Genomic DNA, 48,706 nt, shown 5'->3' with positions numbered 1-48,706 from the left:
TCCAAACATGGCTCTGACCAGGGAATAAATAGCAAATAAAGGTGGAGGTGCGGGGAATCGAACCCCGGTCCGTCGGTACTTCGGTGGCGGCCTCTCCGAGCGCAGCCGATGGCGAGCCTTCAGGCGGTCGGACTCCATCGGCGAGTGACCGTCCGCCCTACACCCGGATTGATCTCGACCCTCCGGTCCGGGCATCCCGGAGAGTCCATCCTGCTAAGCGACGCCCACTCCGAAGGGGGCAGGAACCCCTCCGGGGGACGGGCTACCTTTCTCTAGGCAGCCAGTGCAAGGTTTGGCTTGGCACTTATGGTTGTTACCGGCTGTTTAACGAGGACTCCGGTGACCTCGGCTCGCTTCCGGCACCTCTACTACCGACGTCGAAACCTGTTCACCCCCAATGGAGATTGTTCGATCAGTCTACACCCGTCCCGTGACAAGCGGCCTTGCTCACCTCGACCGGCCCCGATCCGACATGGCCCGGCGGGCCTCCCTCTCCATCTCACGAGCCTTCAGTTTCTGCCGCTTGTCGTATCGGCGGGACCCCCGGCCGATGCCGATCAGCACCTTGACCCGCCCGTTCTTCCAGTACATCCTGATCGGCACGATGGTGAGACCCCGCTCCTGGACGCGACTGTTGATCCGGTCGATCTCCCGGCTGTGGAGGAGCAGCTTGCGCTCCCGCTTGGCCTCGTGGCCGCCGTGCCGGGCCATCTCGTAGGGAGCGATATGCATCCCAACCAGCCACACCTCGCCCCGCCGTACCAGGCCGTAGGCCTCTCGCAACTGGACCTGGCCCGCTCGCAGGCTCTTGACTTCGGAGCCGGTCAGCACGATGCCCGCCTCGTACTCCTCGTCGAACACGTAGTCGAACCGCGCTCGGCGGTTGGCGGCGATAACCGAACCCCGGTTCTTCTTCTCCTGCTTCACGACCTCTCTCCGAGTTGCTTCAGGCAGGCCATCAGCGTGGGAGGTAGAGCATCGGATCCACCGGGCTACCCACTTCCCGCACCTCGAAGTGCAGGTGGGGGCCGGTGCAAAAACCGGTGCATCCGACATACGCCACCACCTCGCCCGCCAGCACCTCCTCGCCCTCGCTCGCCGCAATCCGGGACGCATGGGCATAGAGCGTCGACAGGCCCCCGCCGTGGTCCACCACCACGGTCCGCCCGTAACCTCCCCAAGTCCCCGCCAGGATCACCGTGCCGTTGGCGGCGGCGTGGATGGGCTCCCCGGTGCTGCCTCGCAGGTCGATACCGGTGTGCAGGCGGCGATCGCCGAATATGGGATGGATGCGCCACCCGTAGGGTGAGGTGAGCGCGCCGCCCACCGGCCAGGCCAGCACGCCCGGCGCCCGCCCCTCCCGGACCTGGCGCCGGAGGATCTCGAGCTCGATCCTCTTGGACTCGGCCTCGAGGGCAGCCACGTGATCCTCATGGTCCTCGATCTCGCCGATCACCTCGGCGAGCAGCTCCTCCTGCCTAATCAACTCCTCGCCGAGTTGCTCCCGCGCCGACGCCACCTCCGCTCGATACTGCTCGGCCAGGGCCTGCTCCGCCTCCAGCCGGGTGAGCAGTTCCGCCTCGCGCTCCTGTTCCCGGACCAGTTCCTCCTGGCGGGTCACCTCCTGACGCTCCAGGATCTCGAGCGAATGCAGCAGCAACTCCGTGTCCTCCAGCAGGCGGCGCGAATACTCGAGCCTGATCGAATTGGACTCCGGATCCCAGGCGCCCGCGAACAGGGAGTTGATCCCGGTCGCGCTGCTCATGTACATCTCGACCGTTCGCTCCCGGAGGGACTCCCCGGTGACCCGCTGATCCAGCCTGGTCTTGGCCAGTTCGGCGTCCATGAGCCTGACCCGGCGGCTGAGGCCCGTGAAGGCATCCCGGCTTACCGCCACCGCCGCGTCCGCCGAGGTCAACTGGTCCTCCGCCGCCCAGAGCCGAACCCTCAACTCCTCCATGCGGGCTTCCGTTTCCTCGATCTGCTCCACGTAAGCCGTGCGCTCCACCTCCGCGCTCTCGATCAAGCGCTCCAGTTCGGCCATCTGTCGCTCGACCTGGTCGAGACGCTGCTCCTCGTTCTGGGCCTCGACCAGCGTCGGCGCGGCCGCAAAGACCCCCAGCACGGCCACCACCATTCCCCCGACCAGCCCCAGCCGGCGCACGGTCATACCCTCAGGAAGCGTCTCAGCCCGAGGCTGCTCCCGATGAATCCCGCCAGACCGCCGAAGGCAAGGATCAGGATGGCCCGGCTCAGCAGGAACCCCTGGTCAACCTGGAAGCGGATCAGAATGTCGGTCGGGATCCGCTCCAGCAGGTTGTGACTCGCGAACACCGCCGCCGCCGCCAGCCCACCTCCCAGCAGGCCGACCGTGGCGCCTTCGATGATGAACGGGACGCGTATGAACCAGTTGCCGGCGCCGACCAGCTTCATGATGGCGATCTCCTCCCGGCGGGCGTAGATGGCCATGCGGATGGTGTTGGCGATCAGGACCACGGCTGACGCACCCATGAGCACCACCAGGCCGAAGCCGATGGAGTTGAGCACTCCGGTGAGGCTGAGCAGCCGCTCAATCCCCTCGCTGAACACCGAAAGGCGCCTGAGGAGCGGGTGACCCACCAACCGGAACTGGACCTCCTGGTAGGTCGAGATGTCCTCGAGCTCCACCCGGATCGAGGCGGGAAGATCGGCCGCCGTCACCGTCGCGGCCAGCGCCGGCTGGTCGCTGTATATCTCGAGGAACTCCTGGTAGGCGCCTGCCTTGTCCATGTACCAGGCGTTCTTAACCTCCGGGTAGTCGTTGATCTGAGCCAGGAGCTCGCTGTGGGCCACCGGACCGCCCTCGTCCTTGAGGAAGATGATCAGGTGGTCTCCCTCCTGCCATTGCAGCGTGTTGACCCGCACCAGTTCGTTGAACACCAGCGCGCCGAACGCCAAGGCCAGGGACACGAACACGGCCACGACGGCACCGGTCGCCACCAGGGCATTGCGGCGCAGATTGACGAAGGCCTCGCCGATCAGAAAGAGAAAAGTGCTCACGTCTCTTCGGACGACTCGTAGCCCGATTCGCCCTGGTCCCGGACCACCCGTCCCCGGTCGAGCTGGACCACCCGGCGGCGCATCGCGTCCACGATGGCGAAGTCGTGGGTGGCCATCATCACTGTCGTCCCGGTGCGGTTGATCCGGTCGAGCAGCCTCATGATGCCCACCGAGGTGGCCGGGTCGAGGTTGCCGGTCGGCTCATCGGCCAGCAGGATCGGCGGCCGGTTGACGAAGGCCCGGGCGATGGACACCCGTTGCTGCTCCCCTCCGGACAGCTGCCGCGGGTATCGGTCGGTCTTGGCCGACAGGCCCACGAGTTCCAGCACCGTGTTCACCTGCCGGCGCACGATGGAGCGCGGGCAGCCGGTGACCTTGAGAGCGAAGGCCACGTTCTCCGCCACGGTCTTGTTGGGAAGCAGCTTGAAGTCCTGGAAGATGGTTCCGACTGTGCGGCGGAGGTACGGAACCCGCCAGGTGGGGAGCTTGGTGATGTCCTTGCCGGCCACCCAGATCTTGCCCCGGGTCACCTTCTCCTCGCGCAGGCACATCCGGATCAGCGTGGACTTGCCCGAGCCGGACGGACCCACCAGAAAGACGAACTCCCCCTTGCGAACGTCCATGCTCACTTCCTGGACTGCCACCACCCCACCGTCGTAGACCTTGGCAACATTTTGCAGTCGGATCATGAACGTCCCTGTCCCACCGAGTCCGGAAGCGTACGGGATGCTGAGACTACCAACGGGCCCCCACTACTCAAAGGGTTTAGGAGGAGGCGCGAACCCCGGCCTCCCTCCGATCCTGCCGCTCCCGGTTGGCCCGGCGCCAGTGCAGGTAGGACTCGGTGAGCCGTCCGAGACCGCCGTCCAGTACGCCCTGGACGTTGCCCACCTCCAGCCCTGTGCGGAGGTCCTTCACCTGCTGGTAGGGCTGGAGGACGTAGGAACGGATCTGGCGCCCCCAGGCAGCCTCGGTCTGCTCCCCGCGAATCTGGTCCAGTTCCTCTTGCTGGCGGACACGGGCCAACTCGGCCAGCTTCGCCCTGAGCAGGGCCATGGCCCTGGCCCGGTTCTGGAGCTGGGAACGCTCCGCCTGGCAGGCCACCACGATGCCTGTCGGCAGATGGGTGAGCCGGACCGCCGAGTCGGTGGTGTTCACGTGCTGGCCACCGGCGCCCTGCGAGCGGTAGGTGTCGATCCGCAGGTCATCCGGACTGATCTCGACGGCGGCGTCCTCCACCAGCGGCACCACATCCACCCCGGCGAAGGAGGTGTGGCGGCGGGAGTTGGAGTCGAAGGGTGATATGCGCACCAGGCGATGAACACCGCGCTCGGCTTCCAGCACGGCATAGGCATGCTCTCCCTCGGCAGTGAGGGTGGCCGACTTGATACCCGCCTCCTCGCCCGACTGGAGGTCGTCGATCTCGTGTTCGAAGCCGAGTTCGGTCAGGTAGCGGACGTACATGCGGACCATCATCTCCGCCCAGTCCTGGGCGTCCACGCCTCCGGCGCCGGCGTGCACGCTGAGGATGGCGGCATGGTCGTCGTACTCGCCGAAGTAGAGCGACTCCTCCTCGAGAACCGCGATCCGCCGTTCGGTGGCGTCAAGGTCGCGAGCCACCTCGTCGAGGGTGGCGGCGTCGCCCTCCTCGCGGGCCAGGTCGACGAGGATGTCCGCGTCGTCCAGGTCGTTCTCCATGGCCTCCACCCTGTTCACCAGGCGCTCGAACCGGCCCAGCCGGCGGGTCAGGCGGGTGGCTCGGTCAGGGTCGTCCCAGAGGTCGGGAAGGGAGACCTGCGCCCTCAGCTCGACCAGGTCGGCGAGCTTGGAATCGACATCAAAGGAACCTCCGGGCGTCCGAGAGGCGGGCGCGCAGGTCGTCGATGAGAGGGCGGGGGTCGGTGCGGTCCATGACGGTCGAGAGGTTAGCCCTAATTCTTCCCGGACTTGGGATTCGTGTTGTGAATGTCGGGAGCCGGCTTCTCGACCGGCGTGCGGGGACATCGAGAATCCGGGCGAGCCGGCCGACTCCGGAACCGGTCGAGGCGCGACGTGCGTCCGTATTAGGAGACGCTGTCCGGATAGAATCCCCGTATGGGCCGACTCCTTGCCGCGATCACCAGGAAGTGCAGAGCCGCCATGGCCGAGTGGGCGGCCCGGCGCGAGGGGGCCCGCCATCTCCCCCGCGACATCTTCACGGCGACCCGCCACATAGTGGGTCCCACCGGGTACGCCTGGTCCGGCGCCTGGCAGCGGCTCGACGAGGGCGGCGCAGACTACCTACGATCCTTCGATCCGAAGATCCCAGCCAGCGTGTTCCTATCCCCCAGCGACCTGACCAGGGCCGTCCACCCGGTACCCCTGGCAGAACGCTGCATCGAGGATTGGCCGGAACCGGCGCCTCCGGATCCGACTTCGTGATTCTCGGACGCCATCAGCGGCGCGTCACGCGCTGATTCCTATCGAGCGCGGGCGGCCGCCATGCAGTCGGGCGTCTTGGAGCACCGCTTGGCCTTGACTCCCGACCCGCACGGACACGGGGCGTTGCGTCCCACCTTGGCCGACTTGGCCCGGCGGGGTCGCCGCGGCCCCGGACCCGTGGTGACGCCGGCTCGCGGTTGCGCCCGGCGCCGAGCCTCCGCCACCTCGACCCGGTAGAGATAGCGGGCGGTGTCCCGCTTCACGGAGTCGACCAGGTAGCTGAACATCTCGTAACCCTCTCGGCGGTACTCGGTCAGGGGATCCCGCTGGCCCATCGCCCTCAGGCCGATCCCGGCCCGCAGGTAGTCCATCTCCGACAGGTGGTCCCGCCACTTGTTGTCGATGATCGACAGGGCGAGGCCCTGCTCGATGCGGCGCATCACCTCGGGCGTCAGTTCGGTCTCCCGCTCCTCGAACCGGCGGACGGCGTCATCGGCAACCGCCTCGACCACCTCGTCGACCGATCTGGCTGCCCCCGCCAGGTCACGGGGTGATAGCTCGGACGAGTACATGACCTGGAGCTCCCTGAACAGTCCGTCCCAGTCCCACTCGGACGGCGGCACGTCCTCCGGCAGACCGGCCCGCACTGTGGCCTCGATCGACTCCTCCACCCATCCCACCACCAGGTCCCGGCTCTGCCGGGTGCGAAGGATGCCGTCCCGCCACTCGTAGATCACCTCACGCTGGCGGTTCATGACCTCGTCGTACTTGAGGACGTTCTTCCGGATCTCGAAGTTCTGCGATTCGACCTGTGACTGGGCCCGCTCCACGGCCTTGCTGACCATCTTCGCCTCGATCGGGACCTCGTCGGGCATCCTGAGGCGCTCCATGATGGTGCTGACCCGCTCGCTGGCGAACCTCCTCATCAGGTCATCGCCGAGGGACAGGTAGAAGCGGGACTCCCCCGGATCGCCCTGGCGGCCCGACCGTCCCCGGAGCTGGTTGTCGATCCGGCGGCTCTCGTGGCGCTCCGTCCCGAGCACGTAGAGCCCACCGGCCTCCAGTACCTGTCGCCGGGTCCCGTCCGTCGCGGCCTGATGAGTATCGAGAAGTTGGCGGTACTCCTTCTCCCACGGTGGAGTACCCGGCGTCAGGTCCGGTCGCTTCCGCATGGCGGCCCGGGCCAGACCCTCCGGGTTGCCGCCCAGTTGGATGTCCACGCCGCGGCCGGCCATGTTGGTGGCCACCGTGACCGCCCCGGGACGACCGGCCTGGGCGATTATCTCGGCCTCCCGGGCGTGGTGCTTGGCGTTGAGGACCTCATGGGATATTCCCCGTCTGGCCAGCAACCTCGCCACCCGTTCGGACTTCTCGATCGAGACTGTGCCCACCAGCACCGGTTGGCCCTCCCGGTGACGCTCCTCGATGTCCTGAGCCAGCGCCTGGTACTTGGCGTCCTCGGTCTTGTAGATCACGTCGGGCTGGTCGACCCTCGCCACCGAGACATGGGTGGGGACCTCCATGACCTCCAACCCGTAGATCTGCGAGAACTCGGAAGCCTCGGTCATGGCAGTACCGGTCATCCCGGCGAGCTTGTCGTAGAGGCGGAAGTAGTTCTGGAGGGTGATCGCCGCCAGGGTCTGGTTCTCCTCCTTGATCCGCACCCCCTCCTTGGCCTCGATGGCCTGGTGGAGCCCTTCCGAATAGCGCCGGCCCTCGAGAACGCGGCCGGTGAACTCGTCGACGATCAGCACCTGGCCATGCGACACCAGATACTCGACATCGCGGTGGTAGAGCGCCTTGGCCCGCAGAGCCTGCTCGAGATGGTGAACGAAGTCGACCGCGGCATGGTCGTACATGTTCTCCACGCCCAGCATGCGCTCGACCTGGGCCACGCCTTCCTCCGTAGTCAGCACCTGCCGCTTGCCGTAGTCGACTTCGTAGTGGGCGCCTTCGCGGAGACCCCGCACGAGCCGGGCGAACTCCCGGTACCAGCGGGCGTTGTCGCCGACCTTCCCGGAGATGATGAGCGGGGTCCGCGCCTCGTCGACCAGGATCGAGTCCACCTCGTCGACGATGCCGAAACGATGGCCGCGCTGCACGCGCAGCTGCATGGACATGGCCATGTTGTCGCGCAGGTAATCGAATCCGAACTCGTTGTTGGTGCCGTAGGTGACGTCGGCCTCGTAGGCGGGCTTGCGCGAGGCGGGATCGTCGCCTGCCTGGATGAGACCCACGGTGAGGCCCAGCATCCGGTAGATGCCCCCCATCCACTCGGCATCGCGGGCGGCCAGGTAGTCGTTGACGGTGACGACATGCACGCCGGCCCCGCCGAGGGCGTTCAAGTAGACCGGCATGGTGGAGACGAGCGTCTTGCCCTCCCCGGTCCGCATCTCGGCGATCATGCCCCGGTGGAGAGCGCCTGCGCCCACCACCTGCACGTCGTAATGCCGCTGGCCGAGCGTCCGCTTGGCGGCCTCCCTGACCGTGGCGAAGGCCTCGACCTCCAGGTCGTCCAGCGCTTCTCCGGAGTCGAGACGCCTCCGGAACTCGGCAGTCTTGCCGGTGAGCGCGGAATCGTCGAGCTCCTCCAGCAGGGGCTCCATCTGGTTGACCCGCGCCGCCAGGGCCTCGAGGGTCTTCAGGTTCTTGGACTCGCCGGCACGCAGCACCTTGCCGAGTAGCGACATGATTCACCGTTTCTCGTGTGTATCGGGCAGCAGGACACGTCAGTCACGACCCGCCGGGGTCATGCTATCCGCCGCCGGAGCGTCTGTGAACCCCTACCCCGGGCCATAGCGCCACCGGCCCTGTGCACGAGGTTGGTGCGGTCCGGCTAGGCGGGCTCGATCAACTCCAGCCACCCGCCCCTTGACCGGTGGATGACGTTGAGTTCCCCCGTCTCGACGTTGGAGAAGAGGACCACAGTCTCGCCCGTTTCCTCCATGACGATGACCGCCTCCTCGGGAGTCATCGGCTTGCCGACCGACCGCCGCACCCGGGAGATGGAGGTCTGCCGGTCATCGGGTCGCTCGGACCGCCCGCGCCGACCGACCGCGTGAACTTCGGGCCTCGGCCGGTGGCGGCGGCGGTCGCTGAGCTTCTGCGAGAGCCGGCGCAACCGGCGTTCGAAGTGCTCGGATGCGGTGTCGATGGAACGGCTTACGGTGTCGCCCTCGCCCGTCGCCCTGACCACCTGGCCGGCCGCACGAGCGGACAGCTCGGCCCGGAAGCGGTGGTCGCTGTCGTGGCTGTTGACCCTGGTGACGTTCACATCGACATCGCGCAGCCGGTCGAAGAACTTGGCCGCCCGGCTGACCCGCCCTGCTGCATGGGCACGGGTCTCATCCGTCAACCGGATTCCCCGCCCGCGTATCCGGACCTCCATGAGCTGATATTAGTGACTCATGCGCGGTCTACCGCCTCCACCCGATCGGGAGCGGGTGAGGGTGATCGCCGCGGTGACGGCGCCCCGGCAGGCTGCGGCCGCGGCGCTGAGGGTGGCGCCGGTGGTTAGCACATCGTCCACCAGCACCGCTCCCCCGGGCGGCCGCGCCACCGACCGAAACCGCAGGCCACCGCGGCGCCTGGACCGGATCTGGCTCCTGTGGAGCAGGGGGGCGCGCAGCACGTCGGCCACGGGTAGCACGGCTGTCCGGGCAAGGGCCGTGGCGAGCGCCCTTCCGGGGTCGGTACCGAACCTGGCCCGGCGGGGCAGCGACCTGGGTACCGGCACCACGGCGGTCGCGCCGGTAGGAAGGAGATCGGCCATGAGAGGAGCGAGGCCCGAGGCGACCCGGTCGGCTCCGCGGTACTTCATGGCGTGGACGGCCTTGCGGATCGGGCCTTCGTGAACCAGCAGCGAGCGCACCAGCACGCCTGACGGGAGCCTTACCTCGCCGCCGGGCTGCAGGGACGCCTGGCAGGCGGGGCACACCGCCGACCGCCCCGCCGGATCCCTCCAGGGAGTTCCTGCCGGTGGGTTCCACCACCCGCACACCACACACACCATGCCTTGTGTTGTATCCGGACCGTGTGACAATCTGCCCCGTCGACGACCGAGCGCGGATGTCAGGCAGAGTCGATCACCCGTTGCACCCTTTCCACGAGTTCGCTCAGCGACCCCGGATCGGGTGCTTCGGCGTTGAGACGGAGCAGCGGTTCGGTGTTGGAGGGACGGACGTTGAACCAACTGTCGCCCAGATCGACCGTCAGCCCGTCGAGATGGTCCACAGAGGCGCCGGCGAAGGCGGCCGCCACCGCCCGGATGGCTGCCGCCGGGTCGCTCACCGCGGTATTGATCTCCCCCGACAAGGCGTACGGCTCGTAGCCGCGCCTCAACTCCGACAGCGGGACGCCGGCCTCGGTCAGGACGGTCAGCAACACCAGCATGGCCAGGGTCGCGCTGTCCGCCCCGTAGTTGTCACCGAAGTAGTAGTGGCCCGAGTGCTCACCCCCGAAGGCCGCATCCTGCTCCGCCATGACCGCCTTGATGAACGAATGACCCACCCGGGTCCGGACCGGCACTCCCCCGGCGGACCGGATGGCCTCGGCCACGCTCCTCGAGCAGATCAGGTTGTGGACGATCCGGGCGCCCGGTCGCCGGGCCAGGAACCAGCCTGCGATGATGGCGGTGGCGGTGCTCCCGGGAAGAGGAACGCCCTGCTCGTCCACGAACACCGCCCGATCACCGTCCCCGTCGAAGGCCACTCCCACGTCGGCCTCCTGCTCGCGCACGAGGCGGACCAGGTCGGTGAGGTTGTCGGGGTTCAGGGGGTCGGCCGGATGGTGCGGAAATGAGCCGTCCGGCTCCAGGTAGTGCCCCATCAAGGTGGCCGAGGGCAATCGCCGGAAGAGCGGGTCGACCACGAGCCCGGCCATCCCGTTCCCGCCGTCCACGGCCACCCGGAGCGCCCCGACGCCCCCTGGATCGACGATTCCGAACACGTGCTCCAGGTAACCGGGCAGGGCGTCCTGCCGGGTCAGCCCGCCTCTGGCCTGCCGCCGGTAGTCCCCGGTCCACGAGCGGGCCACATCCCGGATCCGTTCCAATCCCGAGCCCGACCCGATCGGCGCCGCCCCGCGATGGCAGAACTTGAGACCGTTGTAACCGGCCGGGTTGTGGGACGCGGTGACGACGGCGGCGGGAACCCCGTGCAGGCCCGAGTGGTAGTAGACCACCTCGGTGGGGACCAGGCCCAGGTCGGTCACATTGCACCCCTGCGACAGGACGCCCTCCGCGAACGCCGCCGCCAACGACTCCGATGAAGGCCGGCAGTCGCGTCCCAGGGCTACGGTCGACGCGCCGGTGACCCGAGCGAAGCCCACCCCGATGCGTTCGACGATCTCCTCGTCGAGATCCCCCCTATCCACCCGACCCCGGACGTCGTAGGCCAGAAAGATACGGTCGAAAGGGTCTGGGTCAGGGCTTCCCACGAGATATCCCGACTACTGGTCTGTCCGCGTGCCAGCCTGGCGTGCTCGGGCGGCCATACCACGCAGCCTCCTCCGGTCGGCGTGGAGTGAGGCATTTGCGGCGGTCGCCGAGTCCGATCCTACACTCGCCCCCGGTAACGAACATGACCGCACCGCAGATCACCATCATCATCCCGGTCCACAACGAGGCCGGCTTCATGGGGCCCGCCCTGGCCCGGATCCGACGCCAGGTGGAGGCAGTGACGCCCCGGTACCGGATCATCCTGGTCGAGAACGGATCGACCGACGCCACCCATGCCGAAGCGTTGTCCGAAGCGGCCTCCGATCCCCGCCTGGACGTGATACAGATCGACGGCGCCGACTACGGGCTCGCCATCCGCACCGGGATGGAATCGGCCGGGGACCTGGGATGGCTGGTGGTGTTCGACATCGACTACCACTCCGAAGAATTCCTGAGAAGGGTCGCGGAGCTCGACGGTTCGGCCGATGTGGTGATCGCCTCGAAGCGCGACCCCGGTTCCCGGGACCGGCGACCGTGGATACGCCGCCTGGCCACCCGGGTGTTCAACCTGGCGCTGCGGGCCGTGGTCGGATCCGGGCTGAGCGACACCCACGGCATCAAGGCGCTCCACGCGCCGGTGGTCCAGGCGCTCCTCCCGCGAGTGCGCCTGACCAAGGATCTGTTCGACACCGAGCTGGTGCTACGGGCCGAGCGAGCCGGGCACCGCATCATCGAGGTTCCGATCACCGTGGAGGAGATGAGGGAAGCCCGCTCCTCGCTACTCCGCCGGGTCCCGCGCACCCTCCGGGGACTGATCGCGCTGCGCCGCAGCCTGGATGATTAGTTCCTAGTCGATAGTTGCTAGTCACTAGTTATTTCCGATAGTTTGTCTTAGATTAGACCGTTCCAGTGTTCCTGAGCTGCCGGCGCTTCATATCGCGCTGAGGCGAGACACTCGAAACGAGCAAGCGGGGGGTAACAGCGGCAACCTCGACTGATACGCACACAATGACTAACAGCTAGGAACTAATAACTAACAATTAAACTAGCAACTACCAACTAGGGACTAGGAACCAGTCATCAGCCGTATCCGGATCGGCCGGTGCCCCGCAGGGCGGGGTCGCGGAGTCCTTCGGGCGTAGGCGAGGCGGGAACCATCCGCCGGCGTACGAGAGCGACCAGCCAGATGGCCAGCATGACCGCACCGGCGAGGGTCAAACCCAGCCCCACTATCTCCACCCAGGTGTTCTCGAAGCGCAGTTCGACCTCGCGATCGGTCGGCACCACCACCATGAAGGCCGGGGTGGCCCGCCACGGGCCCTCCGCACCGTAGGCCGTCCAGTTGGGGAAGTAGGAGACCTTGATCAGGTGGGGAGTCCCCACGCCGGTGGTCGTGAACGCCACGCGGTGGTCCTCCAGCACCACATCGGAGACCTCGACCCCCGAGTCGGTGACGATCGGGACGGTGGCGCCCTCCAGCTCGGGAGTGATCCGCTCCCAGTGCCCGGGACCGTCCGCCACGATCCACTGGTCCACGAGGGATATGTCCTCGTACCAATCGAGGGCCACGTCCACGAAGTGCGGATCGGTGTCGTCGGTGAAGGTGGTCACGAGGGAGTTGAGGAGCCCCGAGCCGGACTCCTCGAACACCCAGGGCTGGTTGACCGCCGCTTCCACCAGCGAGCTTTCGGGAAGCGAGTAGATTCGGAACGGGGGCGAGTCCGCCACGAAGGTGAAGTCCTGATGCCGGTCGGCCCTGTCCTTGGCCGTGTCGGTGTACGCCACGTAGTAGGACACGTTGAAGAGGCCCATGTGCACGGCGCCCCGGTCGATGTCCCGGTTGTGGTAGGCCAGCCCGGGAATCGGGTTGGAGGGGGAACTGCTCAACTCGGACGCGTTCAGGAAATGGAAGGGGGTAGTGACCGAGGACTCGAAGTAGAGGCCTTCCATCGAGGGGTGGGTGCCCTCGGTCCAGTAGGGGAACAGCATCGGCGCCATGGGCGTCCCGTACTTGTTGAGCTCGCTGTTGGCCTCCCATTGGACCCGGCCAGGCGGCAGGTCGCCGACTGCCGACATCACACCCTCGTACTCGGGCCAGGTCGCCTTACCCTCGTAGCCGAGGTAGTTCCAGCGCGCCCAGGCGCCCACGTAGTTCTCCTCGGTGACCACGCCCACGAAGATGACTCCCGTGATCGCCACGGACGCCAGGACCGGAAGGACCGTCCGGGTGGCGGGCGGCGCCCGCCGTCCCACCAGCCACAGCAGGAGGACCCCCGCGGCCCCCACCAGCATGTCGGGACCAGAGATCCGCTCGACCAGCGGCTCCAGTCGCAACGTCCCGACCCAACCGGCCGGGTTCTCGAGGTCCCAGACAGGTTGCCCGATGGCGGCCCCGAACACCAGCACCAGGACGGCGGCCACGATCCCGGTCTGTATCCACCAGGTGGGCGTTCGCTCCGGGAGCCGGCGGCAGGCCGCCACCGCCAGCAGACCGACTGCGATGCCGGCGAATAGGTGCAGACCGTAGAACCAGTGCGGAAGGGCACGGCCGTTCCACAGCTTGGCTCCCTGGCCGAGCAGGAAGAAAGCCGGGATCGGCACCAGCGTCAGGGCAGCCGGCGCCAGGGCCCGCCCGGTCCTCCGCAACGCGACCACCAACCCGATCACGCCCAGAATGGCCACCGGCCACAGTTCCACCGGAACCAGTTCGTCGAATCCCGCCAAGGGCTGCCAGTCCATCTCCGTCGTGTACCGCAGCCGGATCACCAGCGGCAACGCCCAGAACGCAGCCAGCATGAAACCCACCGCCCAGGTTCCCGGCACGACCAGCGAGGACAGACCCCCCTCCGCTCGCTGCCGGCCGGCGGCGGTCCTGAGACGCTCCCACCATCCTGAGCGACCCACCACCACGAACAGCGAACCCACCAGCACGAACAGCGATGCGAACACCACGCCCATGGTCGGGATCACGTGGCAGAGAGCCGTTCCGGCCAGCGCGGCGGCCGCTCCCATGAAGTACTTGCGATCGTCGTGCACTGCCCTGAGCAGGCAGCCCAGGTAGACCAGGGAGAAGGCGAACGACCATGAATAGGAGAACTCCCCGGCCAGGCTGGAGGCGATGGTGCCGCCGAAGATGTTGGGGGTGGGGGTCTCCATGAAGGCGTAGACGCCTCCCGCCGCCGCGGCGACCGCGGCAACCGGACGGGCGAAACCCATCGACCGGACGAAGAAATACGTGGCCGGTGCAAGCGCCACCAGCCCCACGACCGTCACCGTCTTGAACGCCACCCCGTAGGGGAGCGCCAGGTCGAGGACCACGATCACCAGCGACGGAAGGGGAAAGTAGAAGTAGAAGATCGGGAACCCGGCGAACCAGTGGTTCGACCAGCCCATGATCCGGCCCGACGGGAGCAGGACGTCCCGCAGGTAGGCGGGGCCGAGTACGTGAGCACCCATGTCGCCGCCCGTAGGAGTGTTGGCGACCAGCAGCAGGTGGGGGGCCACCGCCACGAGGGTCGCCAGCGAGACCATGGCCACCAGGATGGCCGAGGTCCGGGTGGACCATCCCTGCGATCCGACCTCGTCTTCGATCGGCCCGGCCGGATCGGCGATCCCGGTCATGCCCTCATCTTCCGGACCGCCCACCGGAGTGCCGGCGGCTTCGGTACCTGTGCGAACGAGGCCACTTGCCTACCGTCGGCGCCCACCACCGCGCCCGACGGTAGGTCGGCCACCCCGACCCGGGCCAGCAGGTCGGAATGCTCCTCCCAGCTCCGCTCGATGAAACCCGACTCACCCAGCACCTTGCTGTAGACCAGCCGGGCCTCATCGCATGCATCACACCCGGCGGCGGTGAACAGGTAGACGCCGGGGCCGTCGAGGTTCCCTTCCACTGAGAGCGGAGTCCGGGGCCGTCTCGGACGGAAAGCGGCCACCGCTGCCACCGCTCCCACCGCCGCCAGGACCACCAGTAGTCGAACCACGAAGCCCTCAGCCACTCGGGATCGCCCCCGAGAACATCGCCCGGCCGGACACGGTCGCCAGCCACCCCACCGTCAGCGGGCCGTCGGCGGTGACCCGGACACCCGCGACCTCCGGGGCGGCAATGTGGACGGTGCGGACCGAGTTGGGGGGAATCCCGATCACATTGGCACGGGTCCTTCCCTCGGGAGTGAGCGTGCGGTAGGTGGCGGTCAACTCGGTAACCCCGGCGTTGAGGAACCTGAGCCGGCTCCCGGATGCGACCACCCCCGGGCCCGGCACCAGCCATCCGGTTGCCGTGGTCCGAGCCCCGACGGTTGCGGCCACGCCGGTCTCCGAGCGAGCCACGATGACCGCGCCGAAGGGTCCGTCGCCGGTCACCCGCACCCCGAACCCGGAGGAACTCAACCCGTCCAAAGACACCCGCGCCTGCCCGGGCCCCTCGATACGGCCCACCTGGGTGGGTAACCGCGCCCCGGACTCGTCGAATGCCTCGAGCAGGAAGTTGACCGGGATGGAGGCCTCGTTGGTCAGGACCAGGTCACTCCGGAGCCCGACCGCGCCCGCTACCGGGAACTCCCATCCGTCGCCTGCGTCCGAGCCGGGCCAGACCGCTACGTCCGTGCCGGTGTCGAGCACCATCGCCGGGATGACCGAACCCACGACCGGGCGGACTATCACCGACAGCGACTCCCGGCCGGGCAGCAACTCCTCGAAGGCCACTACCCGCGTGCGCCGGGCCGGAACCGCCAATCCCTCCAGAGCTTCTCCGGCCTCGATGCCCAACTCGCTGAATGCCCAGAGATCGACCCGGGCGTCGGCGGTGAAGGGGTTGAAGAGGCGGAGGACCAGGCTCTCACCCTCCAGCGTGGAGCCTCCCGGCAAGTGCCAGGAGTCCGGAATCCTCCCCGAGCACAGGTCACCCGCCAGCAGACTCTCACCTGTGGTCACCACGCCGACCGAGCCCACGTTCCCGGAGAACTCGACCATCGCGGAGCTGGCGCCGACCGGACGCGGGTTCTCGACCCTGGCCGCCGCGTTCGCGTCGGTCCGGCCCGACAACCTGTCGTCCACCGAACCGCCCTCGAGGAAGGAGAGGTCGAAGCCCGCCGGTCCCTCCCCCAGCACGCTGTAGGCCGAACTCCGGAGGCTGTCGGAACGCGACCAGGGACAGTGGGCGAAGTGGGATGCCCTGCCGGTCGGCGCCTCTGCACGGTTGGTCGTCTCCACGGCCGGTACCGGCGGCCCGGGGGCCGGTTGCATGGTCGCCACCACGACGGCGAGGGCGGCCACGGCCAAGCCGATTATGCGGGTCATACCGGTCGGTCCCCGGCCTCACGCCTGGTCCGCACCAGCGACAGGCCCGCCAGCACGATCACCACGACGCCTGCCGCCCGTGCCTGGAACCGGAACGAACCCACCCCTCCGAAGGCGGCGACCCCCGCCTCCGCCGGCACGCGGTTGGCCCAGCCGTCCTGTTGCCAGGCGCCCGGGCCCCATCGGTGGTCGGCGTTCTCCGCGATCCGGACCGAGCCTCCGGCCTGGCGGCCCTCGTAGTCGGGCGCCGTCCACGACCACGCCTCCCCACCATCGGTCACCGCCCGGTAGGCGGGCACATCGTTCTCCCACACCCCGCCGGAGTCCCCCACGAAGAGGCCGGCGAGCGGCCGCATATCCAGCTGCGCGCTCATGGCGTCAGCTATCGGGCTGGGACCTGTGACCGCCACCCAGCGGATGCCGAACCGCGCCAGCAGCTCTCCGGGGCGAAGCTCCTCCCCGGCCACCAACCCGACCAGGGTTTCCTCGAGGGCAGCATCTCCCAGGCGGGCTTCGGGGAGCCAGGCCTGTGGATAGTCCAGGACGCCGCCGATAAGGCGGTAGGGCGTGCCATCCGGAAGCACCCGATGCTGTCCCGGAAGGGTTTCCGGCGGCCCGGTCAACAGCACCCGGTCGGGACCGTGGGCCTCCGCCCGGCTGGAGGCGAACGCGAGAGTGCCGAACCGGTCGTCGGGCAGCCCCATGCGGCCGGCCGGCGCCGCGACCAGCGAGGTCAGTCCGACCACGATGGCGGCCACCATGGCCGCGTAAGCGGTCGCGGTCCGCGGCAGCGAGACGTCGATACCGAGCGAGGCCGGCGCGTCCAGGGCACCGGCCACGACCAGCGCCGTTCCGGCAGCCGTGGCGATCAGGCCCGCGACCGTGACTTCCTGGCCCGCGCCCGCAGAGCCGGCCCGCGCCACGAGAAAGCCGACCGATCCGATCACCGCACCCGTAGCGGCCACCGACAGCGGCCGGCCGCGGGCAACCACCATGGCCGCAGCGCCCGCCACCAGCACCGGAACAGCCACCCACCAGGATGGATCGGGGTGGAAGGGCGCGCCCGTCTCCAGCACCCCCGCTATCCCGCGCCCGCTCAACCACGGCAGCAGCACGGGGAGAGCGAGCACCGACCCGGCCGCGCCGATGACCAGGGGACGGATGAGCCGCGCCATTGACGCCCAAACCAGCCCGAACAGCATGGTTATCACTATCGAAAGCGGGACGAAGACGGCCGAGGCGGCGGTGGCGAGACCCACCCTGGCGAGACGCCCCGTCCAGCCCGGAACGGTCTCCGGGTCCGGCCCGACCACCCCGAGCAACGACCAGGGGAGCCCGCCGAGCGCCAGGAGGCCGGGCCAGTAGCCATCCCCGGCCAGCCACAGCACCGGGAACCCGGCTACGAACACCGCCCCGGCCACCAGGCGCGCCCCGCGGCTGAGGCCGAGCCTGCGGATCAGAGCCACCATGCCGGCCACACCCGACGCGACCGCGACCACCGTGAGAATGCCGGCGGCCCCGCCGCGGCCGCCCAGAAGTAGCTGGATGGCGGCGGTGGCGCCGATCGAAGGATGCATGGGCTCGGGACTGCCCAACCCGCCCGGATGCCATCCCCCGGCATAGGCGCGGAGGGTTTCCCAGGCCGATTCGGCCAGCGGCAGCAGGTATCCGGTCGCCGGCAGTCCCTCTGCGATGATGGAGCGGGTGAACACCAGTACCAGCGCCACCCCCAGCACTGTCGTTATCACATCCGGTCTCTGCCAGAAGGCCGGCGGGGCGCGATCGTCCGGCTCCTCCTCCTCGGCGCCGGCGCCGAGCAGGGCGCCCAGTTCGGCCGCGATCTCGCGCAACTCCAGCGAGCCGCGGACCTGGAAGCGGAACAGCTCGGCGTCGGACTCCATGGAAGTGGTCGGGGCGCGCTGCCGCGCCGCCAGGGTCGAGGGCAGGTAGAGCAGGTTCCAGGCCCAGGTGCGAACCCAGTCCACCGGTCCGGTGATGAAGCCTTTCCCGAGCCGGAAGAGCCAGGTAGCCAGACCCACCAGGAACAGGGCGGGTAGGGCCCAAGCGAGGGTCACCGCGGAGTACGTCTTGAGCATGATCCGAAGCCGCCCGGCCTGCTCCCGCCAGGTTGTGGGCCGCTGGGCGCCACTGGCCCGGCTGAAGACCTCCGAGCCCGGGGTCACCACTACCCGTCCGCCCACCACCCGTGCCCTCTGGCAGATGTCCAGGCCGAAGGAGAGGTACGGCAGGGAGTGATCCAACCCTCCCAGACCTTCGGCCAGGTCCCTCCTGACGAGTAGCGAAGCCGGCTCCAGGAAGGCCACGTCCCGGATGACGTCGAACTGCTCCTGATCGATCTCCCCGGTCTCCAGGCCCGTGGACGGGAACCCGAACACATCGGTGGGCCCGCCCACGGAGAGCAGCCGGTCGGGATAGTCGGTGTCGAGGACCTTCGAGCCCACCACGGAGGCCTCCAGGCTCTCGGCGGCGTCGATCAGCGCGGCCAGGGCGTCGGGTCGGGCGGTGGTACGGGAGTCCAACATCCACAGGTAGTCCACCGGACCGTCAACTGCGTCGAGAGCCTCCGACAGCCGCCGGGCCGTCCTGGGCCCGGCCGTCTCTCGTGCGACATCCGGCCGCCGCTCGGCGATGACCACCACCTCCTCGACCTCGTAGACTTGGGACTCGATGCTTTCCAGCACGTCGGTGATCTCGTCCCCCCTGCGGGCCACCACCAGCGCTAGGACGCGCGGCTTCGGTGACGGAGTAGAGGGTTGGGTCATGGAAACCCCATTGTGTTACGGAACGAGCCACAAGACAATAACCGCCACCCCGACCCCGGGCCTGTGACCCGTCGTGTCGCGCTCCTGTCCGGTGGAGTCGGGGGCGCCCGGCTGGCCCGGGGCTTCGAGCACCTCGAGGATGTCGAGTCCACGGTGGTGGTGAATGTGGGTGATGACGACACGTTCTACGGGTGGTCGGTGTCCCCTGACGTAGACACGGTGCTCTACACGCTGACCGGGCAGGAAGGACCCGCCGGTTGGGGTCGAGCCGGTGACACCATGGTGCTGATGGACCATCTGGCGCGTTTCGGGGTCGACACCCGTTTCCGGATCGGGGACGCCGACGCCGCCCTCAACCTCTACCGGACGCTGCGGCTTCGGGACGGCGATCCGCTCCACGCCATCACGGCCGACCTGGCGGGAATGATGGGAGTGCGCTCGACGGTCATCCCCGCCACTGACGACCGGCTCCGGACCGAGGTGCTGACCGGCCCGGGCCACTGGATGGCGTTCCAGGAGTACTTCGTGCTGCGCGGCCACCGCGACGAGGTCACCGAGGTGAGGTTCGTCGGCGAGTCCACGGCCCGGCCCGCCCCCGGCGTCGTCGAGGCGATCGCAGGCGCCGACGCGGTGGTCATCGCACCCTCCAACCCTCCCCTGTCCGTCTGGCCCATCCTGGCGGTCCGGGAGATCGCGGCCGCGGTAAGAGGAGCCCGCCGGGTGATGGCGGTCAGCCCGCTGTTCGGAGGCCGGGCGCTCAAGGGACCGGCCGACCGCGTGTTGACCTCGCTGGGATTCCCGCCGGGGAACGCCGGGGTGGCGGCGGCCTATCCGGGCCTGATACAGGACTTCTTCATCGACAGTGCCGACCAGGCCGACGTGCCCGCCCTCTCCCGCTCGGGGTTGTCGGTCCATGCCGGACCCACCCGCATCGCGGGGGTGGAACAGGCGATCGGGTTGGCCCGGCGGATGATCGGCCTGCTGGGACTCGATACATGAGCATCTCGATCATCCCCGTGGAGGGCATTCCCGAGGCCGAGCCCGGTGATGACGTAGCCGGGCTGCTCATCGGAGGACTGGCGGCGTCCCGGCTGGAACCTGCGGACGGGGACGTGCTGGTGGTCACGCACAAGCTGGTCTCGAAGGCCGAGGGTCGTATCGAGGACATCGGCGACGACCCGGAGGCCCGCCTCCGGCTGATCGAACGGGAGGCGTCGGCCATCCTCCGGCGCCGCGACGAACTGGTGATCACCGAGACGCATCACGGGTTCGTGTGCGCCAACGCCGGGGTCGACAAGTCCAACGTGCGCCCCGGCTCGGCGGTACTCCTCCCCATCGCTCCGGACAGGTCAGCCCGGCGGATCCGTGCCCGTCTCCGGCAGGCCCTCGGGGTGACGGTCGGGGTGATCATCACCGACACGTTCGGAAGGGCGTGGCGTCACGGCCTCACCGATGTGGCGATCGGCGTCGCCGGCATTCCCGCCGTGGTGGACTACCGGGGAACGACCGACACCTACGGCAACACCCTCGAAGTGACTGAAGTGGCGCTGGCGGACGAGTTGGCCGCGGCAGCCGACCTGGTGATGGGCAAGGCCAAGGGCATCCCCGCCGCCATCATCCGGGGAGCGGATTACCCGGCGGGTGAGGGATCGAGCGCCGACCTGGTGCGGGACCCCGGCCAGGACATGTTCCGCTAGCACACGCTCCGGTCAGTGGTCAGTGTCGTATAACATTATTTGGCAACTAGCAACTAGTACCTAACAACTAATTCGTGGCAAACCAGGAGACGGTGGCCTCGATGCCCTCCTCGAAGGAGGTTCGGGGTCTCCAGTCCAGCTCTCTGCGTGCCCGGCTGCACTCGAGGGCGGAACGGGGAACGTCTCCGGCCCGCGGGGGTCCGTGGTTCGCTCCGCCACCGAAGCGGGCTTGTCGAGCCACCGCCCTGAATACCTCCAGGGTGCTGGTCTCCACGCCGGTTCCGATGTTGTAGACACCTCCCCCTCCCTTGTCCCCTGCCAGCACCAGCGCATCCACCACGTCCTCGACAAACACGTAGTCCCTGGTGTCATCGCCGGTTCCGAAGATGGTCGGGCGGGTCCTGTCCATGCAGGCCCTGGCGAAGATCGCCACTACCCCACCCTCACCCGAGGAGTCCTGCCGCGGCCCGTAGACGTTGGCCGGACGGACGACCGCGTGGTCCAGCCCTCGAATCCGCTTCCACAGGTCCAGGTATTGCTCGGCCACCAGCTTGGAGAGGCCGTAGGGCGACGCCGGAAACTTGGGCGTGTCCTCGGGTGTGGGAAGCGGGGCCTCCGGGCCGTAGATGGCGCCCCCGGTGGAGACGAACACCAGGCGCGGCATGCCGGCCAACCGAGCCGCCTCCAGCAGGTTGAGGGTACCGGAGATATTGATGTCCGCATCCAGGCCGGGATCGGCCACGGACACCGCCACCGACGTCTGGGCGGCCAGATGGAAGATCCGGTCGGGAGCGAACTTGGCGACCGCGGCCGCCAGGTGCTCGGAGCGGATGTCCATCTGGTGGATGCTCACCTTTCCGAACCGGCGGGCGTCGGCCAGGCGGGACAGGCGGCCTGACGAAAGGTCATCCACCACCAGGATCGACCAGCCATCGGAGATCAGGCGGTAGACCAGGCTCGATCCAAGAAAGCCCGCACCCCCGGTTACGAGGGCTCGCCCTCGGGTGGGATCCCGGGTCCAGATCATGACCGGCCCGCACCCACGCCCCGATAAGAGAGCCCCGCGGCTCTGACCGCCTCCGCATCCAGAAGGTTGCGGGCATCCACGACCACCGAACCCCGCATCACCTCCTTGACGGCTACCGGGTCGACCTCCAGGAACTGGGGCCACTCGGTCGCCACCAGCAAGACATCGGCCCCCTTCGCCGCCGCCAGGGGATCCGCCACCAGTTCCATCCCCGTCATCGACAGAGAGGCACGCGGGTCGTAGGCACGGACGGCGGCGCCTGCCGCGGTCAGCCTCAGGGCGAGATCGGCAGCCGGCGACTCCCTGACGTCGTCCGTCCCCGCCTTGAACGCCAGACCCCACAGACCCACCGTGGCGCCGGACAACGTCCCACCCACGGCGGACGCCACCTTGCCTACGATCCGCCGCCTCTGCTCGTCGTTGACCTCCATCACAGCCCGGAGCAACCGGAAGTCGTACCCGTGCCGTGCTGCCATCGCCCCCAGCGCCCGCGTGTCCTTCGGCAGGCAGGATCCTCCGTAACCGGGTCCCGGGGCGAGGTAGTGGGGGCCGATCCGGTGGTCGCGGCCCATTCCCCGGAGCACGGCAGCCGCGTCGGCGCCTACCTCCTCGCACAGGTTGGCGATCGAGTTCACGAAGCTGACCCGGGTCGCCAGATAGGCGTTGGCGGCGTACTTGATCATCTCCGCCGAGGCGGGATCGACCACGACCCGCTCTCCCGGAAGGTCGCCGTACACACCTGATGCGAGTATTTCCGCTGCCTGGGGGTCGGCCGAGCCGATGACGATCCGGTCCGGGTCCAGAAAGTCGTCGACCGCCGAGCCTTCCCGGAGGAACTCGGGATTGGACACCACCCTGACATCCCGTTCCGCGATGGCAGGCATCTGCGAGATCCGCCGGACCGTACCCACCGGAACCGTGGACTTGATGACCAGGACCGAGCCGGCCCGCAACGAGGCTGCCACATCGGCGATGGCGCGGTCCAGGATGGAAGTGTCGACCGCTCCGCCCTCGTCCGAGGGAGTGGGCAGGGCGATGAAAACCACCGACGCGCCCTTCGCCGCCTCCCGGTTGGAGGCGTGGAAGCTGAGCCGCCCCGTAGCCCGGCCCTCGGACAGGAGGGCGGCCAGGCCCGGCTCGTAGACGGGAACCCATCCGGCCCGGAGGGCATCGAGTCGGGCCTCATCGCGCTCCCCCAGCCGAACTTCATGGCCAAGCCGAACCAGTCCTCCGGCCTGTACCAGACCGACGTAGCCGGCCCCGATCACCCCTATCCGCATCCCGTACGGGTTAGTCGCCCGTGCCGGCGCCTCCCCGTCGTCCAGACCCGGACGGCTCACATCAACCTCCGAGAACCGCGTCCGCGGCCAGAGCATCAGCGCCCAGGATCACCACCGCATCGAGACTGTCGTCCACCGAACCCGCCTCCACCAGCCCGAAGCCCAGCATGTCCACCACCTGCCGGCCGATGTCGTGGTCCTGGGGACGCACCCTCACCACCGTGCTATCGAAGTCGAAGGAGGCTGCGTCCCCTACCCCGACCGACCTGGACACCCCTTCATGATCCTCGAACCAGGCCGCCCACTGGCTGGCCTGCTCATCGCCACCGTTGCCGTTCAGCACCTTGAGGCGAAGTTCCTGGTCCTGTACGGGTTCCGGCGCGCCGGTGGGCGCGGCCGCACCGATGAAGGCGGCCAGGACCTCGGTAGCCTCGGGCTCTCTCGGATGCAGGTAGTAGACACCGTTCTCCGTGCTCTCCCAGACCGGGAGCGAGTAGACCTGGATGTTGCCCCCGTTCAGGTTGCGCGCTGCCCAGCCCAGTTCCAGGAGACGCTGGGTGTCCAGACCGGCATCGATGACCAGATGCTCCCCGGCGGCTCGGAGCACGGCCGGGATATCGAACACGATCGTCCAGCGCTTGGCAGACTCCAGCATGGCGAACAGCAGGCTCTGCTGGCGGCGGATCCTGCCGAGATCGTTGGCGTCGATGCTGACCCAGGCGTTGCCCCGGCGCTCCTGGTAGCCCCGGGACCGGGCGTAGGCCAGCGCCTCCTTACCGTCCAGGAGTTGAACTCCGGCGTCCACGTCGAGGCCGGACTTGAGGTCGCGGGCCGGGTAAGCGAAGGTGATCTCGACCCCGCCCAGGGCATCGACGATGCTGGCGAACCCGTAGAAGTCCATTTCCACGTAGTGATCGATCTGGACGCCGGTCAACTCCTCCACCGTCGAGACCATCAGGTCGCCCCCACCCAGCGCGAGGGCGGCGTTCAGCTTGACGACCCCGTACCCGCCGAGATCGACCTGCAGGTCACGGGGCAGGCTGAGAACCCTGGCTTCGTCGCCGTCGAGGGTGGCGAGCATGATGACATCGGCCCGGTTGCCGTCCAGCCGGTCGTTGATCTCCAGCTCGTCGGGGAGACCTTCGCGCGTGTCGCCCCCGACGATGAGAAAGGTAACCGGCGCCAGGAGTTCGGGCGGAGCCTCTTCCACGCCGGGGGTACCGGCATCGGCAGGGATGGTGGAACCCGGCGCGTTGGTCGCCACCGGCGCCGCCGGCGCCACCGGCGCCACCGGCTCAGGCTCCCGGGCCAGGCTCGGGATAGAAGTGGTCGGAATGGCCTCGATGGCCTCCCGCGCACTCACCAGGTAATAGAAGATTCCGCCGAACACCACCACGTTGATGACGATCAGGCCGATGATGAGCCGCATCCACCGCCGTCGGGTTGGCGACGGTCCGGACGCGTCAGTGCTCTCGTTGGTGGGATCTTGAGTGGTCATAGGAGGACAGCCGATGTTACTCCTGCCGGCTGTCATCCACAGCAGTATCCGTGGATGCCCAAGACGGGGATGATCCGACGCGCCCCCCACCGAACACCTACCCGCTTCCGTCCCTCGCAGTACCCGTGCTCCCACCCCGTCGGCACCCGGCTGTACCACAACCCCCCACCGGTTGTCCTCTGGCCAGGATGGCCGTCATGCCTCCATCCGGAGCCGGATCCACCGGTCTCCCTCCCTTCGCCGAATTACCATGGCCGCCCACATGGCCTCGCCTCTATCAGCCGCTTCCCTGCACGCCCGCATCCTTCCCCATCTCGGCTGGACCGTGGCTTCGCTCATTGCCATGGCGGTGCTCGTGGCCTGGCTACCCGACCTGAATCTCCCTCTCGGTGACAGCGACGACGGGCGTCTTCTCGCCCGCTTCGGGTTGGCGGCCCGCAACTTCTGGGAGCTCGGACCCTTGGAGTCCGGCTTCGGCGCCCGCGTAGATCCGTACATCCGCGGCGAGTACGGGGTTGAACCGGGAGCGGCGCCTCCGATGGAGGCCGTGACCTACGCCCACCATCCTCCGCTCCAAGTCTTCTTCGCTATCCTCGCTGTCGGGATGCTGGGAGACAGTCCGGCCTCGCTGCGCATCCTCGGTTTCCTGGTGGGCGCGGCGACAGTGCTGTTCATGGCAGCGGTGGGTCGGAACCTCGGCATGGCGTGGACTCCGATCCTCCTCGCCACGGGAGCCATGGCAGCCACCGGATTCTTCTTCGTCTACGGAAGGATGGGCGGAGGCTTCTCCCTGATCGCGGCCTCGCTCGCCATGGTAGTGCATCTGCGGGAGGCGGACGATCCGCCCAAGTGGATGCTGGCGGGCGCCGCAATCCTGTCGTGCCTCACCGCCATGCAGTCCTGGATTGCCATCGCCGCGCTGGGTCTGGGGGTGATATGGCTGGCCGCCGCCAAGCGCACTTCGGAGGCCACCCGGTACGTGGCGTTCGGGGCCCTCGCAGGCCTGGCCGTCACCGGATTATGGCTCCTGGCCAACACCCCGACCGCCGAGCTGGCTGGGCAGGTGACCACTCGGGTCGACACCACCGGCTACACGATGGGAGAGTTCCTCGCCCGCCAGTGGCGCTTCGCGGGAGAACTTACCCCCGTGTGGTGGCGCGCTCTGGCCCCCTTCGCTCTCGTCGCCGGCCTTGTCGATCGCCGCACTCGGGTGCCCGTGGCAATCACGCTGTCGGTGGCGGCGGCCCTAACCTTCGGGACGAGCCAGGGCGCCTGGGTTCACCGCCTCTGGAACTTCCCATGGCTGGCCCCGATCACTATCGGGACCATGGCCCTCGCCGACATGGTGCGGCGGACCATCCGCGGCCGCCGGGCCGCGATCCTGGCCGCGCTGGGATCGATCGTGGTGGTCGTCACGTTCCACGGCCTCTTCTTCGGCCCGACCCGTGACACGTACTTGCGTACCCCCGCCGCGGCAGGCGCCATCGTCGCCCGGGTGCCAGCACCGGAGGGCCTCATGTGGGTCGCACCCGGCATCCCGACGCCACGCTGGATCTCCTATCACCTCGACGTCCCGGTATGGACGATCGAGGAGCGCCACGCGGATCAAGTCGGCTCGGACGACCTCGTGCTGGCGCGCATCGACAGGAACCGAGACTGGCTCATACTTCCCGACGAATCCCTTGTCGACAAGGGTCACTACCGGCTGGTGGCTGGAGCCAAGACGCAGGATCGATAGACGAAAGTCGAGGAACCTCCCGAGGCGCCGGGCGGAGCAGGATGCGTAGTCTCACTCCGTGAGACTCCAAGGACGGGCTGCTCTCATAACCGGGGCAGGGTCGGGAATCGGCCGGGCCGCCACCGAGTTGTTCTCTAGCGAGGGCGCCGGGGTTGCGATACTCGATCGCGACGCGCCGGCCGCAGGAGCCACCGCCTCATCCATCTCGACCATGGCGCGCAAGCCCATCCGGTGGTCGCCAACGTGTCCTCACCGGAGGCGGTTTCACGTGCAGTCGCCCGCACCGCCCGGCTTCTCGCACGCCTCGACATCGTCTTTCAACAACGCCGGCATCGCACCGTCCGGTTCGGTCCTGGATGCGAACGAGGATGATTGGGATCGGTGCTACGCAGTCAACGTCAAAGGCAAGCACCTCACCTCTCGAACCGCCATCCCCCACCTGCAGGCCGCCGGCGGCGGATCGATCATCAACCAGGCATCCGTAGCCGCCCTCGTCGGGACGGAGGGCCTCGCCGCCTACAGCGCCGCCAAGGGTGCGGTGGTCTCGATGACCCGCGCCTCGGCGATGGACCTCGCTCCGCTGAGGATACGTGTGAACGCCATCTGTCCGGGCGTCGAGCACACCCCGATCATGGAACGACTGATGTGGCAGCGCGGGGGTGGCAGCCTCGAGCGCGGGCTCGAGACCACGGCCGCCAAGCACCCGATCGAGCGCGTAGCAACACCGATGGACATCGCCGGCGCCGCGCTACTCCTGGCATCGGACGACGCCGCCTTCGTCACCGGCGCCACCCTCACCGTGGACGGCGGCATGACCGCCCGGTAGCCGGATCCGGACGGATGGCCGCACATCTCAAGTCCCCGGACGGGTCACCGGCTTCGGTCAGGGCGCCTACCGGCAGGTGAGCTGCTACCGGTTCAGGGTGGCGGACAGCAGGCCGAGCAAACGGGCCAGCGTGTCGCCGGTGGCGGCGTGATGGTAGGAGTCGGCATCGTCATCCAAGTAGTCGTGTCCGACACCGTCGTAGAGGATCCATCTGCCGTGAGGGTTGAGCCGCTGCGCCTCGTCGACCCCGGCGGGGGGTACCAGGTGGTCATCCGCCCCGTAGAGGCCCAGGACCGGCATCGGAAGCATCTCCAGGGCCTCCACCACCGGCAGGCGCCTTTCCTCATCACCGGCCAGAGGGGCATACGCCACGCAGAGCGCCCCCACCGCTCGCTGCCGGTGTGCGGCATAGATGATGGCGAACCGACCCCCCACGTCGATCCCCACCACGCCGATCCTGCCGGTACGGGCCCAGCCGGCCGGGTCGGCGAACGCGAAGGCCACCGCATCGTCGATGTCCGCCAGGGCGCGGCGATCCCGGATCGCGTGGTAGGTGGCGACCAGGTCTTCGAACGGCGCCTTCGGTCCGGGATGAGCGCCCCGGGTCAGGTCCGGGACCAGGACGGCGTACCCGTTGCGCGCCAGCCTGCGCGCGAGATCCTTGACGAAGGGCGTGATCCCCTGGAGCGGGGGCAGCAGCACCACCAGCGGGTAATCGCCGATCCGGTCCGGACGGGACAGGTACCCGTTGGAGAACCCGGACCCGGACGGCATGGCGAAGTCACGATAGAGAATCTCGATCGTTCCCTCATGCTGGAGAACCGCCATGCCACCTCCTGTACGGGTCCCGGGCAGAAGCTGCGAACGGCTCTCAATCGTAGCCAGCGAACCGGGTACGGCTGAACCCGTCGTCTCGGAGCTCCGAGACCGCCGCCGAGGTCAGCGTCCGCCGGCCGGTGGACGGATCCGGTTCCGGGATCGACTTCCGGCTCGCTCAGGACGCCGAAGCCGCCGCCGGAAGGAGCGTATCATCACCGCCGTGAGACTCCGAGGACGCGCCGCTCTCATAACCGGCGCCGGGTCGGGCATCGGCCGGGCCACCGCCGAACTGTTCGCGAGCGAGGGCGCCGGGGTTGCGATACTCGATAGCGACGCGCCGGCCGCCGAAGCCGCCGCTGCAGCCATCTCGGCCACCGGCGGGGAGGCCCATCCGGTGGTCGCCGACGTGTCGTCGCCGGACGATGTCTCCCGAGCCATTGCCAGCTCCGCCCAACTCCTCGGACGCCTCGACATCGTCTTCAACAACGCCGGCGTCGCACCATCCGGGTCGGTTCTGGATGCGGACGAGGACGAGTGGGATCGGTGCTTCGCGGTCAACGTCAAGGGCGTCTACCTCACCTCTCGGGCCGCCATCCCCCACCTGCAGGCCGCCGGCGGTGGATCGATCATCAACCAGGCATCCGTAGCCGCCCTGATCGGGATGGCAAACTTCTCCGCCTACAGCGCCGCCAAGGGTGCCGTGGTCTCTCTCACCCGCGCCATGGCGATCGACCTCGCTCCCTTCGGGATCAGGGTGAACGCCCTCTGCCCCGGCGCCGTCCACACACCGGTCATGGAGCCGCTCATGCGCAATCACGGGGGTGGCAGCCTCGAGCGGGGACTGGAGATCACGGCCGCCAAGCACCCAATCGGGCGCCTAGGGACAACGAGGGAGATTGCCGGCGCCGCGCTGTTCCTGGCATCGGACGACGCCGCCTTCGTCACCGGCGCCACCCTCCCGGTGGACGGCGGCAGAACCGCCTGTTAGCCGGCTCAGGACACTCCTGACGGATCGCACCGCCGGAAGCGGGATCAGTTGTCCCGCAACTCCGAGACTGCCGCCGAGGTCAGCGTCCGCCGGCCGGTAGCCGTCTCTACCACCAGACCCCCGTCCGGCGAGATGTCGACCGCCGTCCCGGCACCGTCCGGGACCCAGGTGACCGATCGCCCGAGTGTGGAGCATCGACGGCGGTATTCGTCATGCGGCCAATCGCCCGGCTCGCCCGCCAGCAGGGGAAGGAACTCCTCGACCCACCGGTGGGAGATCTCAACCCCTGCTTCCGGGCCGGGATCGGAGTCGAACACGGCGCCCGTACCCTCCGGAGCGTCCGGCCAGAACAGGTTGGCGCCCCATCCCGCCACCACCGTGTCGCCCGAGGCCTCGGTGAGCAGGCCGCCCAGCTTGAGCGGCCCGCGCATCAGATCGTTGGGCCATTTGAGCATGAGGTCCCGTCCCGGATCCCCCAGCGCTCGCAGGCCCGCCACGCCCGCCACCAGCGTCAGGAGCGGCCATGAGGACGGAGGCCAGTGCGGCCGGACTCCGAGGGAAGCCGCCAGCGCTCGCGGGGCGTTCGACCAGCGCGCACCCGAGCGTCCTCTCCCCCGGGTCTGCGACCGCGCCACCACCAGCAGGGGCATCGATCCGCGCCGGGACCACACCTCGTCCTGGGTGGAGGTGGTCCGGTCGAGTATCAGCGTCTCGTAGGGTGTAGCCATCGGCAGCCGGTAAGGGTCTAAGGGTCGAGTTCGAAGGATACGCGCCCGAGCGCCAGGCGCCGGGCCGGGTGGTGACGCGCCCGACTCCGCACGCGGAGAATCGTTGCGGGCGGGCGCAACGCCTAACCTTGAACGCCGCCCCATAGGCAGGACAAACACGGAAAGCCGGACGACTTTGGGAACCGAACAGCGCATCGAACAGCTCCGAGAACTCCGCCGCCAGGCCGAGGGCGGAGGATCCCGGCGCGCCGTGGACCGCCAGCGCGAGAAGGGCAAGCTGACCGCCCGGGAGCGGATCGCGCTCCTGCTCGACCAGGGGAGTTTCCAGGAGATCGACACGTTCGTCCGGCACCAGTCGCGCGGCTTCGGCCTCGAGGACCGGCGCCCGCTCGGGGATGCCGTGGTGACCGGCTACGGAACCGTCAACGGCCGGACCGTCTTCGTCTTCGCCGAGGACTTCACAGTTTTCGGCGGGAGCCTCGGCAAGGCGGTAGCCGACAAGATCACCAAGGTGATGGACATGGCCATGAAGGTCGGGGCGCCGGTGGTCGGGCTGAAGGACTCCGGCGGCGCCCGCATCCAGGAAGGCGTGCAGTCGCTGGACGGATACGGGAGGATCTTCTACCGCAACGTGATGGCCTCCGGGGTGATCCCCCAGGTGTCGGTCATCATGGGCCCGTGCGCGGGAGGAGCGGTCTACTCCCCCGCCATCACCGACTTCGTATACCAGGTGGGCGGCACCAGCCACCTGTTCATCACCGGTCCCGACGTGATCAAGGCGGTCACCGGCGAGGAGGTCACCTTCGAGGACCTGGGCGGCGCCAACACCCACGCCTCAATCTCGGGAGTCACCCATTTCGTCTCCGAGACCGGCGCCGATGCCCTGGATGACGTCCGCTACCTGCTGTCGTTCCTCCCCCAGAACAACATGACGCCGCCCCCCTATTTCCCGCCCGACGACTCACCGGACCGGGCGGACGACCGGCTGGACTCGATCATTCCCGACTCGCCCAACCAACCCTACGACATGGTGGAGATCATCGAGTCCGTAGTGGACGAGGGCGAGTTCTACCAGGTCCACGAGCATTGGGCGCAGAACATCGTGGTGGGGTTGGCCCGGCTGAACGGTCATTCCACGGGCATCGTGGCCAACCAGCCGAGCCATCTGGCCGGGACGCTCGACATCGGAGCATCACAGAAAGCCGCCCGGTTCGTCCGGATGTGCGATGCCTTCAACATTCCCATTGTCACCTTCGTGGACGTGCCCGGATTCCTGCCGGGTGTGGAGCAGGAGCACGGCGGCATCATCCGCCACGGCGCCAAGCTGCTCTACGCGTATTGCGAGGCGACCGTGCCCCGGGTGACGGTGATCACCCGCAAGTCCTATGGAGGCGCCTACCTGGTCATGAACGCGCGCGGTGTGGGCGCCGACCTGGTCTACGCCTGGCCGTCGGCCGAGATCGCGGTGATGGGCGCCCAGGGCGCGGTCAACATCATCCATCGCAAGGAGATCGCCACCGCCGCCGACCCCGATGCCAAGCGGGACGATCTGGTCGAGGAGTACGAGGACCGCTTCGCCAACCCCTACGTGGCTTCCGAACTGGGCCTGGTGGACAGCGTCATCGAGCCGCGAGAGACCAGGGTGCTTCTCATCAGGGCGTTCGACATGCTGCGCGACAAGCGTGACTCGCTACCGCCCAAGAAGCACGGCAACATCCCGCTCTAGGAGGGTACGCAATATGTGCCGTTGGCCCGATGTCCGGCAATAGAACCCCTGGTCACAGGGTCGCAGGCCAAGCTATCCCCGTCGATTTCGGACCCTCCTGAGACCCCCATGCCGAACCGGAGCCTGAGCATGAACTCCCTCCTGGTGGCCAACCGGGGGGAGATCGCGGTACGGGTGATCCGGACCGCGGCCGAGCTGGGCTTGCGGACGATCGCGGTGTATTCGGAACTCGACCGGGACGCCCTGCATGTGGAGCTGGCCGACGAGGCCTGGAACATCGGCGGTCCTCCCGCCTCGGAGTCCTACCTGAACGCCCGGCGCATCATCGATGTCGCCCGACGCTCCGACGCCGACGCCATCCATCCCGGATACGGGTTCCTTTCCGAGAACGCCGGATTCGCCCGCATGGTGGAGGATGCGGGCATCACCTGGGTGGGGCCGCCGGCCCGCGCCATCGAGTTGATGGGCGACAAGATCCGGTCCCGTCAGACCGCGGAGCGGGCCGGGGTGGCTCCGGTGCCCGGGACCACCGAGGCTGTCCGCAGCCTGAAGGAGGCCGCCCCGACCGCCTCGCGAATCGGCTACCCGATCGCGGTGAAGGCCTCCCACGGCGGCGGGGGCAAGGGTCTGCGGGTGGCTGCCAACCGCAAGGAACTCGGCAACGCTATCGAGGGGGCCCGGAGGGAGGCGGAGGCGTACTTCGGCAACCCGGCCGTCTACCTGGAGGCCTACCTCGACAGGGCCCGCCACATCGAGGCCCAGATCATCGTGGACGGGCACGGCAACGCCCGCTTCCTCGGTGAACGGGACTGCTCGGTACAGCGCCGTCACCAGAAGCTCATCGAGGAGGCGCCCTCCACGCTGCTTACCCCTGAAGGCCGGAGGGAACTCGGCGAGGCTGCACTCGCCATCGCCGACGCCTGCGACTACACCAACGCCGGCACCGTCGAGTTCCTGGTGCGGCCCGACGGGACGTTCTACTTCCTCGAGATGAACACCCGCCTCCAAGTGGAGCACACGGTGACCGAGATGGTCACCGGAGTCGACCTCGTGGCCGAGCAACTGGCGATCGCCGACGGCCATCCGCTCTCCTTCGACGAGACCCCGGTGGTCGGCCACGCCATCGAACTACGCATCAACGCCGAGGACCCCGCCAACCGGTTCCGCCCCTCGCCGGGGACCGTGACCGAATACCAGGAACCCGGCGGTCCCGGCGTGCGGGTGGACTCGTGGATCACCCCGGGTACCACGGTCAGCCAGTACTACGACAACCTGCTGGCCAAGCTGGTCGTGTGGGGCCGGACCCGGGAGGCTGCGATAGCCCGGGCCGAACGCGCTCTGGACGAGTACCGCGTGGCGGGCGTGGCCACCACCCTGCCGGCCCACCGAGCGGTGCTGTCCCACCCGGTCTTCATCAGCGGGGAAGCCCACACCCGGTTCGTGGAAGAGGAGCTGTTGCTCGACCCCGAGCCGTTCGACCGGGGCGAGGCCCGACCCACCGAGGATCGGGGGCCGGGCCGCGAGATGACGGTGGAGGTGGGCGGGCGCAAGTTCGACGTGACCTTCTGGCCCCCGGCGGCGCCGGACCCGGCCGGCGGAGATCGCCCGATGCGGCGCCCGCCGCAGCGGCGGGCCGCCGGAGGGCCGGCCTCCACCGAGCGCGGCATGGTGCTGTCCCCCATGCAGGGAACCATCGTCAAGGTGTCGGTCAAGGCAGGAGACCGGGTGACGGCCGATCAGCAGATCTGCGTCCTCGAGGCCATGAAGATGGAGAACGAGATCAAGAGCCCCATGGACGGGGAACTGGTGGAGTTGAAGGTCCGACCCGGCGACACCGTCCGCACCAACGAGGTCGTAGCCATCATCCGCTAGTTGTCGGTCCTACGGAGATGGTTGACAACTGAAGTGATGTGTGGTTGATGTGTAGCGTACTATACGGCCTGTAGTGGTTTCCTCAGCGCCCTACCGGTTAATTCCCCCAAACGCTCGCTGCTACACGACCCGGCCGGCGGCGGTTTCGACCATCAGGGTGAACGGTCCGTTGTTGCGGAGGTCCACCTCCATCATCGCTCCGAACCGTCCGGTCGCCACCTCCACGTCCAGGGCTCTCACCGCCTCCACGAACTCGTCAACGAGCTGTTCGGCCTGCTCGGGCCGGGCCGCCTCGGTGAAGCTGGGGCGCCTGCCGCGCCTCACATCGGCATACAGCGTGAACTGGCTCACCACCAGCATGGCGCCTCCCACGTCGATGAGCGACCGGTTGAACCGGCCGTCCTCATCGGGGAAGATGCGCAGCCCCACCACCTTGCGGGCCAGCGCCACCGCGTCGGCGCCGGTGTCGGCCCGGCCGGCGCCCACCAGGGCCAGGAGCCCCACCCCGATCTGCCCGATCACCTCGCCGCCGACCGATACCGAGGCATGATCCACCCGCTGGATGAGCGCCTTCACCGGATCCTCCCCCCAGTATCTTCGTCCAACGTGATCGACAGGGCCACGTCGAAGACGGCCTCGTTGGCAGCGTCCAGCCGCGCCTGCTGCGCCTCGGTGAGCGGATCGAGGAAGCTCCGGTCCTGGTCCAGCTGATCCCATACCACCAGCAGAGCGGTGGCGGCGAAGCCCGAATACCGCGCCACCGCGTAGAGGGTCGCCGCCTCCATGTCCACCGATCCGTAGCCTCGGTCCCGCCAATCGGCCACCATCGCCCCGCTCTGGGCGAAGATCGACACCCAGGACAGGTGCAAGGAGTCGGCCGCCCTGACATCCCGTTCCATGAGCCGGCGACGGCCCAGCGCGGTGAGGTCCGGATCGGCCTCGACGGTGTCGGATGCCCCGTACAGATGCGCCACCCCCTCCCTGGCCACCGCAACTGACGGCACCACCACATCGCCGGTGGACAGCCCGGCGTGAAGAGCCCCGCAGGTTCCGATCATCACCATGCGCGGCGTCCCCAGCACCCCGAACAGATGGGCCGGCTCCACCGCGCGGGGTGCCCCGTACACGCAGGAGTAGACCACCGGTCTCCCCCGCCGGTAACCGAGGAACATGTCGGGGAAGGCCAGCTCGCGCACGTCCTCCAGCCGGCTGAGCCGCCAGGCGGTGCGCTGCTCTCTCCACCAGGAGCCCTCCAGGATCACGGCATGGGGGATATCGTCGTCCGTGATACCGAGCGCCGCCATCCACTCGTCACGACCCAGGTCCATGACCGCCCTATGCCGGGCCACCGGAAGCTCCTTCCCGCACCTGCCGAGGTCGCGCCCAGGCGTACCAGCCGTAGGACCACAGGGCGCCCATGAGCACCGATCCGGCCAGGAACAGGAAGGCGGCGTCCCAATCGTCCTGGCCGACCAACCTGCCCATCACCGGCGACCCGGCTCCACCACCGAGGTTAAATGCCAGGGCGAACACTCCTGAGGTCAGGCTCATCTGCCCCGCGGCGCCGACCCGGGGATACAGTCCCAGCACCACGGATGACGAGGCTCCCACCAGGGCGGTGGCGGCCGCCACGGCCGCGAAGCCGCTCGCGAGACCGCCGACCCCGGAGATCGTGGCCAGCGCCGCGGCGGTCAACAGGATCACCGTCCCGCCCCTCAAGACCGCCCCGGGCCCGTGGGAGATCCGGAGGAACCAACGGCCCACCGCGATCGTCACGACGATGGACACGGCGGGCATGGCCGACGATAGGAGACCCGCCCGGCCCACCGACAGGCCGTGTACCTCGACGAAGTAGGTCGGGGTCCAGACGATGAGCGCCACGTAAGCCACCCCCAGGGCCGCCGACGGCGGGAGCAGCCGGATCGCCGCCGAGACGGACCGGGAGGCCCGATCGGCCGGAGAAGCTGCGGGGACAGGGTCCCGCACCCCGATCCACCAGACCACCCCGACCGGGACGAGTACCAGGGAGGCGGCCAGGAATACCGCGTCCGCTCCGCCCCGTTCGATGATGAGCCCGCCCACCGCGAAGGTAAGAGCGGTGCCGGCCACGAAGCACGATCCGAACGAGGCGATCACCCGAGCCGACCGGCCCTCCTCCACCCACCGGCCCAGCGCGCCTGCCAGAGGAGTCCAACCCATGGCCTGGAACACGCCGTTGGCCGACCAGATCACCAGCGCCAGCCGGAAGTCCCCGGATCCCAGGACGAAGGCCGCGTTGAGGAGCCCGCTGCCTACCAGCCCGAGACCCACCAGCGCCCGGGCCCCGAAGCGATCCGCCAGGCGGCCGACCGGAACCGCGGACAGCGAGTAGACCCAGAAGAATCCGGCCGCCAGGGCCCCGATCTCGGTGGCGGACAGGCCCGCCTCTTCCTCGAGCCGGGGCACGGCCACCGAGAAGTTGACCCTCCCCAGGTAGTAGAGGGCATAGACAGACCATCCCGAGGCGACCAGCGCCCAACGGGTCGCCGCCGGGGTGGGGGGCAACCGACCGCCTATTCCTGGGAGGAGGAGGCCGGCCCGATCACCCAGATCTTGTTGGAATCGAAAGTGACCGGCACCTCGTCCCCGTCATTGAACAGCTTCACCTGCCCCGGATCCGTGATCGCCTCCACCTCTATGTCGCCCAGCGTGACCCGGAACCGGGCATACCGCCCGACGTACACGTGCGATCTGATCCGTCCCATCACCGAGTTGCCTCCGTCGGCGCCCAGCGTCACCGCCTCGGGGCGGATGCTGAGCACCGCATCACCGCCGGCCACCGCCGACCGCGGCGCCCGGAACCGGCCGATCGCGGTGGCTATCTCTCCCCCCTCGTAGTGGCCCGGAATGAAGTTGGTGCCACCGAAGAACTTGGCTATCTCGATGGTCTGGGGCGACTCGAAGAAGGCGTCCGGAACGTCGAACTGCTGTAGCCGCCCGTCGAACAGCAGGGCGATCCGGTCGGCCAGCACCACCGCTTCCTCCTGGTCGTGGGTGACGAAGACGGTGGTGATCCCCATCTCGGTCTGTATGCGGCGGATCAGCTCCCGCATCTCGTCCCGCAGATGGGCATCGAGGTTACTGAGGGGCTCGTCCAGCAACAGGACGTTCGGTTGGACGATCAGCGCCCTGGCCAGGGCGATCCGCTGCTGCTGGCCGCCGGAAAGCTGCCGCGGCTTGCGATCCTCGAAACCGGGCAGCTGCACCAGGTCCAGCATGTCGGTCACCCGCGTGCGGATCTCCTTGCGGTCCACCTTGCGCATCTTGAGACCGAAGCCGATGTTCTCGGCGATGGTCATGTACGGGAACAGCAGGTAGTTCTGGAACACCATCACCGCTCCCCGGTCCTCGGGAGGGATGCTCAGGATCGAGCTGCCGTCGAAGCTGATGTCGCCCGAGGTGGGCCGGAGCAGGCCGGCGATCATCTTCATGGTGGTGGTCTTGCCGCACCCGGACGGCCCGAGGAGAGCGGTGAGCTTGCCGGACTCGATCTCCAGATCGAGTTGGTCGACCGCCGGAGGCGACTTCTCGTCGAACTGCTTGGTCAGCGCGCTGAGGGTTACCTGGGTCATATGTTTCCGATACCTCCTACGGCGGCGTTGTCTCCGGACAGGTAGCGCGAACTCAGCAGCAGGACGATCACCGCCGGCAGGATGAAGACCACGCTCAGGGCGCCGGCGATAGCCGGGTCCGAGCGAACGAATCCGAACAGCAGTAGCGGCAGGGTCTGTACCTGCCCGCCCCCGATGAGCAGCGTCAGCACGTACTGGCTCCACGAGATTATGAATGCGAACAGGGCTCCCACCACCACGCCGGGGAAGATGGCCGGCAGGGTGATGTGGAGCTGGGTGGCCAGGCGACTCGCTCCCAGCGAGCGGGCCTGCAGCTCGAAGTCGGTGTCGTAGTTGGCGAACACCCCCGACATGACCAGCGTCATATACGGGAGGGTGGGCACCAGGTGGACGAGGATGACACCAGGGATGCTGTTGGACAGGCCGGCCCGGATGAACAGCACGTGGATACCGAGCACCACGGCTAGTCCCGGGACGATTATCGGGGCCAGGATCATCCACTCCACCAGCCGCTTGCCCCTGAACTCGTACAGTCCCAGCGCCCGGCCGGCCGGAACCCCCAGCAAGATGGACATGGCCGTGACAACCAGGGCGATGAGCGCGGTGTTCCACGCCACGCCCAGCACATCGTTGTGGGGCGTGATCACCTCGGTCCAGGCGCGGGCGCTGTACTCGGTGGGGAGGATGGCAGGGTAGAACCACCGGAAGCTGATCGACCAGATGAACAGGGGGACTATCGGCGCAACGAGGAAGGCCAGCAGGCCGGTGATTCCCACCCAGCGCCCGGTAACCCGCCAGGGGAAACGGCGTCCCTCCCGCGTGTCGGCGGTGACGGCGGTCATCCGGTAGCCGCCCGTGGGCAGTGGCCGGTCGACGGGTGCAGGTGGGCGGTGGTCGGCATGCAGCTAGCTCCTCACGTACCGGCGAGACACCTTCATGTACGCCAGGATCATCAGGCTGCTCATCACCGCGATGACCATCGCCATCGCCATGGCCTGCGGCCGGGCCGCCAGATCGACATCGGTGTAGCTCTCGAAGGCCAGCACCGGGAGGGCCTTGGGGAAGGTGGACCCGAGCAGCCACGGGATCTCGAAAGCGCCGAACGTGAAGGCGAAGACGATCACCGAGGCGGACACCACTCCGGGCATTATCAGCGGCAGGGTCACGTTGCGGAAGGCCTGCCATCGGTTGGCGCCCAGCGAACGGGCCACCGACTCGTAGTCCTCCCCCACCGATAGAAGGATCGCCAGGACGATCACCCCGATGAACGGGATCTCCTTCCACACGTACTGGATGATGATGCCGATCGCCCAGGGATCGTTGACCATGGCCGGGAAACCCGCCGGGCTGTCGATCAGGCCTGCCCCCGTGGCCAGGCGGGAGACGAGGCCGCTACCCGAGAACAGGTAGAGAACGCCCACCGCCCCCACCAGATGCGGGATGGTGAGGTTGAGGGAGAAGATGAACTGGACGAAGCGCTTCCCCCGGAAGGCGGGCCGGAGGAGCATCGCCGAAGCCACCGCCAGGATGCTGGCAATGAGCGTGGAGGTGAAGGCGATGTGGAAAGTGAGGATGAAACTCCGGATGAACCCGGTGTCGGTGAAGATGATGGTGTAGGCATCGAAGTTGAAGTCGTTGAGCCCGATCAGCGGGAAATAGCCCAGGCTGCGCAGAAAACCGGTGATCAGCCCGCCCATGAACAGGAGCAGGATCACCAGGATGGCCGGTGCGAGGAGCAGCGCGATGGTGAGGCGCTGCGCGGCCTTCTCCGAGAGCACCCTCCCCGTCAGCCGAGGTGTCCTAACCGCCACGTTCCATCCTTCTGTGTGTCAGATGAACCAGATCGCCGGGCCACCCCCTCGACGACAAGTCGTGGGAAACGCAGACCGGCGTGTGAAGGGCCGGGGTCATAGGCCCGATGAAGACCTTGCCCCCGGCCCTTCCCACGATCCGGCTGTCTAGTTCTGGGCTACGTTCTGGACCCAGCCTTCCTCGATGATCGGTACCCAGTCACCGAGCAGTTCACCCAAGGACCTGATCAGTCCCGGATCAACCACCGACGGGTGCCGGGGCACGTCGGCGAAGTGCGACTGCGAGGCCGCGTTGAGCACGTTGATCTGGCCCCAGACGTCGGGATAGGCCTTCTCCAACTGGCCGTCGATGCTCAGCAACAGGTCGGCCACCACCAACGCCGCCGCCTTGTTGGGCGAGTTGTAGGGGATGGTCACGAAGTTGGTGTTACCGATCTGGCCGCTGTCCAAGCCGTACGTGCGAGTCGACTCGGGGAACAGGCCGCTGTCCACCTTGGAACCGGCCGCTGCCGGGCCGTAGGCCAGGAAGTGGCTGACCTCCTGGTTGGCGTACAGCTGCTCGAGGGCGGGCTGATCCACCGGGTAGGTCTCCCCACCGCGCCACAGGCAGGGCTCGACCGCGTTCAGGGTCGCCCACGTGGCAGGCGCCACCTGGTCGTAGAGCGCCTGGTCGAAGGGGATCCCGACCATGTCGGTGTGCCCGCCGGGCAGGATCTTGTCGGCCTCGTTGTAGAACACGTGGCGCACGAACACGCTACCGGTGAAGTCCGGCGGGGCCGGGTACGTGAAGGTCCCCGGGTTCTCGCAGGCCTGGGCCAGCAGGGCGTCCATGTCGGCCGGAGGATTGGGCACGAGGGCGCTGTTGTAGAACACCGCCGACTGGGCCTGGTTCCACGGAACCTCGCACTCGTCCACCGGGGTGCCGAAGTCGAATGCGATCGGTCCGGCTTGCTGGTCCACGTTGGCCATGCTGGGCATGATGTCCCAGTAGCCGCAGAAAAGCAGACCGGCGTTCTTCATGGTCTTGAAGTTCTCGCCGTTGATCCAGATCATGTCCACTGAACCGCTGGCGAACTCGCCGGCCTCGGTCTCGCTGATCACCGTGTCCACCGCGTTGACGGTGTCGGTGATGCGCACCTGGTTCAGGTCGATCCCGTAGCGCTCCATAGCCTGTTCCTTGACCCAACCGTTGATGTAGCCGTTGATGACCGCGCTACCGCCCCACATGAACCAGTTGAGCCTGGTGCCGTTGGCAGCTGCCACGATCTCGTCCCACGACATTCCGGCCAGCTCGGAATCACTCAGGTCCAGGAGGCCCGGCCCGGAGGGTCCCATCGGCTCGGCCTCGACCGGTACCTCGACCTCGACCTCGACCTCGACCGTCTCGGTCACGATCGACGTGACCACGACTTCCTCGGTGACCACGACTTCCTCGGTGACGACCACTTCCTCGGTCACCACTTCGGTCACCACTACTTCCACCTGCTCGGTCACGATCGACGTGACCACCACGGTCTCCGGAGTGGCGTCCTCGGCGCCGCAGGCCGCGGCCACCAAGGCGATCACCGAGAGCAACGCCGCCAGGCGCAGCAGTCCTTTGTTTCTGTTTGTCCCGCGCATACGCGGCATTCCTCCTTGCTTGCTCATTTTCGGCCGAACCGATGACCCACCGATCATTCGTACTCGAGAGCGACCGGCTGGTCGGCCCGGCGTTCTACTCTACGGCTCCTCGCCGCTAGGTGCTCCCTCTCACCGTCAAACAATTCGCCTCGACCATTCCCCCGCTCGACTCCGGGTCAACCCGAGGGAAGGCGCCCCAACACCTCGTACAGCCTGCGTTCCGCCGTCCGCATCTCGTGGGCCATGTTCAACTCCCGGATCCGGTCGAACTCGGGAAACCCCGCTCGCTGCTCCGCCGCCCACTCACGAGCGAACGAACCGTCCTGGATGTGGGAGATGATCGATTTGAGGCGAGACCTCTCGGCTTCCTCCCGCTCGGGAGCGAGCCGCGCGGTAACTTCCTGCCCGTACTGGCTCGTACGGGAATGTAGCGTGATCTGGTCCCAGAGGCCAATGTCGCGATAGGCCTTGGCGGTCTCGATCCCCTCCCCCGAGGCGTAGAACTCCAGCATGGCCACTTCGGGGCTGCACCCGGCCTCCACCAGCACTTCGCAGTAGCGGCGCACCGCGTAGAGGTATCCCACCTGCTCGGCGAACAGGTCCACGGTCGCCTCCTCGAGAAAACTGGATTCGATCACGCCCATCCGGGTGGATCCGATCCCTTCGCATAGGGCCAGCATCCGCTCGAAGGCCGTGCCGGTTGCGGCTTGATGTACGGCGATGAGGCTCGGGAACCCTTCACCGCTCAGGTAGGTGTCCCTGACCCCCGCTCCGATCATGCGGGGCGCGATCAGCACCACGTCCACGTCGGCAGGGGGCTCGATCAGGTCGAAGGCGATGTTGTAGCCGCTGGCGAAGACCACCATGTCGCCCGCGGCGAGGTTCGGACCGATGTCCCGCTCGAATACCTTGGGCATGACCTCATCGGGCACCAAGAGAAAAGTGATATCGGACCGCGCCACCGCCTCGCCGACCGGAAGCACCTCGAAGCCGTCCCGGAGGGCAGCCTCGTAGGACTCGTCCCGGCGGCTCCCCACGGTGACGCTCAGGCCGCTGTCCCGCATGTTGAGGGCCTGGGAGCGGCCCTGGTTGCCGTACCCGACTATGCACACGGACTGGCCGGCCACATGGCGCACGTCGGAGTCCTCCTCGAAGTACATCCGGGCCATCAGCCGTTCCCTCTCCCCGCGCCGGCTACGTCGATCATCACCTTGACGGCGCCGGAGGACACGCTGAGGGCGGTGTCCATCGCTTCGGAGGCCCGCTCCAGGGGGAAACGATGGCTGACGAGCCTCGTCCCGTCGATCCGGCCCGATGCCAGGAGGGATATGGCCTCCGGGAAGGCGTCCCGACCGAGGTAGACGGGGATGACGGTCGCCTCCATGGACTGGGCCAGCAGCAGGTTGAACGGGATCCGCTCTTCGGTGTTCACCCCCACCGCCACCACCCGACCGCCGGGCCGTACCAGGCGCATGGCTGTCTCGAGGGTGCGCGGGCTACCGACCGCCTCGAACACCACGTCGGCTCCGAGCGGCTCAGTCACCTCGAGAATCTCCTCCGGTTGCAAGCCTCCGACGTTCACCGATGTCGTTGCGCCCATCTCCGTCGCCAATGCCAGCCGTCCCTCGTCCAAGTCGGTGGAATGCACCGCGCCGGCCCCGTAGGCCAGGGCGACCGCCAGGATCAGAAGGCCGATCGGGCCGGCGCCGATGATCAGCACCGTCTCTCCCGGCCGCACCTCGCCGCGCCGTACCGAGTGGACCGCTATGGAGGTCGGCTCCACCAGGGCGCCGAGGGCGAAGTCCATCCCCTCCGGGAGCGAGTGGGCGCCGCGCGCCGGCACCGCGACCAGGTCCTGGAGAGCACCGTCGGTGTGGGGCGACCCGGTGAATCGCATGCCGGGACAGAGGTTGTAGACGCCTCGCCGGCACGGGTCGCAGGCCTCGCAGGGCACGATGGGCTCCACCGCGATGTGATCGCCGACCCGGGTGCCGCCCACTCCCTCACCGAGCTCCGTAACGACGCCGGCGAACTCGTGACCCAGAACGTGCGGGCGCCGGACCCGCCAGGTACCGATCCTCCCGTCCTTGTAGTAATGGAGATCGGAGCCGCAGATGCCCACCAGCCGGGGCGCCACCAGCACCTGACCCGGACCGGGGGACGGCGCCGGCCGCTCCCGGATCTCGATACCACCTTCGGGAAGCAGGCAGGCTGCTCTCATACGTCCTCTCCTCCTCGCTCCGCTCGCCCGGTCACCGCGACGCCAGGATGCGGTCCTGGTCGTCGAGCTTGACGATCAGATCGTGGTAGACGGCGTCCCGGTCGATGCCCACCGCCTCCAGCATCAGCGGCCCGTCGGGTCGGGCCTGCCAGACCAGGTCGTCGCCGAGGTGAGGGGTCCTCGTGGTCCGCGTCGGCACCCAGCTGCGGTCGATCAGCCAGGCGATGTTGATCAGGTCCCAGACCACCCAGGACTGCCCGGGGAATGGCTTGACGCCGCGCTGGATCCAGATGGGATTGTGGACGTAGAGGTGGTAGAGGTAGTCGCCGATCTCGCCCTTGCCCTTGATCCAGGCCTCCGCCTCGGGATGCGAGAAGTTCAGCTGGGCGCCGATGTGGTATCCGGGCAGGTAGACCAGCGGCACGCCCGACGAGAAGAGCAGCCGGGAGGCATGGCGGTCCTGCACCAGGTTCAGGGAGGGGGTGTTGTCGAGGTCGACCCAGGTGGGATACCCGGAGGTCCAGTTGACCACCATACGGGAGGCGATCTCGGGCGCCATGAGCAGCGCCGAGGTGACGTTGGTGACGCATCCGATGGCCACCACATGCAGCACCCGCTCGTCATCGGCCAGCGCCGCCTCGATGATGCGGTGGGCGCCCTCGCTCTCGACCGGGACATCAGGCGCCGGCATGTAGCGGTCCGACCCGCGGAACACCAGGCCGTCGCCCGCGATCCCCAGCTTGCCGAGCACGCGGTGGATCTCTTCGTACGACTTCTCCATACCCTCGGCCGGACCCACCAGTTGCAGGTCCTCGGGCTCGATTCCCTGGGCCACCAGGTGGCGAACCCATCCTTCGTACTTGTTCTCCACCGCGCCGGTGGTGGTGCCGGCCCGGAGAGCCTCCAGTTCGGCCACCAACTCCTCCCGCATGTGGAGGTGCCCGAACGGCTCGGCGACGATCGCCTCCACCTCGATACGCTCGGGCGACAGCAACGCCCAGGCCAGGGCGAACTGGTCATCGATCTCGTTGGCGGTGTCGGTATCGATGAGAACCCGGGCCGGCCCGGGACGGTCGGCGAACATCTCCAGCCGCCGCTCGTCGCTGACGGTAGGGAAGAAAGTCATCAGGCACCTTCCACGGGCGTACCAGCCCTAGAGGCTGGATTACCCACAATTTACACCCGGCGCGAGGACCCCGATTCCGGACCGACGGCCCCGGGGACGATCCGTCATCCGACGGTGGTGGGAGGCCGAGAACGGCGCCTTCGCCGAGGAGGAGCTCGCCCGAGCCCGAGCCCGCATGTACGGCGAATGACCCTCGTCCTCGACACGGACGCCAGACTGTCTCGGCAAACCACGGTCCCGTAGACCGGCCGATCGGCGCGGGCCGGCCACGGCACGGGCTTCGAATTGGGGATGGGCATTCGATCCACTAAACCGGTCACGCATCCCGAGCGAAGGTCCGGAACCGAATGACCGCCGATCCCCTATCCGACGCCGTCAAGCCTGCCCGGCCCTTCCTCGGCTGGCGGATCGCCGGGCTGGCTGTCATCACGGGCGCCATGACCGGCCCCGGCCAGACCATCGGCGTGTCCGTTTCGATCGACCCCCTGATCGCCGAGCTGGGCCTGAGCCGGCCCCAGGTATCGGCCGCCTACCTGGTCGGCACGCTGGCGGGCGGCGCCGCCCTGCTGCCAGTGGGTAGCTGGATCGACCGGGTCGGGACCCGCCGCGCCATGAGATGGATCGGGGCGGCGTTCGGTCTAGGCCTGGTCGTCATGGCGGGCGTCCAGGGCTTCGTGACCCTGGCGATCGGGTTCACCCTCATCCGCTGGCTCGGCCAGGGGGCCCTGACGCTGGTGAGTTCGCTGGCCATAACCCACTGGTTCGAGCGCCGGCGCGGCCGGGTGTTCGGGGTCACCTCACCCACCATCAGCGGCCTGATGAGCCTCACCCCGCTGATTCTGGGGCTGGCCGTGGCGGCCTACGGCGTCCGCGTCGCCTGGCTGCTGGCCGCCGCCGCCGTCTGGATGGTGGTCATACCAATCGGGCACTTCGGGATCATCGACCGCCCCTCCGATGTCGGTCAACGTCCCGACGGCTACAAGCGGCCGCCCCCCACCGTCGTCGCGGCCGCCGCGACCGCCCGCACTCCCGCCACGCGCGGCCAGGCCATCACCCAACCCCGGTTCGTTCTGATGGCGTGCGTCATCGCCACGTCTTCCATGGTGGCCACCGGGCTCAACTTCCACCAGATCTCGATCCTGACCGGAGCCGGCCTGTCCGCCACCCAGGCCGCGGCCATGTTCGTGCCCCTGGTCACGGGCATGATCACCGCCGGCCTGGCCGTCGGGGCTCTGGCCGACCGGATCCCCGCCCGGGTGCTGCTGGCGGGTTCGATGCTCTTCCTTATATGCGCCCTGGCGATGGTCGGGCGCCTCGAGCAGGGCTGGCAGGCGTTCGCCTACACGGTCCTCCTCGGCGCCGGGGGCGGAGCACATTTCCCGCTCGTCCCCACGCTGTTGCCCCGCTGGTTCGGCCTCGCCAACATCGGGGGCATCCAGGGCGTCTCCATGCTGATCATGGTGGCGGCATCAGCCGCCGGACCCGTCACCGTAGCGCTGCTGGCCGCCGGCACCGGGGGATACGGAGCGGCGGCCTGGTGGCTCACCGCCATCCCGCTGGCCACCGGTCTGGGCGCTCTCTGGATCACCGAGCCGGCGTAGACACCGCGAAACCCGCAGGCGGTCGCCGTTCCCCGGAGCGGAGCCGCCGGGCCACTCATGGGTACACTCCGAGCCGGAGCGACCGGAGTGCCGGATGCTCGGCCGGGGCGTGGTCCGGGCTGCCATCCCGGTTCTCTTCGGAGGTTGTGTGATGATCCTGTTCGACAATTGCCGGTTCCTGATCGCCACGCCCGACCCTGACGGCATCATCGAGGACGGCTGGGTGCTCGTCGACGGACCGCTCATCCACTCGGTGGGCGGGCCTGAGGATTCGCCGAAGGACGAGGTCGTCAAGCGGGGCGGCGAGGTGGTGGACTGCGGCGACAGGCTGGTGATGCCGGGGCTGATCGACAGCCACAACCACCTGGCCAACTATGCCTTCAACCTGCTTCCGGGCATCGACCCTTCCTCGCTCGAGTTCAGCGGCATTTCCGAATGCCTGGAGAAGTTCATCTGGCCCGCCTACACGTGGGCTTCGGACGAGAGCACCTACGACATGACCCTGGTGGCCATGTGCAACGCCATCAAGCACGGCACCACCACCATCACCAGCGCCTTCCCGTTCCCGCACGGGTCTTTCCGCGCCGGCGTCGCCTCCGGGATGAGGCTCATCATGCATCCCCAGTCCGTCAGCAACGTCATCCTCGGGGATGGGCTCGACGATGACGGATACCTCGCCCTGACCGAGCAGGTGATCCAGGACTACCACAACGCCGAGGACGGGAGGATCCAGGTCGCCGTCCACCCCCACACCACGTATTCATGCTCGGAAAGGTTGCTGCTCCAAAGCATGGAGCTGGCCGAGCGCTATGACGTGGGGTTCGCCACCCACCTGCTCGAGAGCGCCGCGGATCGCCGCCTGTCCGACGCCCAGTTCGCCTCATGGGGTGGGATAGTTGGCTACCTCCAGGCCAGGGGCCTGCTCCAGGAACGCACCCTGTTCTTCCATTGCGACCAGGTGAACCGGGCAGAAGCGGAGATATTCGCCGAGGCGGGGGTTGCCATCTCGCACAACCCGCAGTCGAACGCGACGTACCACGGCTCGGTGGCCGACGTCCCTGCCCTCCGGGCGGCCGGCGTCACGCTCGGCCTCGGCACGGACATGCCGGCCGGCAATCTGTTCGACAACATCTACACGGCGTATCTCGTCAATGCCATCATCCCGCCGGACCACGAAGGGCAGTTCGAACCCTGGGTCCCGATCGAGCTGGCCACGATCGGGAGCGCAAGGGCCCAGCGACTCGGGGACCGGATCGGGACGATCGAGGCCGGCAAGCGAGCCGACATCATCACGGTGGACCTCCACCGGAACACCACCCTCTACCCCCTGAACGCGGGGAACCTCCTCTACTGGATCGTCACCAAGTGCGCGGGAACCCTGGTGGAGGACACGATGGTCGACGGGAGGTTCCTGCTGCGAGGCGGAGAGTTCACGTTCCTGGACGAGGAGGCCATCGTCGCCCGCTCCGACGAGTGGATGGCCAGGTTCGAGTCGTGGTACCGGGCCCGCAAAGCGGCCGGAGAACCGGTAACCGTGCGGAAGTACCCCGACTACGAGACCCGGTAGCCTCGAAGTAGCCGCCCAACTCCGGCCGATGCGTCCGGAGCCGGTTTATAGCCTTGTCACCAACAGGCGGTAACATCATGGGGGCAGCGAAGGCCGCTTGATCTCCGGGCTGCTGAGCTGCTTTGGGTCACGAAACGACGGCTCTCGTTTGGTGGGATTCCTCCCAGGATCTTCGACTCGCTCAGCGTGCTCGCAGGTGGGTGGGCCACGATTTCGATGTTCCCTTGAACGATTTCGGATGCCATGCCCGGTGACCCCGAAAAACTGCCGGGTGAGGAGAGCAAAGGAGTGAGCATGACGAGTTGGCGGCCCAGGAGCCCATTGGCGTTCTTTGCAGTGCTGTCGCTGCTGGTCGGGATCCTGGCCTCGGTTCCCGTCTCGGCCGGCGCCCAGGATTCGGAGGGGGGCGACACCTTCGTCCTCACCATCCTGCACAACAACGACGGTGAGTCGAAGCTCCTGCCCGACGACGGTTCGGATCCGGGCGTGGCCCGCTTCGTGGCGCTCATGAAGCAGCTGCAGGCCGGGGCCGCCGGTAGCGGTGTCGTGACGCTCACCTCGGGCGACAACTTCCTCGCCTCCCAGGAGTTCGGCGTCTCGCTGGCCCGGGAAGGTCCGCTGTACGACTCGGTCGCCCTGAGCGGCGTGTACGACGCCATGGCCCTGGGCAACCATGACTTCGACATGGGCCCGGAGGTGACCGCCCGGTTCATCAAGGGTTTCGATCCCGCCATCCCGTTCCTGTCGGCCAACCTGGACTTCTCCGCCGAGCCGGAGTTGCAGGCGCTGGTCGACGAGGGCCTGATCGCCCCCAGCACCGTGATCGTCACCGGTGGCGAGCGGGTCGGGGTAGTCGGCGCGGTGACGCCGATGCTGCCGAACATCTCGAGTCCCCGCAACGTGGTGGTCTCGCCTGTGCTGCCCGCCGTCCAAGCCGAGGTCGCAGCCCTGGCGGCTGACGGAGTCGACAAGATCGTCCTGGTCAGCCACCTCCAGGACGTGGCGGAGGAGATCGAACTCGTGGCGAGCCTGTCCGGCGTGGACGTCGTCATAGCGGGAGGCGGAGACGACCTGCTGCGAAACGAAGGTGACACCTGCCTGGCCGACGAGGAGGCGGTGGCGCCCTACCCGATCATGGTGGAGGACGCTTCCGGAACGATGGTTCCCGTAGTGACTGCCCCAGGTGGGTACCGCTGCATCGGGGAACTCAACGTGACGTTCGACGCGGGCGGCAACGTCACCGCCGCCGAGGGCCGTTCCGTAGGGGTCGGCTTCGACCTGGAGCCCGATCCCGGAGTGCAGGCAGGCGTGATCGAACCGCTCACCGCGGCAGTCGCCCTGATCAGCTCCGAGGTCATCGGCGCCAGCGAGGTTGAGCTGGACGGTCGCAAGCCCATGGTGCGGACGGTGGCCACCAACGAGGGCAACCTGTTGGCCGACGCCCTGCGGGCCACGGCTACCAACCTGGCCGAAGGGTTCGGTAGCCGCGTGCCCGATGTCGCTATCCAGAACGGCGGCGGCATCCGCAACGACTCGGTTATCCCGCCGGGTGACATCACGGTCGGGACCACCTGGGACATCGCCCCGTTCCGCAACTTCGTGGTGGTCGGCGAGGTACCCCGCGAGACCTTCCATATCCTGCTCGAGCAGGCCCTGGACCGCCTGCCGGGCGCCGGGGGCCAGTTCGCCCAGGTCGCGGGATTCACCCTCACCTACGACCCCTCGGCCTCCGCCAGGGAGATCGCCAGGGACGGCGACTGCTCCCTGGTCGGCAACCCCGGTGGCCGGGTGCGCGAGGTGGTGCTGGACGACGGCACGGTCATCGTCACCGGCGGCCAGGTCGTGCCCGGTGCTCCCGTGGCGCTCGCCACCATCGACTTCCTGGCCGGTGGCGGCGACTGCTACCCGCTCACCGATATCGAGTTCACCAAGCTGGGCGTCAGCTACCAGCAGGCCCTGGCCAACTACATCT

At 68.0% G+C, this 48,706-nt stretch carries 40 protein-coding genes and 1 other RNA gene; 12 read left to right on the top strand and 29 right to left on the bottom strand.

From position 1 onward, the window contains the following. Positions 1–39: 39 nt before the first annotated feature. The 6 genes from ssrA to prfB form a co-directional block, all read right to left on the bottom strand. Positions 40–396, bottom strand: a transfer-messenger RNA (tmRNA) gene (gene ssrA, locus OXM57_11900). A 51-nt stretch (positions 397–447) separates the two neighbouring features. Then, positions 448–927 (bottom strand): SsrA-binding protein SmpB, encoded by a 480-nt coding sequence (gene smpB / locus OXM57_11895; GenBank protein MDE0353382.1) that lies wholly within the window; start codon positions 925–927, stop codon positions 448–450. A 31-nt stretch (positions 928–958) separates the two neighbouring features. Next, positions 959–2,164 (bottom strand): peptidoglycan DD-metalloendopeptidase family protein, encoded by a 1,206-nt coding sequence (locus OXM57_11890; protein MDE0353381.1) that lies wholly within the window; start codon positions 2,162–2,164, stop codon positions 959–961. A gap of 2 nt (positions 2,165–2,166) precedes the next feature. Continuing rightward, positions 2,167–3,039, bottom strand: a complete 873-nt coding sequence (locus tag OXM57_11885) for a permease-like cell division protein FtsX (GenBank protein MDE0353380.1) — start codon at positions 3,037–3,039, stop codon at positions 2,167–2,169. Next, entirely contained in the window at positions 3,036–3,728 is a 693-nt protein-coding gene (gene ftsE / locus OXM57_11880) for a cell division ATP-binding protein FtsE (GenBank protein ID MDE0353379.1), read from the bottom strand. The genes OXM57_11885 and ftsE overlap by 4 nt, the downstream gene beginning before the upstream one ends. Positions 3,729–3,804: 76 nt before the next feature. Next, positions 3,805–4,951, bottom strand: a protein-coding gene (gene prfB, locus OXM57_11875; protein ID MDE0353378.1) for a peptide chain release factor 2 whose coding sequence is annotated in 2 segments (ribosomal slippage) — positions 3,805–4,878 and positions 4,880–4,951 — 1,146 coding nt in all. Because the reading frame shifts where the segments join, the coding sequence is not laid out codon by codon here. Between the two features lie 182 nt (positions 4,952–5,133). Here prfB and OXM57_11870 point away from each other — a divergent pair. Further along, entirely contained in the window at positions 5,134–5,460 is a 327-nt protein-coding gene (locus OXM57_11870; protein ID MDE0353377.1) for a hypothetical protein, read from the top strand. Positions 5,461–5,498: 38 nt separating this feature from the next. On the opposite strand, the gene secA is transcribed toward OXM57_11870, so the two are convergent. The 4 genes from secA to manB all read right to left on the bottom strand — a co-directional run bounded on the left by secA (position 5,499) and on the right by manB (position 10,896). Further along, the gene (gene secA / locus OXM57_11865; GenBank protein MDE0353376.1) at positions 5,499–8,150 is read right to left on the bottom strand and encodes a preprotein translocase subunit SecA; all 2,652 of its coding nucleotides are present in this window, start codon (positions 8,148–8,150) and stop codon (positions 5,499–5,501) included. A 146-nt stretch (positions 8,151–8,296) separates the two neighbouring features. Beyond that, positions 8,297–8,848, bottom strand: coding sequence for a ribosome-associated translation inhibitor RaiA (gene raiA / locus OXM57_11860; protein MDE0353375.1), 552 nt, complete (start codon positions 8,846–8,848; stop codon positions 8,297–8,299). Between the two features lie 9 nt (positions 8,849–8,857). Next, positions 8,858–9,397, bottom strand: a complete 540-nt coding sequence (locus OXM57_11855) for a hypothetical protein (GenBank protein ID MDE0353374.1) — start codon at positions 9,395–9,397, stop codon at positions 8,858–8,860. A 134-nt stretch (positions 9,398–9,531) separates the two neighbouring features. Further along, on the bottom strand, positions 9,532–10,896 hold the full coding sequence (gene manB / locus OXM57_11850) for a phosphomannomutase/phosphoglucomutase (protein MDE0353373.1): 1,365 nt from the start codon (positions 10,894–10,896) through the stop codon (positions 9,532–9,534). 143 nt (positions 10,897–11,039) lie between these two features. Between manB and OXM57_11845 the strand changes: the two genes are divergently transcribed. Continuing rightward, a complete protein-coding gene (locus tag OXM57_11845) occupies positions 11,040–11,741 on the top strand; it encodes a glycosyltransferase (protein MDE0353372.1) in 702 nt (233 codons plus the stop codon). A 236-nt stretch (positions 11,742–11,977) separates the two neighbouring features. On the opposite strand, the gene OXM57_11840 is transcribed toward OXM57_11845, so the two are convergent. The 4 genes from OXM57_11840 to OXM57_11825 are packed head-to-tail and all read right to left on the bottom strand — an operon-like array spanning position 11,978 to position 18,978. Next, complete coding sequence (locus tag OXM57_11840) at positions 11,978–14,518, bottom strand: hypothetical protein (GenBank protein ID MDE0353371.1); 2,541 nt, start codon at positions 14,516–14,518, stop codon at positions 11,978–11,980. Further along, positions 14,515–14,895 carry a hypothetical protein gene (locus tag OXM57_11835; protein ID MDE0353370.1) on the bottom strand — a complete coding sequence of 127 codons (381 nt, stop codon included), beginning with the start codon at positions 14,893–14,895 and terminating at the stop codon, positions 14,515–14,517. Before OXM57_11835 ends, OXM57_11840 begins: the two co-directional genes overlap by 4 nt. Further along, positions 14,888–16,195, bottom strand: a complete 1,308-nt coding sequence (locus OXM57_11830) for a DUF5719 family protein (GenBank protein MDE0353369.1) — start codon at positions 16,193–16,195, stop codon at positions 14,888–14,890. Before OXM57_11830 ends, OXM57_11835 begins: the two co-directional genes overlap by 8 nt. Then, positions 16,192–18,978 carry a glycosyltransferase gene (locus OXM57_11825; GenBank protein MDE0353368.1) on the bottom strand — a complete coding sequence of 929 codons (2,787 nt, stop codon included), beginning with the start codon at positions 18,976–18,978 and terminating at the stop codon, positions 16,192–16,194. The genes OXM57_11830 and OXM57_11825 overlap by 4 nt, the downstream gene beginning before the upstream one ends. Before the next feature lie 63 nt (positions 18,979–19,041). Between OXM57_11825 and OXM57_11820 the strand changes: the two genes are divergently transcribed. Together OXM57_11820 and cofE are read left to right on the top strand one after the other, a co-directional pair. Continuing rightward, the gene (locus tag OXM57_11820; GenBank protein ID MDE0353367.1) at positions 19,042–19,977 is read left to right on the top strand and encodes a 2-phospho-L-lactate transferase CofD family protein; all 936 of its coding nucleotides are present in this window, start codon (positions 19,042–19,044) and stop codon (positions 19,975–19,977) included. After that, complete coding sequence (gene cofE, locus OXM57_11815; protein ID MDE0353366.1) at positions 19,974–20,675, top strand: coenzyme F420-0:L-glutamate ligase; 702 nt, start codon at positions 19,974–19,976, stop codon at positions 20,673–20,675. Before OXM57_11820 ends, cofE begins: the two co-directional genes overlap by 4 nt. A 67-nt stretch (positions 20,676–20,742) precedes the next feature. Here the strand turns inward: cofE and OXM57_11810 are convergent, their stop codons facing one another. The 3 genes from OXM57_11810 to OXM57_11800 are packed head-to-tail and all read right to left on the bottom strand — an operon-like array spanning position 20,743 to position 24,480. Continuing rightward, positions 20,743–21,702 (bottom strand): GDP-mannose 4,6-dehydratase, encoded by a 960-nt coding sequence (locus OXM57_11810; protein ID MDE0353365.1) that lies wholly within the window; start codon positions 21,700–21,702, stop codon positions 20,743–20,745. Continuing rightward, a complete protein-coding gene (locus tag OXM57_11805) occupies positions 21,699–23,042 on the bottom strand; it encodes a UDP-glucose/GDP-mannose dehydrogenase family protein (protein ID MDE0353364.1) in 1,344 nt (447 codons plus the stop codon). Before OXM57_11805 ends, OXM57_11810 begins: the two co-directional genes overlap by 4 nt. 1 nt (position 23,043) lies before the next feature. Continuing rightward, positions 23,044–24,480 carry an LCP family protein gene (locus tag OXM57_11800; GenBank protein MDE0353363.1) on the bottom strand — a complete coding sequence of 479 codons (1,437 nt, stop codon included), beginning with the start codon at positions 24,478–24,480 and terminating at the stop codon, positions 23,044–23,046. Positions 24,481–24,730: 250 nt separating this feature from the next. Between OXM57_11800 and OXM57_11795 the strand changes: the two genes are divergently transcribed. Together OXM57_11795 and OXM57_11790 are read left to right on the top strand one after the other, a co-directional pair. Further along, on the top strand, positions 24,731–26,218 hold the full coding sequence (locus OXM57_11795) for a hypothetical protein (protein MDE0353362.1): 1,488 nt from the start codon (positions 24,731–24,733) through the stop codon (positions 26,216–26,218). Positions 26,219–26,276: 58 nt separating this feature from the next. Continuing rightward, entirely contained in the window at positions 26,277–27,044 is a 768-nt protein-coding gene (locus OXM57_11790; protein ID MDE0353361.1) for an SDR family oxidoreductase, read from the top strand. 84 nt (positions 27,045–27,128) lie between these two features. Here OXM57_11790 and OXM57_11785 read toward each other — a convergent pair whose 3' ends face one another. Then, entirely contained in the window at positions 27,129–27,872 is a 744-nt protein-coding gene (locus OXM57_11785) for a dienelactone hydrolase family protein (GenBank protein ID MDE0353360.1), read from the bottom strand. Between the two features lie 211 nt (positions 27,873–28,083). Here OXM57_11785 and OXM57_11780 point away from each other — a divergent pair, with 211 nt between their 5' ends. Then, the gene (locus OXM57_11780; GenBank protein MDE0353359.1) at positions 28,084–28,851 is read left to right on the top strand and encodes an SDR family NAD(P)-dependent oxidoreductase; all 768 of its coding nucleotides are present in this window, start codon (positions 28,084–28,086) and stop codon (positions 28,849–28,851) included. 44 nt (positions 28,852–28,895) lie between these two features. On the opposite strand, the gene OXM57_11775 is transcribed toward OXM57_11780, so the two are convergent. Continuing rightward, positions 28,896–29,579 (bottom strand): biotin--[acetyl-CoA-carboxylase] ligase, encoded by a 684-nt coding sequence (locus tag OXM57_11775; protein MDE0353358.1) that lies wholly within the window; start codon positions 29,577–29,579, stop codon positions 28,896–28,898. 175 nt (positions 29,580–29,754) lie between these two features. On the opposite strand from OXM57_11775, the gene OXM57_11770 reads away from it, so the two are divergent. Continuing rightward, complete coding sequence (locus OXM57_11770; GenBank protein MDE0353357.1) at positions 29,755–31,305, top strand: acyl-CoA carboxylase subunit beta; 1,551 nt, start codon at positions 29,755–29,757, stop codon at positions 31,303–31,305. 129 nt (positions 31,306–31,434) lie between these two features. Further along, positions 31,435–33,177 (top strand): acetyl-CoA carboxylase biotin carboxylase subunit, encoded by a 1,743-nt coding sequence (locus OXM57_11765; GenBank protein MDE0353356.1) that lies wholly within the window; start codon positions 31,435–31,437, stop codon positions 33,175–33,177. 120 nt (positions 33,178–33,297) lie between these two features. On the opposite strand, the gene dtd is transcribed toward OXM57_11765, so the two are convergent. The 10 genes from dtd to OXM57_11715 form a co-directional block, all read right to left on the bottom strand. Further along, on the bottom strand, positions 33,298–33,753 hold the full coding sequence (gene dtd / locus OXM57_11760; protein ID MDE0353355.1) for a D-aminoacyl-tRNA deacylase: 456 nt from the start codon (positions 33,751–33,753) through the stop codon (positions 33,298–33,300). Continuing rightward, on the bottom strand, positions 33,750–34,526 hold the full coding sequence (locus tag OXM57_11755) for a hypothetical protein (protein MDE0353354.1): 777 nt from the start codon (positions 34,524–34,526) through the stop codon (positions 33,750–33,752). Before OXM57_11755 ends, dtd begins: the two co-directional genes overlap by 4 nt. Beyond that, the gene (locus tag OXM57_11750) at positions 34,513–35,721 is read right to left on the bottom strand and encodes an MFS transporter (protein MDE0353353.1); all 1,209 of its coding nucleotides are present in this window, start codon (positions 35,719–35,721) and stop codon (positions 34,513–34,515) included. Before OXM57_11750 ends, OXM57_11755 begins: the two co-directional genes overlap by 14 nt. 8 nt (positions 35,722–35,729) lie before the next feature. Beyond that, positions 35,730–36,788, bottom strand: coding sequence for an ABC transporter ATP-binding protein (locus tag OXM57_11745; protein MDE0353352.1), 1,059 nt, complete (start codon positions 36,786–36,788; stop codon positions 35,730–35,732). Then, positions 36,785–37,630 (bottom strand): ABC transporter permease, encoded by an 846-nt coding sequence (locus OXM57_11740; protein MDE0353351.1) that lies wholly within the window; start codon positions 37,628–37,630, stop codon positions 36,785–36,787. Before OXM57_11740 ends, OXM57_11745 begins: the two co-directional genes overlap by 4 nt. Positions 37,631–37,693: 63 nt before the next feature. Continuing rightward, complete coding sequence (locus OXM57_11735) at positions 37,694–38,599, bottom strand: sugar ABC transporter permease (GenBank protein ID MDE0353350.1); 906 nt, start codon at positions 38,597–38,599, stop codon at positions 37,694–37,696. Positions 38,600–38,746: 147 nt separating this feature from the next. Next, entirely contained in the window at positions 38,747–40,219 is a 1,473-nt protein-coding gene (locus OXM57_11730) for an ABC transporter substrate-binding protein (protein MDE0353349.1), read from the bottom strand. A 176-nt stretch (positions 40,220–40,395) separates the two neighbouring features. Beyond that, positions 40,396–41,388, bottom strand: coding sequence for a ketol-acid reductoisomerase (gene ilvC, locus OXM57_11725; GenBank protein ID MDE0353348.1), 993 nt, complete (start codon positions 41,386–41,388; stop codon positions 40,396–40,398). Continuing rightward, positions 41,388–42,440, bottom strand: a complete 1,053-nt coding sequence (locus OXM57_11720) for an NAD(P)-dependent alcohol dehydrogenase (protein MDE0353347.1) — start codon at positions 42,438–42,440, stop codon at positions 41,388–41,390. Before OXM57_11720 ends, ilvC begins: the two co-directional genes overlap by 1 nt. A 31-nt stretch (positions 42,441–42,471) precedes the next feature. Further along, positions 42,472–43,566 carry a nucleoside hydrolase gene (locus tag OXM57_11715; protein MDE0353346.1) on the bottom strand — a complete coding sequence of 365 codons (1,095 nt, stop codon included), beginning with the start codon at positions 43,564–43,566 and terminating at the stop codon, positions 42,472–42,474. A 347-nt stretch (positions 43,567–43,913) separates the two neighbouring features. On the opposite strand from OXM57_11715, the gene OXM57_11710 reads away from it, so the two are divergent. From OXM57_11710 to OXM57_11700, 3 genes are all read left to right on the top strand, one after another. Next, positions 43,914–45,167, top strand: a complete 1,254-nt coding sequence (locus OXM57_11710; GenBank protein ID MDE0353345.1) for an MFS transporter — start codon at positions 43,914–43,916, stop codon at positions 45,165–45,167. Between the two features lie 94 nt (positions 45,168–45,261). After that, positions 45,262–46,734, top strand: a complete 1,473-nt coding sequence (locus OXM57_11705) for an amidohydrolase family protein (protein ID MDE0353344.1) — start codon at positions 45,262–45,264, stop codon at positions 46,732–46,734. Between the two features lie 294 nt (positions 46,735–47,028). Next, a partial coding sequence (locus tag OXM57_11700) for a bifunctional metallophosphatase/5'-nucleotidase (GenBank protein MDE0353343.1) occupies positions 47,029–48,706 on the top strand: 1,678 nt, incomplete at its 3' end.

The sequence above is a fragment of the bacterium genome (genome assembly GCA_028820935.1).
Lineage (GTDB): Bacteria > Actinomycetota > Acidimicrobiia > Spongiisociales > Spongiisociaceae > Spongiisocius.
This window is presented reverse-complemented; position numbering and strand designations above follow the sequence as displayed.

Coding starts and splice junctions, on each gene's coding strand:
- ilvC (MDE0353348.1), bottom strand. CDS start 41,388: ATGGCCCGGATGTACTTCGAGGAGGACTCCGACGTGCGCCATGTGGCC.
- OXM57_11710 (MDE0353345.1), top strand. CDS start 43,914: ATGACCGCCGATCCCCTATCCGACGCCGTCAAGCCTGCCCGGCCCTTC.
- cofE (MDE0353366.1), top strand. CDS start 19,974: ATGAGCATCTCGATCATCCCCGTGGAGGGCATTCCCGAGGCCGAGCCC.
- OXM57_11705 (MDE0353344.1), top strand. CDS start 45,262: ATGCTCGGCCGGGGCGTGGTCCGGGCTGCCATCCCGGTTCTCTTCGGA.
- OXM57_11830 (MDE0353369.1), bottom strand. CDS start 16,195: ATGACCCGCATAATCGGCTTGGCCGTGGCCGCCCTCGCCGTCGTGGTG.
- OXM57_11730 (MDE0353349.1), bottom strand. CDS start 40,219: ATGCGCGGGACAAACAGAAACAAAGGACTGCTGCGCCTGGCGGCGTTG.
- OXM57_11840 (MDE0353371.1), bottom strand. CDS start 14,518: ATGACCGGGATCGCCGATCCGGCCGGGCCGATCGAAGACGAGGTCGGA.
- OXM57_11810 (MDE0353365.1), bottom strand. CDS start 21,702: ATGATCTGGACCCGGGATCCCACCCGAGGGCGAGCCCTCGTAACCGGG.
- OXM57_11715 (MDE0353346.1), bottom strand. CDS start 43,566: ATGACTTTCTTCCCTACCGTCAGCGACGAGCGGCGGCTGGAGATGTTC.
- OXM57_11785 (MDE0353360.1), bottom strand. CDS start 27,872: ATGGCGGTTCTCCAGCATGAGGGAACGATCGAGATTCTCTATCGTGAC.
- OXM57_11775 (MDE0353358.1), bottom strand. CDS start 29,579: ATGGCTACACCCTACGAGACGCTGATACTCGACCGGACCACCTCCACC.
- raiA (MDE0353375.1), bottom strand. CDS start 8,848: ATGGAGGTCCGGATACGCGGGCGGGGAATCCGGTTGACGGATGAGACC.
- OXM57_11795 (MDE0353362.1), top strand. CDS start 24,731: ATGGCCGCCCACATGGCCTCGCCTCTATCAGCCGCTTCCCTGCACGCC.
- ftsE (MDE0353379.1), bottom strand. CDS start 3,728: ATGATCCGACTGCAAAATGTTGCCAAGGTCTACGACGGTGGGGTGGTG.
- OXM57_11720 (MDE0353347.1), bottom strand. CDS start 42,440: ATGAGAGCAGCCTGCCTGCTTCCCGAAGGTGGTATCGAGATCCGGGAG.
- OXM57_11845 (MDE0353372.1), top strand. CDS start 11,040: ATGACCGCACCGCAGATCACCATCATCATCCCGGTCCACAACGAGGCC.
- OXM57_11825 (MDE0353368.1), bottom strand. CDS start 18,978: ATGACCCAACCCTCTACTCCGTCACCGAAGCCGCGCGTCCTAGCGCTG.
- OXM57_11870 (MDE0353377.1), top strand. CDS start 5,134: ATGGGCCGACTCCTTGCCGCGATCACCAGGAAGTGCAGAGCCGCCATG.
- OXM57_11745 (MDE0353352.1), bottom strand. CDS start 36,788: ATGACCCAGGTAACCCTCAGCGCGCTGACCAAGCAGTTCGACGAGAAG.
- secA (MDE0353376.1), bottom strand. CDS start 8,150: ATGTCGCTACTCGGCAAGGTGCTGCGTGCCGGCGAGTCCAAGAACCTG.
- OXM57_11800 (MDE0353363.1), bottom strand. CDS start 24,480: ATGACCACTCAAGATCCCACCAACGAGAGCACTGACGCGTCCGGACCG.
- OXM57_11765 (MDE0353356.1), top strand. CDS start 31,435: ATGAACTCCCTCCTGGTGGCCAACCGGGGGGAGATCGCGGTACGGGTG.
- OXM57_11740 (MDE0353351.1), bottom strand. CDS start 37,630: ATGACCGCCGTCACCGCCGACACGCGGGAGGGACGCCGTTTCCCCTGG.